Origin of the sequence: Pantoea sp. GD03673 (assembly GCF_029844725.1) — a bacterium.
GTDB lineage: Bacteria > Pseudomonadota > Gammaproteobacteria > Enterobacterales > Enterobacteriaceae > Pantoea.
On record NZ_JAOCKJ010000007.1, the window covers coordinates 1 to 57671 of the forward strand.

The following is a 57671-nucleotide window of genomic DNA, read 5'->3' on the forward strand; positions in this document are numbered from 1 at the left end:
TCCGCTGCTCACCGCCTGTCCATCCTGTTCATGATTATCTAACCTGTTGAATAACCAGGTATCTCACTACCGCTGTGCCCGGTTCAGGCACCAGAAAATAAAGTTATGATAAGCACAGGGTTATTTTCAGCGGCTGCGGCATGCGCTTATTTTTATGTGGGCTGGTCTATTCTGCCTCTGATTTTTTGAACGCTGTCACCTTTCTGAATTTATTTCTTTGGTGTTTTTTTTAAGGCCTCTTACGACAGAGCAAGTGAGGCAGGCGCAACGTTTCACCCGGTCGCGTCAGCCAGAACGGTTATTGAATCGCTGAGCGAACGGCGAATTATCTCACCCTGGCGCAAATCGCAGCAGTAAAAAAAAGGGCACAGGCGGTAACGGGCATAATAAAAAATTCATCATTGCGCTAATTCTTTTGCGCTATTTAACGGCTATCGGGGTCGATTTTTAAGCATAATCTGTAAGCTGGTGTGACAGGGATCGCGATCAGCGCACATTCCCTCTCTGCTATGGCGGGGCCAGAAATCGTAAATAACGAAGCTGTGCAAACCGACGCTAACGGATAAGGTTAACGGTCTGCCTGCGGTATAAACCCTCTGAAATCGTTTTCAGCTATGGAACGTAAGCACGCGTTGTTGTTAATTCAGCGTTAATAAAACATCCGGCACGGCCGATTTTAATAGTGCAGTTTTGTCTGAATTAATACTTAAGAATTATCTGTAGCGTAAAAATAATTTATTTTTTTATTTGAATTAGGTAATCTTGGCGCTACAGTTTTATTAACCCCCCTTAATCAAGGACATTGTGATGAGTGACGCATTTAAAGTACTGAACAATATTCGCACATTACGTGCCCAGGCTCGTGAACTGCCACTGACCGATCTTGAAGAGATCCTGGAAAAATTAACCGTTGTTGTTACTGAGCGCCGCGAAGAAGCAGAAGCGGAAGAGACGCAGAATCGCGAAAAAGAAGAGAAGCTGTCTAAATATCGCGAAATGCTGCTGGCTGACGGCATCGATCCTAATGAATTATTAGGTGCACTGGAAAGCGGAAAAAAACGTACCAAGCGTGCGCCGCGTCCGGCTAAATATTCTTACACCGACGAAAACGGTGAGCAGAAATCATGGACAGGCCAGGGCCGCACCCCGGCAGCGATTAAAAAGGCGCTGGATTCCGGTAAAAGCCTGGACAGTTTCCTCATCGATTGATCAACACAATCCTTGTAGGTGGGAGCCGGGGGGCCATTATGGCCCCCCGGCTTTTTTATTTCTGTCGGGATATCAATCACCCCGCCAGGAATCCACCCCTGACGCTAGCGTGCGCTGCGTCACATCTGGCATAATAGCCGCCGTTTTTTCATCCATTCTCTTCATAAAGGTCAATGCCGTGTTAGTTAGCAGCAATATCACCATGCAGTTTGGCAGCAAGCCACTGTTCGAAAATATCTCCGTTAAATTTGGCGGCGGTAATCGTTACGGTTTAATCGGTGCGAACGGCAGCGGAAAATCCACCTTCATGAAGATTCTGGGTGGCGATCTGGTGCCTACAGGCGGCAACGTCTCCTACGATCCTAACGAGCGCATCGGTAAGTTGCGTCAGGATCAGTTCGCCTTTGAAGAATTCAGCGTGCTGGACACCGTTATCATGGGTCACCATGAATTATGGGAAGTGAAGCAGGAGCGCGACCGCATTTATTCTTTGCCAGAAATGAGCGAAGAAGAGGGGTATAAAGTCGGCGATCTTGAGGCGCTTTACGGTGAGATGGATGGCTATAGCGCCGAGTCGCGTGCCGGTGAATTATTACTCGGCGTCGGCATTCCGGTTGAGCAGCATTATGGCCCGATGAGCGAAATTGCTCCTGGCTTTAAATTGCGTGTGCTGCTGGCGCAGGCGCTGTTTTCTAATCCTGATATTTTGTTACTCGACGAACCAACGAACAACCTGGACATCGACACGATTCGCTGGCTGGAGCAGGTGCTGAACGAGCGTGACAGCACCATGATTATCATTTCGCATGACCGTCACTTCCTTAATATGGTCTGCACCCACATGGCCGATTTGGATTATGGCGAGCTGCGGGTTTATTCCGGTAATTATGACGAATATATGACCGCGGCGACCCAGGCGCGTGAACGTCTGTTATCCGATAACGCGAAGAAAAAAGCGCAGATTGCTGACTTACAATCGTTCGTCAGTCGTTTTAGCGCCAACGCCTCTAAATCACGTCAGGCGACTTCACGCGCTAAACAGATGGATAAAATTAAGCTGGACGAAGTGAAAGCCTCCAGTCGTCAGAACCCGTTTATCCGTTTTGAGCAGGAAAAGAAACTGTTCCGTAATGCGCTGGAAGTGGAAGGTTTAACCAAAGGATTTGATAACGGTCCGCTGTTTAAGAATTTAAATCTGCTGCTGGAAGTGGGTGAGAAGCTGGCGGTGATCGGTGCCAACGGTATTGGTAAATCGACGCTGCTGAAAACGCTGGTGGGTCAGCTTACGCCTGACAACGGCAGCGTTAAATGGTCAGAGAATGCGCGTATTGGTTATTACGCTCAGGATCACGCCGACGATTTTGCCAATGACCTGACGGTATTTGACTGGATGAGTCAGTGGAAACAGCCTGGCGATGATGAGCAGACCATTCGCGGTATTCTTGGCCGTCTGCTGTTTTCACAGGATGATATTAAAAAGCCCGCTAAAGTGCTTTCCGGTGGTGAGAAGGGGCGTATGTTGTTCGGTAAGCTGATGATGGAAAAACCGAACATTCTGATTATGGATGAGCCGACCAACCACCTCGATATGGAGTCGATTGAATCGCTCAATATGGCGCTGGAAATGTATGAAGGCACACTGGTGTTTGTTTCGCACGACCGCGAATTTGTCAGCTCGCTGGCAACCCGCGTGATTGAGCTGAAAGCAGATAAGGTGGTGGACTTCACCGGTAATTATGAAGATTACCTGCGCAGTCAGGGCATCGTCTGATAAAAAACGGGGTGGCGCAGGCCACCCCGTTTTTTTTGCCCGAGGGGCTGAGCGCCCATTGATGATTACGATCCAGCCTTTTTTCCCTGAGCTGTCTGAACGTCACTACTGTGCTGGCTTCAGGGAGCATACGCCTTTCGCAAAGACGCAAAAGACGCCATCCACGGCATGCTCAGCGCGGGCCATCCCTGGCCCGCTATGCTTTGCTACAGGCGTATGCTCCCTTCGCTTTACGTTTTGAGTTGTCTAAGTGAATTGAGCGTGGGATTGGGGAGTGTGCTCGACGCAGGCCCCCGTCGCTATGACTTCTGGTAAAAGCTGCTCGGGGATTATCTGACAGCAACGCAAATGTTCAAGGCGCAGGGAACACGGTCAGAGGAGGAAAGCGTCCCTCGACTGGGACAAAAACGCCGGGCGCGTTTTTGAACAACGCAACGCGTTGGCCCGTTTACGGGCGCACCTCAGGGATGAGGTGCGTAATCGCGCGGGCAGAGCGCCCAGGAAGGGTTTAAGCGACTTTCCGATCGAACCGTGTTACCGAAGCAGGCCAGGCATCACAGCTGTGCGGGCTTCAGGAAGCTGATGTTTTGCCAGCCCCATCGCCACACACTTCACATTGCGCGTCCTGCGCCACGTTCATGCTGCGGAACTCCGCGCTCATCGCATCGTACATCAGCAACCGGCTGGTGGCGGGCGCGCCAAAGGACGTCAGCACTTTAATGGCTTCCATCGCCTGCATCGCACCAATCACCCCAACCAGCGGGGCCATAACGCCCGCTTCCACGCAGCTCAGTGTCTGTTCCCCAAACAGGCGGCTGATGCAGCGATAGCAGGGTGTGCCAGGCTGCCAGCTGAATACGCTGATCTGGCCTTCCATCCGAATCGCGGCACCTGAGACCAGTGGCACCCGCTGCTGCCGACAGAGCCGGTTGAGCTGCTCACGCACCGCAACGTTGTCGGTGCAATCCAGCACTACCTGCTGTTGAGCGATCAGCGCCAGCAGCGCCGCATCGTCCAGCTGTCCATTAACCGGATGCAGCTGGCAGTGCGGGTTGATGGCGGCCAGGCTTTGTGCGGCAGAATCCACTTTGGCGCGGCCAATATCGGCATCGTGGTGCAGGATCTGCCGTTGCAGGTTAGAGTGCGACACGGTATCGAAGTCGAGCAGCGTCAGGCTGCCGACACCGGCAGCCGCCAGATAAGGCGCGGCGGCGCAGCCAAGTCCGCCCAGCCCGACGACCAGCGCCTGACTCGCTTTCAGCCGCTCCTGACCGTCAAAATCAAAGCCGCGCAGGACGATCTGCCGGTTGTAGCGCAGCATTTCCTCATCGCTTAATTCAGGCAGCATCTACGCCTCCAGCAGAGCGTTAAACGGCTCTACCTCAACCCATTCACCCGGTTCCACATTGCCGCGTTCCCGTTCCAGCACAATAAAGCAGTTCGCCTGGGCGAAAGAGCTGAAGACGTGTGAACCCTGCATTCCGGTGGTCACCACCTCCGGTTCACCCTGTGCATTCTGGCGAAGGATGCCGCGCTGGAAGTCGAGCCGGCCCGGTGATTTTTTCAGTCGTGAGGCGCAGCGTACTTTCTGACGGGGGGGTAAGGCAGATTTTTGCTGGCCGGTCAGGGTGGCAAGCAGCGGCTGCACCAGCTGATAGAAGGTCACGGCGGCAGAGACCGGATTGCCCGGCAGGCCGCAGAACCAGCTGCTATTCAGGCGGCCAAAAGCAAACGGCTTGCCGGGCTTGATCGCCAGCTTCCAGAAGCTGATCGCGCCCAGTTCTTCCAGCATATTTTTGGTGAAGTCCGCTTCGCCTACCGAGACGCCACCGGTGCTGATCACCACATCCGCCTGCCGATCTGCTTCACTGAAGGCCGCGCGCAGTGCGGCGGGATCATCGTTAATGATGCCAAGGTCGATCACTTCGCAGCCCAGCTTATGCAGCATCAGTGATACGGCAAAACGGTTGGTATCGTAGATCTGTCCTTCGCCCAGCGGCTCGCCGACCGGCTGGAGTTCATCGCCGGTGGAGAAAATAGCGACCCGCAGTTTTCGCAGCACGCTGACCTGCGCGATACCCAGCGAGGCAAGCAGCGGCAGTTCGGCGGCACCCAGACGCGTACCCGCCTCCAGCACCACGTTGCCCGGCTGAATATCGTCACCGGTCAGACGGATATTTTGTCCCTGACGCACCGGCGCGGTAATCAAGATCTCCTCGCCATGTGCTTCAGTCTGCTCCTGCATAACCACCGCTTCGCAGCCCGCGGGCACTGGTGCACCGGTCATGATGCGAATTACGCTGCCCTGCGGCCACTCACCGCTGAACGGTGCGCCCGCAAAGGCTTTGCCTGCCACCGGCAGCGGCTCTCCGCGGCTGACATCTGCCAGTCTGACGGCGTAGCCATCCATCGCAGAGTTATCAAAGGGCGGCACGGCAATCGGCGAGGTGACGGGGGTAGCGGTGATACGGCCGACCGCTTCAGCCAGCGGCACGCAGAGGGAATCGGTGACGGGGGTCAGCTGTGACAGCATTTTTTGTTGCGCCTCCTCAAGGGAGAGTAAATCTGCAGTAAAACTTTCCATGAACAGTCCAGCCTGGTTATTTCAGATGCTGCCTATTATGGTTTGAATTGGCCGCTGAGTCACATCGGCGTCGGCCTGACTTACCGGGTGTTGTGGCCAAAGTGAAATATGGCGGTAAGAAAAGGTTATAACCACAGGAACAGTTTCCGCTTTACAACACTTAGCAGGCTTTCTATAGTCAAAAATCACCAAAAATGGGTGAAAACCATTTTAAATCAGTGTTTTTCGTCCTGATGCAACCACAGGGTAAAGCGTTATGGTCAATGCAGTGATCGTCATTCATGGCGGCGCAGGCGCGATTTCGCGCTCAGCAATGAGCGCTGAAAAAGAACAATGCTATCGTCAGGCGCTACACGATATTGTCACCCAGGGTCAGCAGATACTGGCTCAGGGTGGCAGCGCACTGGATGCGGTGACCGAGGCGGTGCGACAGCTGGAAGAGTGCCCGCTGTTCAATGCCGGTAAAGGCGCGGTCTTCACCCATCAGGGCACCCATGAACTCGATGCCTGCATTATGGATGGCCGCTCGCTGGAGGTGGGTGCGGTTGCAGGCGTCACGCGATTACGTAATCCGGTCCTGGCGGCACGTGCCGTGCTGGAAAAGAGCGAGCATGTGCTGTTTATCGGCGAAGGCGCAGAGCAGTTTGCCGTGGCGCACGGGCTGGAAACGGTTGAGCCTGATTACTTCTCAACGCCGGAACGCTGGGAACAGTTGCAGCGTGCGCTTAACAGCGATACCGCCGTGCTGGACCATGACGGTGCCGCACACAGCGACGACCCGCTCGACCCGGACCGCAAATTCGGCACAGTTGGGGCGGTTGCGCTGGATCTGGCGGGCAACCTCGCTGCCGCCACCTCAACGGGCGGGATGACCAATAAGCAGGCCGGACGGGTCGGCGATTCGCCGCTGCCTGGCGCGGGCTGCTACGCCAGCAACGACAGCGTGGCGGTCTCCTGCACCGGCACCGGTGAAGTCTTTATGCGAACGCTGGCGGCCTACGATGTGGCCGCGCAGATGCGGTATGCCGGGCGCTCGCTGCAGCAGGCGAGTGTGAATGTGATTCATGACAGCGTGCTGGAACTGGGCGGCAGTGGCGGCTTAATCGCCGTCGATCGGGCAGGCAACGTGGCGCTGCCGTTTAACAGCGAAGGCATGTACCGGGGCGTTGCGCGGGTCGGCGAGGCGGCTGACGTCGCTATCTATCGCGAAAGCTAAGGATGCATAAATGAGCGACAGGCAAACGTTACCCCCGCTGGCGCCTGAGCAGGTACTGGCGGTGCGCGATCTCAATGTGCGTTTTCAGCACGAAGGCACCGTCACGGATGCAGTGCGGCATTTGTCACTCGATCTGTTTCGCGGCGAAACGCTGGCGCTGGTGGGGGAGTCTGGTTCGGGAAAATCGGTCACCTCGCTGGCGCTGATGCGGCTGATTGAGCAGGCTGGCGGCAGGGTGAGTGGCGAGGTGCAGTTACACCGTCGCAATGGCGAAGTGCTGGATGTGATGCGCGCCTCAAAACGTCAGATGCGGCGTGTTCGCGGCGCGGACATGGCGATGATTTTTCAGGAGCCGATGACGTCGCTGAACCCGGTCTTCCCGGTGGGTGAGCAGATTGCTGAATCCATCCGTCTTCATCAGGGGCTAAGCCACGCCGGGGCGCTGGCTGAGGCGCACCGGATGCTGGATCTGGTGCGCATCCCCGATGCACAAAATGTCTTATCCCGCTTTCCGCATCAGCTGTCGGGCGGTATGCGACAGCGCGTCATGATTGCGATGGCGCTCTGCTGCAAACCGGCGCTGCTGATTGCCGATGAGCCGACCACCGCGCTCGATGTCACCATTCAGGCACAGATTCTGCAACTCATCCGCGTGCTGCAAAAAGAGATGCAGATGGGGGTGATTTTTATCACGCACGATATGGGCGTGGTCGCCGAAATGGCCGATCGCGTTCAGGTGATGTATCGCGGCGATGTGGTGGAGAATGCGCCGGTCGCCGAGCTGTTTAGCGCACCGCAGCAGCCCTATACCCAGGCGCTGCTCGCGGCGGTGCCAAAACTGGGGTCGATGCAGGGCCAGCCTCTGCCCGCCAAATTTCCGCTGCTGCACAGCAGCGCGGCCGACGACGTGCCGCAGGATACGGTACGTCGCCTGCAGCCACCCATTTTACAGGTGCGCGATCTGGTCACCCGCTTTGATATTCGCGGCGGCCTGCTGAATCGCGTCAAAAGCCGGGTTCATGCCGTCGAAAAAGTCAGTTTTGATCTCTATGCCGGTGAGACCCTGGCGCTGGTGGGGGAGTCGGGTTGTGGTAAATCAACCACCGGGCGATCGCTGCTGAAGCTGGTTGCAAGTCAGGGAGGTACCCTGACGTTTGACGGCCAGCGGATTGATGCTCTCTCTGGTGCCGCGCTCGCCCATCTGCGCCGCGACATGCAGTTTATTTTTCAGGACCCCTACGCCTCACTCGACCCGCGTCTGACCGTGGGCTTTTCTATTATGGAGCCGCTGCTGGTCCACAAGGCGATGCCGCGTCGCGAGGCAGAGCAGCGCGTCGCCTGGCTGCTGGATAAAGTCGGCCTGCTGCCGGAACATGCTCAGCGCTATCCCCATGAATTTTCCGGCGGGCAGCGCCAGCGCATCTGCATTGCCCGCGCACTGGCGCTGAACCCGAAGGTCGTCATCGCCGATGAGTCCGTCTCAGCGCTGGATGTGTCGATCCAGGCGCAGATTATTAATCTGATGCTCGACCTGCAGCGCGAGTTTGGCATTGCGTTTCTGTTTATTTCTCACGATATGGCGGTGGTGGAGCGTATCAGCCACCGCGTGGCGGTAATGTATCTCGGTCAGATTGTCGAGATAGGGCCGCGTCAGGCGGTGTTTGAACAGCCTCAGCATCCCTACACCCGCAAACTCATGGCCGCCGTGCCGGTAGCCGATCCGGCGCACCGGCGTCGTGAACGCGCCTTACTGGTCGATGAGATCCCCAGCCCGATCCATGCGTTAGGGGATGAACCTGAAGTGGCGCCGCTGATGGAGGTGGCTCCGGGCCATTTCGTCGCCCGCCACGTTATCAGCGCGACCTGAACAGTGAAGATGTCGCCCCGGCGACCAACCCGACAGGGATTACAGGAGAAGAAGATGCAGATTACGATGCGTAAAGGGTTACTGGCGGCTGGCGTGTTAAGCAGCGTCATCACACTGCCCGCCTGGGCAGCACAGGATGCGGTGATTGCTGTCGCGTCCAACTTCACCACGCTTGATCCCTATGATGCCAACGACACGCTGTCGCAGGCGGTAGCAAAATCTTTTTATCAGGGGCTGTTTGGCTTCGATAAAGATATGAAACTTACCAACGTGCTGGCAGAGAGCTACCAGGCCAGTGCCGACGGTCTGACCTACACCATTAAGTTGCGCTCCGGGATAAAATTCCAGGACGGTACGGACTTCAATGCGGAAGCGGTGAAGGTCAATCTCGACCGCGCCAGCAACCCGGATAACCATCTTAAGCGCTACAACCTGTTCAAACGCATCGGCAGCACAGAGGTTGTTGATCCGACAACGGTGAAAGTGACGCTGAAAGAGCCGTTCTCCGCCTTTATCAACAATCTGGCCCATCCGGCGGCGGCGATGATTTCGCCTGCGGCGCTGAAAAAATATGGTAAAGAGATTGGTTTCCATCCGGTGGGAACCGGCCCGTTTGTGTTTGAAACCTGGAACCAGACCGACTTCGTGAAGGTGAAGAAGTGGGATGGCTACTGGAAACCGGGCTATCCGAAGCTGGACAGCATCACCTGGCGACCGGTGGTGGACAACAACACCCGTGCGGCCATGCTGCAGACCGGCGAGGCGAACCTGGCGTTCCCGGTGCCTTATGAGCAGGCGAAACTGCTGGAGAAGAACAGCAAGCTGGATGTGGTGACCACGCCCTCCATTATGCAGCGTTACATCAGCCTTAACGTGACGCAGAAGCCGTTCGACAATCCGAAGGTGCGTGAGGCGCTGGAGTATGCCATCAACCGTCAGGCGCTGGCGAAAGTGGCCTTCGCCGGTTACGCCACGCCAGCGACCGGCATCGTGCCGCCCGCCATTGATTTTGCGCAGACCTATCCGGCTATCCGCTACGATCCGGCTAAAGCGAAAGCATTGCTGAAAGAGGCGGGTTATCCGAATGGCTTTGAAACTACGCTCTGGTCGTCGCACAACCACAGCACCGCGCAGAAAGTGCTGCAGTTCACTCAGCAGCAGCTGGCGCAGATTGGCGTGAAGGTCAAAGTCACGGCGATGGATGCGGGTCAGCGTGCCGCTGAAGTGGAGGGTAAAGGCCAGAAAGAGAGCGGCGTGCGCATGTTCTACACCGGCTGGTCCGCCTCAACCGGTGAAGCCGACTGGGCGCTGACGCCCCTGTTTGCCACCGCTGCCTGGCCACCGGCCATCTTCAACACCGCGTTTTACAGCAATCCAAAGGTTGATAAAGATCTGGCCGATGCGCTGAAAACCACTGACCGGGCAGAGAAAGCGCGTCTTTACAAAGATGCGCAGGACACCATCTGGCAGGATCATCCGTGGATCCCGCTGGTGGTCGAGCAGCTGGTCTCTGCCAACAGTAAAAACCTCAGCGGTTTTTATGTGATGCCCGATACCTCATTCAATTTTGATGAGGCCACTCTGAAGTAACGGAACCGGCCAGCCCGCGCGGCTGGCCGCAACTGCAGGATGTTGCATGCTTAACTATTTCCTCAAACGTCTGTTTGGGCTGATCCCCACACTGCTGATTGTCGCGGTGCTGGTCTTCCTGTTCGTTCACCTGCTGCCGGGCGACCCGGCACGCCTGATTGCCGGGCCGGAAGCCGATGCCTCGGTGGTGGCGCTGGTGCGTCAGGAGCTGGGTCTGGATTTACCACTGCCACAGCAGTTCTGGCACTTTATGCTGAATGCGCTGCAGGGCGATTTCGGTCAGTCGATGGTCTCAAAGCGGCCGGTCGCGGATGAGATCGCCTCACGTTTTATGCCGACGCTGTGGCTGACGCTGGCCAGCATGGTCTGGGCGGTGATAGTGGGGATGACCATCGGTATCGTTTCGGCGGTCTGGCGTAACCGCTGGCCCGATCGGCTGGGGATGACGCTGGCGGTGTCGGGCATTTCCTTTCCTGCCTTTGCGCTGGGAATGCTGCTGATGCAGGTCTTTTCGGTGGAGCTGGGATGGCTGCCGACCGTCGGAGCTGAGAGCTGGAAACATTACATTCTGCCCTCGCTGACGTTAGGTGCAGCGGTAGCGGCGGTGATGGCGCGCTTTACCCGTGCCTCGTTCGTGGAGGTGATGCAGGAAGATTACATGCGAACCGCCCGGGCTAAAGGGGTGCGTGAGTCGCTGGTGGTGGTAAAACATGGTCTGCGCAACGCCATGATCCCGGTGGTCACGATGATGGGACTGCAGTTTGGTTTTCTGCTGGGCGGCTCTATCGTGGTCGAGGTGGTGTTTAACTGGCCGGGACTGGGGCGTCTGCTGGTCGACTCCGTGGCGATGCGTGACTATCCGGTTATTCAGGCCGAAGTGCTGCTCTTTTCACTGGAGTTTATTCTGATCAATCTGTTTGTCGACATGCTCTATGCGGTGATCAATCCCGCTATTCGCTTTAAGGAGTCGCGATGAAAAACTGGCGACGTGAAGCGGCACTGAAAGCGATGCCGCTGATGGCGGAAAACCGGGTACGCACGCCGTGGCGTGAGTTCTGGCGGCGTTTCCGACGCCAGCCTGTGGCGTTGCTGGCCGGGATATTTGTGCTGGTGCTGATTGTGCTGGCGGTGATCGCCCCGTGGATTGCCCCGTTCGACGCAGAGAACTACTTCGATTATGACCGGCTCAACGACGGCCCGTCACTGGTCCATTTCTTTGGCGTCGATTCGCTGGGGCGCGACATCTTCAGCCGGGTGCTGGTCGGGACGCGTATTTCCCTGATTGCAGGCTTTTTCTCGGTGGTGATCGGCGCGGTGATTGGTACGCTGTTTGGTCTGCTGGCCGGTTATTACGAAGGCTGGTGGGACCGTATCACCATGCGCATCTGCGATGTGCTGTTTGCTTTCCCCGGCATTCTGCTGGCGATTGCGGTGGTGGCGATTATGGGCAGCGGCATGAGTAACGTGATTGTGGCGGTTGCCATTTTCAGCATCCCGGCCTTTGCCCGTCTGGTGCGCGGCAATACGCTGGTGCTGAAGCATCAGACCTATATTGAGTCGGCACGCAGCATTGGCGCATCTGACTGGACAATCCTGATGCGGCATATCCTGCCCGGCACGGTATCGCCGATTGTGGTCTATTTCACCATGCGGGTCGGCACCTCAATCATCACCGCCGCCAGCCTGTCGTTTCTGGGGCTGGGGGCACAGCCGCCAACGCCGGAGTGGGGGGCAATGCTGAATGAAGCGCGGGCTGACATGGTGATTGCGCCGCACGTGGCGATTTTCCCCAGCCTGGCGATTTTCTTCACGGTTCTGGCATTTAATTTGCTCGGGGACGGGCTACGTGACGCGCTTGATCCTAAACTAAAGAGATGAAACCTTTCGATTATGATCAGGACTTCAGCACTATCGACTTCCGCCAGCATCCCGAGCGTTATCAGGTCGGGCGGGGCGAGCAGGGTGTGCTGATGGTCGAGCCCTACAAGAGCGAAATTCTGCCGCACTGGCGTTTTCGCACCGTTCCGATTGCTGAAGAGTCGGCAGAAAAAATCATGGCGCTGTTTGAGGATTACCGGCGTCAGGACGATTTTGTCGGCATGGATATGGCACGTAAATTTATCCAGATGGGGTACACCCGCGCACGCCGTTACAGCAACCATAAAGGCGGGCGAAAGTATGGCCCGGATGGGAGCGAGCTGCCACGCGGTGTCAACGAGGAGAAGGCCGCTGCGGCCGCTATCTTCAAAGGCTATTGGGACAAGCTGCGTGAGGATGAGGATTATCTGCGCCGCAAAAAAGCACATCAGCAGCAGTATGGTTAAGCGCTGAATCTCTTCCCCCGACCACCTCCATCGTGGCTTCCGTCATTGTCTGAACCCGCCCGGCTCGCTCCGGGCTTATTCTGCTCCCCTTTGTCAGCCCTGAAAGGCCAGATGCAACTGAGAAATCTTTGGTTCCGGTCAAACTGCGGCGTAAAGTAGTGAAAAAACGCGTAAAAACTGCGTCACCGCGCTAACAAAAACAGCGGGCAGATCACACGCTGCCTTTTCCAGTAACGTCCCGTGCTATAAAAAGAAAATGGCACCGGATGCGCTGAATAATGGATAAGCGAAGCGCTGACCAAAACAGCCGTTCGGGGTTGTCTGAAAAACGCGGGTTGATATTCACTTGTTTTCATTAATAATAAACCAGCAAACCCCACTGAGGGGGCTATGCCCCTCAGGTAATGAAATGGATAATGTGAGAGCTAAATAATGAAAGAGATCATCAACGGATTTCTGAATTTCCAGCAGAATGTGTTTCCTGAAAGGAAGGATCTTTTCAAAAGCCTGGCGTCAAATCAAAATCCGAAAGCGCTGTTCATCTCCTGTTCAGACAGCCGTCTGGTGCCGGAACTGGTGACGCAGCAGGAGCCAGGAGAGCTGTTCGTTATCCGCAATGCGGGCAACATCGTTCCCTCATTCGGCCCGGAGCCAGGCGGTGTTTCCGCCACGATCGAATACGCTGTGGTGGCGCTGGGTGTCTCAGACATCATCATCTGCGGTCACTCTAACTGCGGTGCCATGAACGCGATTGCCTCCTGTGCCTGCATGGATACCATGCCTGCGGTTGAGCACTGGCTGCGCTATGCCGATGCGGCAAAAGCGGTGGTCGAGCAGCGTGAATATGACTCCCCTGAGAAGAAGCTGAACGAGATGGTCAAAGAGAACGTCATCGCGCAGCTTAACAACATGAAAACCCACCCTTCAGTGTCTGTCGCACTGCGTAACGGCAAGCTGCGTCTGCACGGCTGGGTTTACGATATCGAAAGCGGCACCATCATGGCGCTGACCCAGGGGGGCAAACAGTTCATCACCCTGTCAGATAACCCTGATACCTGCTTCGAATAATGCCTTTCACCCGCTGCGCCCTGCGGCGGGTTCTCTCTCAGTTTAATCTTTTGTAAATCCTCAGGTTCATCACGCGGTGGATGACTACGCTTAAGGTCACGCTACCCGTCAGGAGAACCTTATGTCCCGTTTTTCGACTGCTTTACTGCTCGGCGGCTCGCTGTTCTGCGCCTCGCCGCTGTTTGCCGCCGACGTGAAAGTCGAGGTCCTGCAGGATAAGTTACACCATCCCTGGTCCGTCGCCTTTTTGCCCGACAACAAAACGCTGCTGATTACTGAACGCAGCGGGCAGCTGCGAAGCTGGAGCCCGCAGAGTGGCCTGTCACAGCCGATTCAGGGGGTGCCGAAAGTCTGGGCAGAACGGCAGAGTGGTCTGCTGGACGTGGTGCTGGCCCCTGATTTTGCCACCAGCCGTCGCGTCTGGCTCAGCTACACCGAGGCGAACAGCAGTGGCAAAGCGGGTGCCGTCGTGGGCGTCGGGACGCTAAGCCAGGATAACCGGCAACTCAGCGATTTCCGTGAGGTCGTTCGTCAGACGCCCATGCTCTCCAGCGGCAATAACATCGGCACCCGGCTGGCGTTTGATACCCAGGGTTATCTCTGGATCGCTTTCGGCGACAACTTTGTCAGCAGCGCGGCGCAGGATCTCGATAAGCTGCAGGGTAAACTGCTGCGGCTTAACGCCGATGGCAGCGTGCCGGATGATAACCCGTTTGTGAAACAGCAAGGCGCACGGCCAGAGATCTGGGCCTATGGCCTGCGTAATCCGCAGGGGCTGGCGCTTAACCCCTGGACCGGCATGATATGGGAAAATGAACATGGCCCGCGTGGCGGCGATGAAGTGAACGTCATGGGCCGGGGCAGGAATTACGGCTGGCCGCTGGCGACCTACGGCATTGACTACAGTGGCGACAAGGTGCCGGAGTCAAAGGGCACACAGGCTGCGGGTACCGAACAGCCGCTTTATCACTGGAAGGATTCTCCGGCCATCAGCGGCATGGCGTTTTATAACAGCGCCCGTTTTCCGCAGTGGAAGAACTCGCTGTTCATCGGTGCATTGAAAGAGAAAAACCTGATCCGTCTGAGTATCAACGGCGAGAAAGTGGTGGAAGAGCAGCGCCTGCTGGGCGATCAGGGGGCGCGAATCCGCGATGTGCGGCAGGGACCGGATGGCTGGCTCTATGTCCTGACCGATGAGGCCAATGGCAAGCTGCTCAAAGTGGGATTAGCGCAGGACGCGGGTGCGTCCCGCGGCTGAGTCATCGCGCCCAGTGATAAACCTGCCATCCGCGGCTCAGCGCTTCCTGGTGCAGCTGTGCATCAGGATTGATGACGTGGGCATGATCGGCCTGTTCAAGGAGTGGCAGGTCGTTCATGGAATCGCTGTAGGCCCAGGTGCGCGCAAAAGCCTCCTGCTGCTGCAGCGCTTTCCAGTCGCCCAGTCGGGTCACTTTGCCCTCTTTGTAGGTCATGGTGCCATAGGTGTTGCCGCTGTAGCGCTCATCCACGATTTCAACGCCGATCGCCAGTGCGCCGCAGGCACCCAGTTTCTCGGCAATCGGCACCACCAGATGTTCGCCGCTCGCGGAGATGATCATTACTCTGTCACCACGCGCCCGGTGCCACTCAATGCGCTCGCGGGCCGCAGGATAGACGCGCGGCATGATGTCGCGATGAATGAAGCGGCGCACCCAGCCCTCAACGGTCAGCGTGGCCATGCCTGCCAGCGGTGAGAGCGTCTTGTTCATGTACTCTTCAATCGACAGCGTGCCAGCATAGTACTGGTTCATTAATGCCTGTTCCTGATCAATCAGTTCGCTGGGGGCGAATCCCTGTGATACCAGCCAGCGCAGCCACAGGCTGGTGCTGTCTTCACAAATCAGTGTTTCATCAAGATCAAAAAGGGCTAAGTCCATGGTCCGTCTCCTCGGCTGACTGGCTTTCAGGTTAGCCGATAATTGTGACGGGCTTAACTCTTCTGCGAAAAATCGGAATTTCACGCAGTTTTGAAAGTGACAGAGGCGGCGAAAAGCGGCACGCGCGCAGCGCGTATGCCAGGGTTACTCTACTAAACTCTAAAAAACTTTACGATATGACGGTTTTTTTCGCTGACGGCAACGGTTAGCGTTTCAGTGAGAAATTTCTGCCCCTGGAATTTTGATTTAACAAGGACAATCCGGCCAAGCCCATGACAAACACTCGCTTCTCATCTCGCCTGCGGCACCTTGCTGCCACCTCATTACTCGTTCTTGCCCCCATCAGCGCGTTTGCTGAGCAGGCTCCCGCCGCGCCCGGCATTGATGCTAAAGCGTGGATTCTGATCGACTACGCCAGCGGCAAAGTCTTAACCGAATCCAGCGCAGACCAGCGTCTTGATCCCGCCAGTCTGACAAAAATGATGACCAGCTACGTGGTGGGTCAGGCCATTAAAGCGGGCAAAATCAAACCGGATGACCTGGTCACCGTGGGACAGGATGCCTGGGCGACCGGCAATCCTAAGTTACGGGGATCTTCGCTGATGTTCCTCAAGCCGGGCGACCGCATACCGGTTCATGAGCTGAATAAAGGTATCGTAATCCAGTCCGGTAATGATGCCTGTATTGCGCTGGCGGACTATGTGGCGGGCAGCCAGGACGCATTTATCGGCCTGATGAACAACTACGTGAAGGCGCTGGGGCTGCAGAACACCCACTTTATGACGGTACACGGTCTGGATGCAGAAGGGCAGTTCAGCACCGCACGGGATATGGCGCTGATTGCTCAGGCACTGATTCGCGATGTGCCTGAAGAGTACGCGCTGAATAAAGAGAAAGAGTTCACCTTTAACAATATTCGCCAGATCAACCGCAACCGGCTGTTGTGGAGCACCAATCTAAAGGTGGATGGCGTCAAAACCGGCCATACCTCAGGCGCGGGAAATAATCTGGTGGCTTCAGCGACCGAAGGCGATATGCGTCTGATCTCGGTAGTGCTCGGCACCGCCAGCGATGCGATTCGTTTCCGCGAAAGTGAAAAGCTGCTGACCTGGGGCTTCCGTTTCTTTGAAACGGTAACGCCGATTAAAGCGGATGCGCCGTTTGCGCAGCAGCGGGTCTGGTTTGGTGATAAGAGCCAGGTGAATCTGGGCGTGGCGAAGGATGCTGCACTGACCATCCCGAAAGGGCAGATGAAGAACCTGAAGGCAAGTTTCAAACTGAATGCACCGCAGCTGGAAGCCCCGCTGAAGAAGAATCAGGTTGTCGGCACCATCGACTTCCAGCTGGACGGTAAGACTATTGAACAGCGTCCGCTGGTGGTGCTGCAGGATGTCCCGGAAGGGGGCTTCTTCAGCCGGATGATTGACTTCGTGATGATGAAGTTCAATGGCTGGTTCGGGAAGTGGCTGTCGTAAGCGAGCAGGGACGCTATCGCGTCCCTTTCTTAATTCTGCGTCCAGCCCTTACGAATCGGCACGGCAAACAGCGATCGATAAAGCGGGTTGATCACCGCCAGCATTCGCTCGCCATAGAACTGCCACGCCAGATGCGACGCCAGACAGCTCAGCAGACCCACGAGGAAGCCGCCCAGCATATCCATGGGCCAGTGGACGCCCAGATAGACCCGTGACCAGGCGATAGCGCAACCCATCACCATCAGCACCACACCCGACCAGAGGCGATGCCAGAAAATAAAGGCCAGGGCAAAAGTGAATATCGTCGTGCCGTGATCGCTGGGATAGGAGTCGTCGGCGGCGTGATGCAGGAACTGATAACCGTAACCTATGGCGAAAGGGCGGGGATGGGGTAACAGGTGCCCTACACACCAGGAGATGGTCAGGGCATAGATCAGCGCCATACCGGTTTTCAGTACCAGCATCCGCTGCGAAGAGACCCGATCGCGCGGTCCCCAGAGCCACATCGCCACGATTAACAGCGGCACGATGGCGATCAGATCTCTGGCAATAAAGGTCGCCAGCTGCAGTAACCAGGCGGGTGATGCTGGTGTGGCATTGATGGCGGTAAACAGTGCGTGGTTCAGCTCTTCCATTTCGGGATAAATTCCTCATCAGACAAGCCAGCTATCAGCGGCTGTCAGCATCCAGCAGACCAGCACGATAACAGCGGCAAAAAAACGTTCAGCGGCAGTGCGCCTGCCCGGTAAATCAGCACAATTTGCTAACGTAACCGTGGGCTATCCTGCTTTTTGCGGGGCAGTTCGTCTACGGAAAGGCTCTTAATCTGATAATGAGTTGCACAACTGTTTAAGTTTTATGACGGTTAAAGATGCGATGCCGGTGCAGGCGGGCGGGACGAGACGAAAAAAAGGCATAAAAAAACCCGCCGGGAAAAAGACCAGCGGGCTCCACAATTTGGGGATTTCAAAGAAAAGCAGTGGCAATTATTATGACTATCGCTTAACAATAAAGTTCTGGACGTCAGCAAAAAAATTTTATAAGGGCAATATTGGCCAGATAATCACAATCAGCGTCCCCGCCAGCGTCAGCAACACGTTGGCAATCGCATAGGTTCCGGCATAACCCAGCGCCGGAATGTTACTGCGTGCCGTGTCGCTGATGATCTCCATGGCCGGTGCGCAGGTTCGTGCGCCCATGATGGCCCCAAACAGCAACGCACGGTTCATCCGCAACACATAAGCCCCAAACAGATAGCAGATGATGACCGGAATCAGGCTCACCAGCAGGCCACACAGCAGCATCAGCGCACCGTCGCTGCTCAGGCCGTGATTAATGCCGCTGCCAGCACTCAATCCCACGCCCGCCATAAACACCATCAGGCCAAACTCTTTCACCATGGTCAGCGCGCCCTGCGGGATATAACCAAAAGTCGGGTGGTTGGCACGCAGGAAGCCGAGCATGATACCGGCGAACAGCAGACCTGCTGCATTACCGATACCAAAACTGAAATTACTGAACTGAAAGGTGATCAGACCAATCATCAGGCCCACGATAAAGAAGGCGCAGAAGGCCAGAAGATCGGTCATCTGACTGTGAATCGCGATAAAGCCAATGCGATCTGCCACGCTTTTCACCCGTCGGGCCTCGCCGCTGACCTGCAGCACATCCCCTTTGTTGAGCATGATGCTGTCGTCGATTGGCATCTCAATCTGACTGCGTATCACCCGGTTCAGGAAGCAACCGTGATCGGTGAGGTTTAACTTGCTGAGGCGCTTGTTTACCGCGTTGTGGTTTTTTACCACGATCTCTTCGGTAACGATGCGCATGTCCAGCAGATCGCGGTCAAACACCTCTTTACCGTTGCGGAAGCTGGGGTCGAGCCGGGCATGGGCATCGGGATAGCCCACCAGCGAGATATCATCGCCGAGTTGCAGCACCGCATCCCCATCGGGACTGGCAAGGATACCGTTGCGGCGGATGCGCTCAATGTAGCAACCGGTCTGACGATAAATACCCAGTTCGCGCAGGTTTTTGCCGCCGCTCCACGCCACCAGTTCCGGACCCACGCGGTAGGCGCGGATCACCGGCAGGAAAACTTTGCGCTGGCTGTCGGCATCCAGACCGCGCTCACGGGCGATCTGCTGGGCGCAGGTGGACAGATCCTGATGTTGCAGACGGGGCAGGTAGCGTGCGCCAAAAATCAGACTGACCAGGCCTATCAGATAGGTCACGGCATAACCCAGGCTCAGCTGATCCTGCATCATGGCAAGCTGCTTTGGATCGCTGACGCTTTGCCGCAGGGTATCGCCCGCGCCGACCAGCACCGGCGTTGAGGTCATCGACCCGGCCAGCATACCGGCGGTGAGACCAATGTCCCAGCCAAAGAGTTTCCCCAGCCCCAGTGCCAGCAACAGCGCGCTGACCACCATGACGATGGCGAGCATGAAATAGTTTTTACCGTCGCGAAAGAAAATAGAAAAAAAGTTGGGACCGGCTTCAACACCGACACAAAAAATAAACAGCATAAAGCCCAGACTCAAGGCATCGGTATTGATCGCGAAGTGCTGCTGCCCTAATAAGAGCGAAACCACTAATACGCCAATTGAATTTCCCAGCTGAACGGAGCCCAGACGCAACTTGCCCAGACAGAGGCCGAGCGCTAAAACGACAAATAATAACAAAATGTCATTTCCGCTTAACAATCCTGCGACGTTAATATTCACTGTTTAACTTCTTGTTTACGTGTAACCTGTTGAAGAGTGGCCTGTTTTTCGCTATCGTGAGCAGGCCGTTGAGGTTCTGTTGTATCGATACTGCAAAGGGAACCTTTATCGCGGCGCTATTCTAATCACAAATATCTTTCACAGCTATTGGCTGTTTTAATTCGTTGCCACAGCGAACTGTTTCTTTTTATTTCCATCTGAACGCATCAGGGATATCAGCAGGTTATTGTCGGGGTTATTTTTAATCAGTGGGGTGGTATGCCGCAGCGTTCTTATCTCTGGAGTACCCGCCTGTGTGGCGTGGTGCTGTACAGTCTGGTCTTTGTGTTTACCTGTCATTTCTGGCAGGTTGGTCCCGGCCCGCTTCGCGGTCAGCCCGAATTACTGCTTTTTATGTTGCCGGGTATCGCGATGGCTTTATTGCAGGTAGAAAGCCCGTTAAAAAGCACGCTGCTGATGGGATTATGGGGAACATTGCTGGCGGCACTGCTGTTAAACAACAGCCTGTTTATTCACAGTAACGGACTGTTTGTGGTGTCCTGGAGTCTGAGTGCGCTGTTCTGGGCAGGCTGCGGTGCCTTGCTGGTGCGGTTAATGCAGATTGTGATGGCGTCGCTTAACTAATCGGTGCCGGATGACTGGCGTCAGTCAGAGAGCAAAAAGGCGAGACGGAAAATCCGGCCTCGCCTTTTTCATGCCGGTTATCTGCGCTTACGCGACAAATCCCAGATTCTCTTTGGTCCAGGCAGCAAACTCGGTGTAGCCACCGATGTGTTTTTCATCCACGAAAATCTGTGGCACGGTGCTGACTGGTTTACCGGCGCTTGCTTCCAGATCGGCTTTGGTAATCCCTTCTGCGTTAATATCAACATACTGGTAGCTGAAATCATCGCGCTCTGCGGTCAGCTTGTCAGCCAGTTCATGGGCACGGACACAGTAGGGACAGCCGGGACGGCCAAAAATAACAGCAATCATTGAGAACTCCTTACAGCGGCTATTATGTGATGCGTATCACATAATGAAACAGAGAATGGCAACCATCATGCCCGCTCGTATCGCTTAAGGAAAGCAGGATTTGCCTGTTAGTCTGATGCCCGCACGCTATTGCCATGACATCAGGAAGCGTCTGAATCAGGGGCTTTTTTAACATGGCACGCCGTGTATTCCGCGCAATTTTTGGGTTGTTGACCATAATTGACGCTCAGTAAGCCGTGACGGCAGGAGGATGTAATGCAGAGTGTGGCCAGATTACCCCGGTTTGTGGTGGTGCTGGAGGCGGCTGGCGGCCTGTTGATTTTTGGTGCGCTGCTGCTGATCAACCACTGGCTTCCGCTGCCAGACCAGACTGACGTAAAAACGCTGGCTACCGTGCTGTTTATTGCTGGCGTGATGCTGATGCTGCCTGCTGCCTGGCTTTTAATGTGGCGAACCGCGAAAGCGATAGCGCCACAGCTGTTTAATCAGATTGATAAAAAAAGATAACGTTGCTGGAGACTTTATGACACCGACCATTGATTTACTGTGCAGCCACCGCTCAATCCGCGCTTTTACTGACCAGCCGGTCAGCGATGAGCAGCGTGAAGCGATTATTACTGCGGCGCAATCGGCGTCCACATCCAGCTTTTTACAATGTTCTTCTATTGTCCGCATCACCGACAAAGCGCTGCGCGACAAGCTGGTGACGCTGACCGGCGGCCAGACCTGGGTCGCGGATGCGGCTGAGTTCTGGGTGTTCTGCGCTGACTTTAATCGCCATCTGCAGATTTGCCCGGATGCGCAACTGGGACGTGCAGAACAGTTGCTGCTGGGCTGTGTGGACACCGCACTGATGGGGCAGAATGCGATGGTTGCGGCGGAATCGCTGGATCTGGGCGGCGTCTTTATCGGCGGAATTCGTAACAGCATTGCGGAAGTCACCGAATTGCTGGGGCTGCCGAAATTTGTTCTGCCGCTGTTTGGTTTCTGCCTGGGTCATCCGGAGTCAAAGCCAGACGTCAAACCGCGTATGCCGCACGCCATGCTGGTGCATGAGAACCGCTATCAGCCTCTGGACCCGGCAGTGCTGGCCGAATACGATAGCCGCACGGAACTCTATTATCAGCAGCGTGACAGCAACCAGCGCAGTGAAACCTGGAGCGAGCTGATCCAGCGGCTGATCATTAAAGAAACGCGTCCGTTTATGCTCGATTATCTGCATCAGCAGGGCTGGGCCACGCGCTAAGCCAGAAAAGGAGAGCGGCGATGAAGATAGCTATCCTGTCACGTGATGAGACGCTTTACTCCAGTCGGCGATTGCGTGACGAGGCCGCCGCACGCGGCCACGAGGTGCAAATCATCGATCCGCTCTCCTGCTACATGAACATCAATCCCGCCTCACCGGCGGTTCACTATTGTGGTGAACCGCTCGGCCATTTCGATGCGGTTATTCCGCGCATCGGCAACGCCATTACCTTTTATGGCACGGCCGTGCTGCGACAGTTTGAGATGTGCGGCAGCTATCCGCTGAATGCGTCTGCCGCCATCACCCGCACCCGTGACAAATTGCGCTCGCTGCAGTTGCTGGCGCAGGCGGGGATTGATATGCCGGTCACGGGCTTTGCCTCCTCACCTGATGACACTGACGATCTTATCGCGATGGTGGGCGGTGCGCCGCTGGTGGTTAAGCTGGTGGAAGGGACACAGGGCATTGGCGTCGTACTGGCAGAAACACGCCAGGCGGCAGAGAGCGTCATTGATGCCTTCCGCGGGCTGAATGCCCATATTCTGGTGCAGGAGTTTATCAAAGAAGCCGGGGGGCGTGATATTCGCTGTCTGGTGATTGGTCATCAGGTGGTGGCCGCAATTGAGCGGGTCGCAAAAGAGGGGGATTTTCGCTCTAACCTGCATCGCGGCGGTAAAGCTTATCCGGTCGCTATTACGCCACAGGAGCGGCAGATTGCCGTGAAAGCGGCGGCCACGCTCGGGCTGGAAGTCGCGGGGGTTGATATTCTGCGCGCCCATCGCGGCCCGCTGGTGATGGAAGTTAACGCCTCGCCCGGTCTGGAGGGCATTGAAACCAGCAGCGGCCTTAACATTGCCGGGCTGATGATCGCGCAGATTGAGCAGCAGGCCATCCCCGGGCTCCGTCCTAAAACCGCTGGCTGACACGCGCTTTTCAGCAGTTTTCGTGGCATCGTCGCGCGTTTTTCCGTAAGCTAAGTCGCCTGTTTATCACCCCACTGGGATTTTACGATGGATTCTCTTGTCGTTCCGGACATCGACCTGCTGCGTCGCTGGCTGGATCAGCAAAATATCACCTGGTTCGAATGCGATGCCTGTCAGGCACTTCATCTGCCGCACATGCAAAACTTCGATGGGGTGTTTGACGCCAAAATCGATCTGGTCGATAACGTCATTCTGTTTTCGGCGCTGGCTGAAGTAAAGCCGACGGCGCTGATTCCACTGGTCGGCGATCTGTCGCAAATTAATGCCAGTTCACTGACGGTAAAAGCCTTTATCGACATTCAGGATGATAATCTGCCGAAGCTCATTGTCTGCCAGTCAATGACCACGACCGCCGGCTTAACCTTTGGTCAGTTCTCACACTTTATGAAACAGAGTGAAGAGCAGATCTCCATGGTGATCCTGGAAGCCTTTGCCAACAATCTGCTGATTGTGGGCGAAGAAGAAGAGCACGTTCCGGTGACCAGCGTTCATTCTGTGCTGCACTAAGCCCGACCTGGTCGCCCACTAAGCCGTCCCTGAGACGGCTTTTTTATGCCTGCCCTCTGCTGCTGCCTTTTTTTATTCTGCATTTTGCCCTTTACCGCCAGATATTTGTCGTGGTTTATGCCATCAAAGCCGAACCTCATAGCTCAAACATGCATAAAATATCGGTTTCAGGCGTTTTTTACGCTGGGGTCTGGTGAAGCCTGACCGGGGGGGCTATGCTTGCGGGGCTGTAACAGACGTGTAACTGCGTCTCAGCTATAGGATTTTGCTATTAAACTCCCGCTGAATAATGATTCATTGTGTCACTGACGTCTTGTACAGAACGCAATGCAGGGATCTCTGGTTTGCAGCGTTGAAATGACCCGCTCAGGAGGATGGAAAAATATGTTCAACTCACGTCAGAAATGGCTGTCAGCTGTGGTAGCTGCTGCGCTGATGGCCGCCTCGGCCAGCAGTATGGCGGAAGATAAAACGCTGCACGTCTACAACTGGTCCGATTATATTTCGCCAGATACCGTGCCGAATTTTGAAAAGCAGTCCGGCATCAAAGTGGTCTACGATGTGTTTGACTCCAATGAAGTGCTGGAAGGCAAACTGATGGCGGGCAGCACCGGCTACGATGTCGTGGTGCCATCTTCCAGCTTCCTGGCGCGTCAGCTGCAGTCCGGGGTATTCCAGCCGCTGGACAAAAGCAAACTGCCGAATTACAAAAATCTTGATCCGGCGCTGATGGAAAAAGTGGCGCAGCACGATCCAGGCAATAAATATGCGATTCCGTATCTGTGGGGCACCACCGGTATCGGCTACAACATCGACAAAGTTAAAGCCGCTCTGGGCGCTGATGCCCCGGTAAACAGCTGGGATCTGGTACTGAAACCGGAAAACCTGGAGAAGCTGAAAAGCTGTGGTGTCTCTTTCCTGGATGCGCCAGAAGAGATTTTCGCCACGGTGCTCAACTATCTGGGCAAAGATCCGAACACCTCTGATTCAAAAGAGTATTCCGGTGCGGCCACCGACCTGCTGCTGAAACTGCGTCCGAACATCCGTTACTTCCATTCGTCGCAGTACATCAACGATCTGGCTAACGGTAACATCTGCGTTGCTATCGGCTGGTCGGGCGATATTCTGCAGGCGAAAAACCGTGCCGATGCGGCGAAAAACGGCGTGCATCTGGGCTACAGCGTGCCGAAAGAGGGGGCTCTGGCCTTCTTCGACATGATGGCGATTCCGAAAGATGCCAAAAACCTCGACGGTGCCTACGCCTGGCTGAACTACATCATGGATCCGAAAGTGATCGCTGATGTCTCCAACAAAATGAACTATGCCAACGGCAACAAAGCGTCGCTGCCGCTGATCAATGCCGACATCCGCAACAACCCGGGTATCTTCCCGACGCCAGAAGCGATGTCGAAATTGTTCGTGCTGAAAGTCCAGGATCCAAAACTGGATCGTGTGCGTACGCGTGCATGGACTAAAGTAAAAAGTGGTAAGTAGTTCGTCCTTAACGGATTGACCTGTCACGCATCAGCAACAGAGGCGCAGTGTCGGCCTCTGTTGTGCCATTTTTAGCGGCGGATTTTGCCGCCATGTTCCGCCTGGCTCCGGAGAGAACCCTTTGTGAACGATGCCATTCCCCGTCCCCAACATAAAACCGCAAAGGCGTTAACGCCGCTGCTGGAGATCCGCAATCTGACCAAATCCTTTGACGGCCAGCACGCCGTGGATGATGTCAGTCTGACCATTTATAAAGGCGAAATCTTCGCTCTGCTGGGCGCATCGGGCTGTGGCAAGTCAACGCTGCTGCGCATGCTGGCCGGTTTTGAGCCGCCAACCAGCGGACAGATTGTGCTGGATGGTCAGGATCTGTCGCACGTTGCCCCCTATCAGCGTCCGATCAACATGATGTTTCAGTCCTATGCGCTGTTCCCGCACATGACGGTAGAGCAGAATATCGCCTTTGGTCTGAAGCAGGATCGGCTGCCGAAAGGGGAGATCACCAGCCGCGTTGCCGAAATGCTGGCGCTGGTGCATATGCAGGAATTTGCGAAACGCAAACCGCATCAGCTTTCCGGTGGTCAGCGTCAGCGTGTGGCACTCGCCCGCAGCCTGGCGAAACGACCAAAACTGCTGCTGCTGGATGAGCCGATGGGCGCCCTTGATAAGAAGCTGCGCGACCGGATGCAGCTGGAAGTGGTCGATATTCTGGAGCGTGTAGGTGCCACCTGCGTGATGGTGACGCACGACCAGGAAGAGGCGATGACTATGGCGGGCCGCATCGCGATTATGAATCGCGGTAAGTTCGTGCAGATTGGCGAGCCGGAGGAGATCTACGAGCATCCGACCAGCCGCTACAGCGCAGAGTTTATCGGTTCGGTTAACGTGTTCGAAGGTTTGCTGCGTGAACGTCAGGCAGATGGCCTCGTGATCGACAGTCCCGGCCTGATGCATCCCCTGAAAGTCGACTCTGATGTTTCGGTGGTGGATAACGTGCCGGTGCATGTTGCGCTGCGCCCGGAAAAAGTGATGCTGTGCGATGAGGTGCCAGCCGATGGCTGTAACTTTGCGGTGGGGGAAGTGGTCCACATCGCCTATCTCGGCGACCTCTCTATTTTCCATGTCCGTCTGCATAGCGGACAGATGATCAGCGCACAGTTGCAAAACGCGCATCGCTATCGCAAAGGGTTACCAACATGGGGTGATGAAGTCCGCCTCTGCTGGGAAAGCGACAGCTGCGTGGTGTTGACGGTTTAAGGAGCGGCTATGAGCCAGATTTTCCAACGCGCTAAAGCGCCCGCCCGCCTGGTCGGCACGCCGCTGCAACGCTGGGCCACGCGGGTAAAAATGCAGCATGGCCGCAAGCTGGTGATTGCTCTGCCTTATGTCTGGCTGGTGCTGCTGTTTCTGCTGCCGTTTCTGACGGTGCTGAAAATCAGCTTTGCAGACATTGCACGGGCTATCCCGCCTTACACCGAGCTGGTGAGCTGGGCAGATGACCAGTTCAGCATCGTGCTCAATTTCGGTAATTACCTGACGCTGACAGACGATCCGCTCTATATCGACGCCTATCTGCAGTCGCTGAAAGTGGCGGCGATCTCCACCGTTATCTGCCTGCTGATTGGCTATCCGCTGGCATGGGCCGTGGCGCACAGTAAGCCGTCGATGCGCACTATTCTGCTGCTGCTGGTGATTCTGCCATCGTGGACCTCGTTTCTGGTGCGCGTCTACGCCTGGATGGGGCTGCTGAACAACAACGGTATTCTGAACCGCTTCCTGCTGTGGCTGGGCGTGATCGATCATCCGCTGGTGATCCTCTACACCAACACGGCGGTCTATATCGGCATCGTCTACTGCTATCTGCCGTTTATGGTGTTGCCTATCTATACCGCGCTGACACGCATCGACTACTCGCTGGTGGAAGCCTCACTGGATCTGGGTGCGCGTCCGCTGAAGACCTTTTTCAGCGTGATTGTACCGCTGACCAAAGGGGGCATTATCGCCGGGTCGATGCTGGTCTTTATCCCGGCGGTAGGGGAGTACGTAATCCCGGAACTGCTGGGTGGCCCGGACAGCATCATGATTGGCCGTATCCTGTGGCAGGAGTTCTTTAACAACCGCGACTGGCCGGTGGCCTCCGCGCTGGCGGTGATTATTCTGCTGATTCTGATTCTGCCGATCATCTGGTTCCATAAGCATCAAAACCGTGAATTGGGAGAAAAGGCATGAATAATTTGCCAACCATTCGCTCGCCCTGGCGTACCGGGATTCTGGTCTGCTGCTTCCTGTTCCTCTATGCGCCGATGCTGCTGCTGGTGGTTTACTCGTTCAACAGCTCACCCCTGGTGACGGTGTGGGACAGCTTCTCATTCCACTGGTACAACGTGCTGTTCCAGGACAGCGCGATGATCGACGCGGTGCTGCTGAGTCTGAGCATTGCAGGGCTTTCTGCCACCATGGCGGTGGTGCTGGGTACGCTGGCGGCGGTGATTATCGTGCGCTTTGGTCGCTTCCGTGGGCACAACGGTTTCGCCTTTATGCTGACCGCGCCGCTGGTCATGCCCGATGTGATCACCGGCCTGTCGCTGCTGCTGCTGTTCGTGGCCATGGGCAACGCCTTTGGCTGGCCGAGTGAACGCGGCATGCTCACCATCTGGCTGGCTCACGTTACCTTCTGTACCGCCTACGTGGCGGTGGTGATCAACTCGCGCCTGCGTGAGCTGGACCGCTCCATTGAAGAGGCGGCGATGGATTTAGGTGCCACGCCGCTGAAGGTGTTCTTCGTGATTACCGTGCCAATGATTGCTCCGGCGATTGTGACGGGCTGGCTGCTGGCGTTTACGCTGTCTCTTGACGATCTGGTTATCGCCAGCTTTGTGACCGGGCCGGGTGCGACCACGCTGCCGATGGCGATCTTTGCCACCGTTCGCCGCGGCGTTAACCCGGAAATCAATGCGCTGGCGTCCCTGATCCTGTTTGTGGTCGGTTTAGTGGGTTTTATCGCCTGGCGCTTCATGGCGCACGAAGAAAAACAACGTTTAAGCGATATTCAGAAAGCTAAACGTGGCTGAAATACGTAACCTTTGCCACTATATGAACGGGCCGGTTTAACCGGCCCGTTTTTCGATCAGGTGGAGTCAGGGACTATGTCAGAAATCTTCAAAAGCAACGCCACGCTTTCCGATGCACCGGTTCCGGTGACGGTCGCGGGCATTGCCATTATTGCGACCCGCTGCCTGAGCGTGCTGATGCTGGCAAATGAGCTGGGTTACAGTGAAATCGCCAACTTTGTTCACCGCAGTGCCCAGTCCTGGGACTCCACGCTTATCTTTATCGCCAGCCAGCTGATTTTCCTGTTCGAACTGCGCTGCGCCTTTACCCTGATGCGCGGCAGTAACCGTGGGCGCTGGGGCTATGTTGCGACGCAGGTGATTGTGCTGGGCTATATGCTGGTCGCCTCGCTGGGCTGGATCTATCCGGAAATATTCAGCATTGATGGCGACAATAACGTCCAGATCATCCACCATACGCTGTCGCAAAAAATTCCCGATCTGCTGGTGCTGATGCTGCTGTTTCTGCCCGCCAGCAGCCGCGCTTTTTTCAGGAAGCGATGATACAATCGCGCTCCGCCCGACCCCATCGTTAAGGCTTTACCATGCACTGCGCGCTTTATGACGCCAACCGATGCCGCTCCTGTCAGTGGCTGGAAAAACCCTATCCTGCTCAGCTGAGCGATAAACAGTCGATGCTGGAACAGCTACTGGCAGACCTGCCTGTAGCGGCCTGGTTGCCGCCGGTTACATCACCGCAGCAGGCATTCCGTAACAAAGCCAAAATGGTGGTCAGCGGCAGCGTCGAGCGTCCGGTACTGGGTCTTGTCCATCGCGATGGTGAAGCGGTTGATCTCTGCGACTGCCCACTCTATCCCGCCAGCTTTCAGCCGATTTTTGCTGCACTTAAACCGTTGATCGCCCGTGCCGGGCTGACGCCCTATAACGTGGCGCGCAAACGCGGTGAACTGAAATTTCTGCTGATTACCGAAAGTCAGCAGGGCGGCGTAATGCTGCGTTTTGTCCTGCGCTCAACCGCAAAGCTGGAACAGTTGCGTGCGGCGTTGCCGTGGCTGCAACAGCAGTTGCCGCAGCTGACGGTGATATCGGTCAATATTCAGCCGGTGCACATGGCCATTCTGGAGGGGGAAGAGGAGATTGTGCTGACGCCCGCTCAGTCGCTGGCAGAGAATTTCAATGGCGTACCGCTGTGGATCCGCCCGCAAAGCTTCTTTCAGACCAACCCGCAGGTTGCCAGCGCACTGTATGCCACCGCGCGCGACTGGGTGCGTGCGCTGCCGGTTAACAGCATGTGGGATCTCTTCTGCGGCGTAGGCGGTTTTGGTCTGCACTGCGCGACACCGGAAATGACGCTGACCGGCATTGAGATCAGCGCTGAAGCGATTAAATGCGCCCATCGTTCCGCTGAGATGCTGGGGCTGGAAAAGGTGCAGTTTGCGGCGCTGGATTCGGCGGCCTTTGCGACCGGACGCGATACGGTGCCGCAGTTGGTACTGGTCAATCCACCCCGCCGTGGGATTGGCGAGGTGCTGTGTGACTATCTGAGCCAGATGGCCCCGGATTATCTGCTCTATTCAAGCTGCAATCCGCAGACCATGGCACAGGATATTGCCCGGCTGAGCACCTATGAAATCACCAGGGTGCAGCTGTTCGACATGTTCCCGCACACGGCCCATTTTGAAGTGCTGACGCTGTTAACCCGTCGTCAGCACGCAGTGTAACGCGTCAGTCGGGGATTATTCCGGGAACCACTTCTGATTGATCTGCTGCCAGCTGCCGTTGGCTTTCAGTTCAGTCAGTGCCTGGTTGAACCGATCGCGCAGCGCCGTATTGCCTTTGCGTACGGCAATGCCAAGGCCGGTGCCAAAGTAGTCAGCATCCGTGACATGTTCACCGACCGTCGCCAGATCCGGATTGGTTTTGAGCCACTGATTCACCACCGCGCTGTCGCCAAACACCCCATCCAGCCTGCCGCTCTTTATGTCCAGAATCGCGTTCTGATAGCTGTCATACGCCACCACTTTCACTTCCGGGTGCTTGTCCTGCAGGTACTTCTGATGCGTGGTGCCGTTTTCAACACCGATGCGCTTGCCTTTCAGATCATCAACGCTTTTGAACTGGCCTTTACGGGCGATCACGATAGCGGAGTTAGCGTAATAGGGCTGGGTAAAATCAACCTGCTTGCCGCGCTCAGTGGTGATGTCCATACCGGAAATCACTGCGTCATAGCGGCGAAACTTCAGTGACGGGATCAGGCTGTCGAAAGCATTGTTGGTGAAGGTACATTCCGCTTTCATCTGCTGACACAGCGCTTTGGCCAGATCGATATCAAACCCGACCAGATTATTTTCACTGTCCAGCGTTTCAAATGGCGGGTAGGTCGCTGAAGCGGCGAAGCGAATCTTTTCCGCCGCCTGGGCGGTCACCGCCAGCGAAGCCAGTGCAGCGGCAATAATCCATTTTTTCATTTTATGATTCCTGTGATGTGATCAGCCAGAGAAGGCGATACCCTGCCATATAATGAATTTTTATGCAATTAGCGTGATTTTTCAGGCGAAAAGGGCGAGGGAGCTCGCCCGGTATTCAGCTGCGCCGTTCAAAGGCCAGGGCGCGTTTTTCGATCAGTCGCATCATCAGCGTCAGCAAACCGTTAACGCAGAGATAAATCAGACCCGCCGCGGCATAGACCGTGATGTCGTATGTGCGACCGTAGAGCAGCTGGCCGTGACCCATGACCTCCATCAGGGTGATGGTGTAGGCCAGTGAGGTGCCTTTAAACACCAGCACCACTTCATTGGAGTAAGAGGAGAGGGCGCGTTTAAATGCATAGGGCAGCAGAATGCGCAGCGTATCTTTACGGCTCATGCCAAGTGCGGCGCACGACTGCCACTGCCCAGAGGGAATCGCCCGGACCGCACCATAAAACAGCTGGGTGGTGTAAGCCGCACTGTTCAGTGACAGCGCCAGCATCGCACATAGCCACGGCTGCGACAGTAAATGCCACAGCCAGGGGATCTGCTGGATCGCGGGAAACTGTCCCGGACCGTAGTAGATCAGGAAGATCTGCACCAGCAGCGGCGTGCCGGTAAACAGCGTGATAAAGCCTTTTACCAGCGGATTCAGCACCGGCGTTTTCAGCGACAGCACCACGGTGAAGAGCAGCGCGAGCAGCAGGGCCACCACCAGCGAGGCCGCCGTCAGCGTCAGGCTGGTGTGCAGTCCTTTCAGGAGTTCAGGCAGATAGGCCAGCATTAGCTGTTCCCCCGTTCAAAGCGGGTGGTGCGCAGTTCGATGCGGCGCAATACCGCCTGGCTGAACAGCGTAATCACTAAGTAGATAGCGGCCGCCACCAGAAACCAGGTAAACGGCTCCTGCGTGCGGGTCGCGATACTTTTGGTTTGCAGCATCAGGTCGTTAACGCTGATCAGTGAAACCAGCGCGGTGTCTTTCAGCAGCACCAGCCACTGATTACCCAGACCGGGCAGGGCGTGACGCCACATCTGCGGCATAATAAGCCTGAAAAAAATGACCGACTTTTTCATGCCCAGCGCCTGCCCCGATTCCCACTGACCCACCGGCACGGCTTTGAGGGCACCGCGCAGCGTCTGCGAAGCATAGGCGGCATAGAGCATTGCCAGCGCAATCACGCCGCACAGGAACGGACTGACATCGAAGTTCTCGATCTGCACCTGAACCGGCAGCTGAAACAGTCCGACGTTCAGCGTGAAACCGTCAGAGAGGGTGAGCAACAACTGTGAAGCGCCAAAATAGATAAACAGCACGACCAGAATTTCCGGCAGGCCGCGGATCAGCGTCACCAGGCCGGTGCCAATCCACGCCAGCGGTCTCAGGCGCAGTGACTCCCAGCCAGCGAAAATCATCGCCAGCACCAGGCCCGCGATAAGAGCACAAACAGCAAGGCCGACGGTCATACCGGCGGCGCTTGCGAGGGTCATCATTTCATTCATCAGAGATTACTGCTGGAACCATTTGCTGTAGATGGTTTTATACGTGCCGTCCGCTTTGATCTTATCCAGCGCGCCGTTGAATTTGGTCTGCAGCTCAGTGTTACCGGTGCGCACCGCAATGCCCAGGCCGGTACCAAAGTAGGCTTTGTCCGTCACTTTGTCGCCAACCGCAGCCAGCGCAGCATTCTGCTTCAGCCACTCGTTAACAACGGCAGTGTCGCCGAATACGGCATCAATACGGCCATTTTTCAAATCCAGCACCGCGTTCTGATAGCTGTCGTAAGGAACGATGGTAATTTCGCTGTGTTTGTCCGTCAGGTATTTCTGATGGGTGGTGCCGTTCTGGACGCCAACCCGCTTGCCTTTCAGCGCGTCAACGCTGGCGACCTGGCCTTTCCGGGCAACAAACAGCGCTGAGTTGTCGTAATACGGCTTAGTGAACAGCACCTGTTTTTCACGATCCGGCGTGATATCCATGCCCGCCATCACCGCATCAAAGCGACGGAATTTCAGGCTCGGGATCAGGCTATCGAACGCCTGATTTGTGAAGGTGCAGGTTGCATCAATCTCTTTACACAGTGCGTTGGCCAGATCGACATCAAAGCCCTGAATCTTGTTGTCCGCATCCACAAACTCAAACGGAGGATAAGAGGCCTCGGTCGCAAAACGAATCGTCTGCGCCGCGGTAGCGCTCAGGCTAAAACCGGCAAGCAGTGCAGCAAGTACCATTTTTTTCATTTTTAGCATCCTGACTTAGTGCGAAAGATAGTGAGCAAACGCCTCGGTTTGCGGCTGTGTAAAGCGGCTGGCATCGCCCTGTTCCACAATGTGGCCATTCTCCATGTAAACCACGCGGCTGGCAGTTTTACGTGCCACTTCCACTTCATGGGTCACGATCACTTGGGTGATATGGGTCTGCGCCAGTTCGCGAATGATACTGACAATCTGTGCGGTAATTTCAGGGTCCAGTGCGGCCGTCGGCTCATCGAACAGCAACACCTGCGGTTCCATCATCAGCGCGCGGGCAATCGCCACACGCTGCTGCTGACCCCCGGAGAGGTGCAGCGGAAAGCGATCGCTGTAGGGCGTCAGGCGCAGCCGGTCGAGCAGTTTGTCGGCGCGGGCGCGGGCGTCGCTTTTGCTCAGGCCCAGAACCCGGCAGGGTGCCTCGATCAGATTCTGCAGCACGGTAAGGTGCGGCCAGAGATTATATTGCTGGAACACCATACCGACGTTCTGACGCAGTTCGCGAATCGCGGCTTCAGAAGGCTTCTGACTGAAGTCGAACTGATTACCGGCAATCTGCAACTGACCTGAACGCGGCTGCTCCAGCAGATTAAGTACCCGCAGCAGCGAACTCTTGCCCGCACCGCTGGGACACAGCAGCACCAGGGTCTCGCCTTGCGGACACTCAAGGTTGATGTCGAACAGCGCCTGATGAGCACCGTAGAAGCAGTTTATTGCGTTTAGTTGAATACTCATGCGCCAGATTTGAATAGCTATTAGTGTCGCGGATTTTAACGTCACCAGAATAGTTATGCAAATAAGGTGGGTTAAAATTTGTAAAACAGCAGATAAACAGCCAAAGCTTAGCACAATATCATGCGCTCTCTGGTTGCAGTCCCATGCTGCCGGGCGGGCGGTGACAATAAAAAAGCGCAGCGCCTGAGGCAGCTGCGCTTCACAAAAGCGTTAATGAAATTATTTTTTTGATTTTTCAAGCATCTGGCTCAGGCTTCCACCTTCGGCGTGCACAGGGTTAGCCATGTAGCGCACGTCGTCGACGACCCAGCAGGTGCCCTGATGAATCATCAGCACTTCATCCTGCCACTGTTTGCCGTCGCGGCTCAGATCAACCCGCAGCGGGATGTTGCGCGCATCGCGGTTCGGAATGGAAGAGGCATCGGCGACGCTGGCAGCAGTCGGCCCCTGTGACAGGCTTGAGAAGAGATCGCCGTTACGCCACTGTGCGCCAGCATTGCTGCCGCTGGCCGCCTGCAGGGAGTGGTAAAGCGCATCACTCAGGTAAGGGCGATATTTTGCCAGGGTGTTGCTGTCAGGCAGACCCTGCGTGGGTTGTTCGACGCGCAGGTCGTAAAACTTCTGGGCTACCTGGTCAGGACCGCCTTTAATGCAGGGGGCGGTACGCGGGCCATTATCCTTAATGACTGGCTCAACGGTGGTACAGGCGCTGAGCAGCAGGGCCGCCGGGATCATTAGCGCAAACGCGTTGTTTCTCATCTCGATTTCCTTATGGTTCTCTGGCAAGGTGCCCTTTTTAGCATAGAGTATAGCCGTGCTTTTTAGTCGAAAGAGCCTTAGCCCGGTTTTCAACAAGGAGAATGCGATGAAATTTTCAACAACCCCAACGCTGGAAGGTCACAGCATCAGCGAATATTGCGGCGTGGTCACCGGAGAAGCGATTCTGGGTGCCAACATCTTCCGGGATTTTTTCGCGGGTATTCGTGATGTGGTCGGTGGCCGCTCCGGTGCTTATGAGAAAGAGCTGCGTAAAGCGCGTGAAATTGCGTTTGAAGAACTGGAAGAGCAGGCAAAAGCACTGGGTGCCAACGCGGTGGTCGGCATCGACATTGATTATGAAACCGTTGGCAAAGAGGGCAGCATGTTGATGGTCAGCGTTACCGGTACGGCGGTGGTCATTCGTTGAAACGGTGGCTGTTACTGATGCTGGCGCTGCTCCTGGCGGGCTGCCACGCCGGGTTAGAGTCCCGTGACGGCTACTGGGCCGATTTGCGACATCCGGCGCAGGGCGCACGACCACGGGTAAAGGTGATTGTGATCCATTACACCGCCGAAGATTTTTCTTCGTCGCTGGCGACCCTTACCGACCAGGAAGTCAGCGCCCATTATCTGATCCCGCGTCAGCCGCCTCAGCGCGCCGGTAAAGGTGTTATCTGGCAGCTGGTGCCGGAGCAGCAGCTTGCCTGGCATGCGGGACCCAGTTTCTGGCGCGGTGCCAGTCGCATCAATGACACCTCGATTGGCATTGAGCTGGTCAACCGGGGGTATCGCCGGACGCTGACGGGTCTTGAGTGGCAGCCTTTCACCACCGCGCAGATCGCAACGCTGACAGCGCTGGTTCGTGATATTGCGCAGCGTTACGGCATTCCACCGGAAAACATTGTCGGTCACAGTGACATCGCGCCGCAGCGCAAGCAGGATCCAGGTCCCCTGTTTCCGTGGCAACAGCTGGCGCAGCACGGGCTCGGTGCCTGGCCCGATGCCGGACGGGTGCAGTTTTATTTAGCCGGTCAGGATCCGCATGCGCGGGTGCCCGTGCAGCCACTGATGGAAAGCCTGCAGCGCTATGGCTATGCGGTGACAGCCGGGATGAGCGCACGTGAACAGCATAAGTTGATTGCCGCGTTTCAGATGCACTTCCGGCCTGCGGATTATCGCGGTCAGCCCGATGCCGAAACCGCCGCGATAGCCGCCGCGCTGCGGGAGAAATATGGCGCGGCGGAGTAGCAGATTACTGTTGCAGAAACGCTTTCCAGTGGGCGACAACCTGCTCCAGCGCCGTCCGGTCAGCATCCAGGTGGGTCACCAGCCGGGTGCGCGTCCCCACGCTGATTAATACGCCCCGCGCCTTCATCCACTCACCCAATGGTTTGACCTGGGCTTCCGGCACTGCCACAAACAGCATGTTGGTCTGCTGATCGATGACGCTGACGCCCAGCTCATGCAACTGCTGTCCCAGCCAGGCTGCATTGTCATGATCCTCCTGCAGCCGCGCCACGTTGTGTTCTAACGCGTAGAGACCTGCCGCCGCCAGAATACCAGCCTGCCGCATGCCGCCGCCGGTCATTTTGCGCCAGCGCCGTGCGCGTTCAATCAGCGCCGTGTCGCCACACAGCAGGGAACCCACTGGCGTGCCGAGACCTTTCGAGAGACAGATGGTCAGGGTGTCGCAGTAGCGGGCAATCGCCGCCAGCGTGGTGTTCTGCGCCACGACCGCGTTGAAAATGCGTGCGCCGTCAATGTGCAGCGCCAGCTGATGCTCGCGGGTAAAGGCCCACGCTTTTTCCAGATAATCCAGCGGCAGCACCTTACCGTGATGGGTGTTTTCCAGACTCAGCAGGCGGGTGCGGGCAAAGTGGATATCGTCCGGCTTAATGGCGGCTGCCACCACGTCGAGCGGCAGGGTGCCATCGTCTGCGGCCAGCACCGGCTGCGGCTGAATACTGCCCAGCACCGCCGCGCCGCCCGCTTCATATTTGTAATTGTGCGCCTGCTGACCGACGATATATTCATCGCCGCGTTCGCAGTGGCTGAGCAACGCCACCAGGTTCGCCTGGGTGCCGGTGGGGAAAAACAGCGCGGCTGCTTTGCCGCTCAGCTGTGCAGCTTCTGCTTCCAGAGCATTGACGGTGGGATCGTCACGGTAGACGTCATCACCGGTTTCGGCAGACATCATTGCGCTCAGCATCGCGGCGCCGGGCCGGGTTACGGTATCACTGCGTAAATCGATCACCTTATGCTCCTGAATGTAACGGAAAACAAAAAAAAGGCGGGCATCGCGCCCGCCAGGATGGAACCTCTGTTTTACCGCAGCCAGTTGGTTTTCGCCAGTTCTACCACCTCGTCACCACGACCATTCATGATGGCGCGAAGCATGTAGAGACTGAAGCCTTTAGCCTGCTCCATTTTGATCTGCGGCGGCATTGCCAGCTCCTCTTTGGCCGTGATGACATCGACCAGCACCGGGCCATCATGCGCGAACGCCTGCTCCAGTGCGCCATTCAGTTCCGACGCCTTTTCTACCCGAATGCCACGAATGCCGCAGGCCTGGGCGATAGCGGCAAAGTCAGGATTTTCCAGCTCCGTGCCGTCGGTGAGGTAACCGCCTGCTTTCATCTCCATCGCCACAAAGCCCAGCACGCTGTTGTTGAAGATCACCAGTTTCACCGGCATTTTCAGCTGCGCCAGCGAGATAAAATCCCCCATCAGCATGCTGAAGCCGCCGTCGCCGCACAGCGCAACGACCTGACGATTGCGGTCGATGGACTGCGCACCCAGCGCCTGTGGCATCGCATTCGCCATCGAACCGTGGTTAAACGAACCCAGCAGGCGACGTCTGCCGTTCATCTTCAGGTAGCGCGCCGCCCAGACAGTAGGCGTGCCGACATCACAGGTAAAAATAGCGTCATCGCTGGCGTAATGGCTGATCTGCTGTGCCAGATACTGCGGGTGAATGGGCTGTTTATCATTGGGCTGCGCCAGTTCATCCAGACTTTTGCGCGCCTCGCCATAGTGCTTCACCGCGCTGTCGAGATGCCTGCGATCGCTTTTGTGGGTCAGTTGCGGCAGCAGCGCCTGCAGCGTGCTTTTCACATCGCCGACATAGGCCTGATCGACGTGACAATGTGACCCCAGGCTGCCGGGATTGATGTCGATCTGAATGATCTTCGCCTTCTCAGGATAGAAGGCGCGATAGGGGAACTGGGTGCCAAGCAACACCAGCGTTCCGGCATTCATCATGGCGTGGAAGCCGGATGAGAAGCCAATCAGGCCGGTCATACCGACATCATAAGGGTTGTCATATTCGATGTGTTCTTTGCCACGCAGCGCATGGACGACAGGGGCTTTCAGCGCTTCAGCCAGCGCCACCACTTCCTGATGCGCACCGGCGCAGCCACTGCCACACAGCAGTGTGATGTCAGTGGCGTCGTTCAGCGTCTGCGCCAGCCGGGTCAGTTCGGCGTGCTGCGGCAGGACCTGCGGCATCTGGGGCGGATACCACTCCGTGCTGGCGCTTTCCGGTGCCAGCTTCAGCGCGACATCGCCCGGCAGGACTACGACGGATACGCCACGGTTCAGAATGGCTTTTCGCATGGCGATGCCCAGTACCTGCGGTAACTGCTCAGGATTAGAGACCAGCTCGCAGTAGTGGCTGCATTCGCGGAACAGCTCCTGTGGATGGGTTTCCTGGAAATAGCCGCTGCCGATTTCGCTGGAGGGGATGTGTGCCGCAATGGCAAGAACAGGGACGCGGTTGCGATGGCAGTCGAATAACCCGTTGATCAGATGTAAATTGCCTGGCCCACAGGAACCGGCACAGACCGCCAGCTCACCGCTGATATGCGCTTCTGCGCCCGCCGCAAATGCGGCTACCTCTTCGTGACGCGTTGGCATCCATTCGATGGTGCCCATGCGATTAAGACTGTCGCTCAGGCCGTTAAGGGAGTCCCCGGTGACGCCCCAGATGCGTTTAACGCCCGCGCTTTCCAGCGTTTTGGCGACCAGCGCCGCCACGGTTTGCTTCATGCTCATCTCCTTTGTCGGCCCGCTCTGAAGAGAGACGTAACCAGAACCGAAAAAAGAAGCGTAGACGACACGGCAGAAAAGCAGGCGTGAAAAAATGCGCTGGTGCAGCACGGCGGATGGACGATTGCTGATAAGGTCTGGCTCGCCCCGCGCCATTCAGGGCGCGGGGCGCTTTCCTTCTCTGCTCCTGTTCCCTGCGCGCTGGGTTGCGTTATCGCGGCCAGATGAATGCTGACTTGCGCATACCAGACAGGGTTCAGGCAGAGAAAAGAGCGATCAGAATCGGTGCCAGCAGGCTCATGACAAAGCCGTGCACAATGGCGGCAGGGACAATTTCATTGCCACCTGCCCGCTGCAGCACCGGCAGGGTAAAGTCCATGGAGGTGGCACCGCACAGGCCCAGTGCGATGGAGCGATGACGGCCAATCAGCACAGGAATGAGCATGATGGCCACCAGTTCACGCACCAGATCATTGAAGAAGGCGGCGCTGCCGACGACCGGGCCAAACGCTTCGGTCATGAGAATGCCGGAAAGCGAGTACCAGCCAAAGCCACTGGCTAACGCCAGGCCGGTTTTCAGCGGCACGCCCAGCACCAGTGCTGCAATCATGCCGCCCATCAGCGCGCTGACCAGCACCACGCTGGCCACCAGCATGCCACGTCGGTTCAGGATGATCTGACGCAGCGTCATGCCGCTGCCTCGCAGCTGAATGCCCACCAGAAACAGCAGGAAGATCAGCGCATATTCGCTGGCTGTGGAGGCGTGGTGCAGCAGTGGCCAGTGGGTCAGGCCTGACACAAAACCAGCGACGACGACGCCGCACAGCTTCAGGGAATCCAGCGCCATATGCATCCGCGATGGCAGTTTATCCTGTCGGTGCGCATGCTGCCAGGGCGCATATTTTTCCAGTCCGCGCAGCGCCAGCAGGTTGCACAGCAGAATGCAGAATGCCGCAACCAGCGCGGTGTGAAAGATCGCCAGCAGGTTGCTGCCAAGATTGTCGAGAAAGGCCAGGCTGATGCCCATAAAGAAGAGAATCACGTAAACCATCCAGCCTAAAAGCTGATTCACCCGACGCAGGGTAGTGGGATTACGAAAAGGGAGCAGCCAGCCAGCGATAAGCGGCAGCAGAATAATCAGAAGTCCGGTGTACATATCATTGCCATCCCTGGGAAAAGTGGCAACACGCTAGCGAAAAAGCGTATCGGAGTAAAGCCCGTTGCGGCTTGACCGGCTCGCTTGCGGCAACCATGCTGTTTATAACCTGAGGACGGACGCCTATGATTCTGGAACATATCGACATTCGCGGTTTCCGCGGCATCAACAAGCTCTCACTGCCTTTAACACGGACCAATCTGCTGATTGGTGAAAACGCCTGGGGCAAATCCAGCCTGCTGGATGTCCTGAGCCTGCTACTTTCGCCCCACGAACCGGCCTATGTTTTTACCCAGGCTGACTTCCACTTTACTCCAGGCGATGTCACCGATCCGATGCGCCGTCTTTCGGTGGTATTCCACTTTCGTGATGATGGCAGCGACCCGGATTCCGTGCTCTCGACTTTCTGGCAGCGTGATGCAGAGGGGCAGCGCCGGCTTTATTACAGCGTTAGCGCCACCTGGCGAGACAGCGGCATCGAAACCCGACGCCGGTTCGTGGACGTGAACGCGCAGCTGTTGCCTGAGCAGCACTGCGCGGCGGCGATTGATCTGGTGCTGCAACGCTACCCGGTGCTGCGATTGCGTGACGCGCGTTTCAGCAAGCGGATTCGGCACAGTGCGCCGATTGCGCCCGCGCATTCTGAGCTGCTGGCGGGGATGGAGACACTGGCACGCGATCTGGAGCAGCATCCAAAGCAGCTCAGTGATGACGTGCTGCGGCAGGGGCTGAAGACCATGCAGCAGCTGATGCAGCACTACTTTCTGGTGCAGCCGCCCGATGCGGGCAATGCACTCAGATCACGGGATCCGCAGACGCGCGACGGGGGGCAGGGATGGCGGGCGCTGGATCATCTCAATCAGCTGATTGCCGGAACGGATTCCCGCAGCCGTCAGCTGATTCTGCTGCAGATGTTTACCCTGCTGATTGAGGCGCGAGGCGACGTCCCGCTGGCCGCGGGTGCCCGGCCCCTGCTGCTGATTGAGGATCCGGAAACCCGGCTGCATCCGATTATGCTGTCGGTGGCATGGAACCTGCTCAGGTTATTGCCGCTGCAAAAAATTGCCACAACCAATTCCGCTGAGCTGCTGTCTCAGGTGCCTGTCGAAAATGTCTGCCGTCTGGTGCGCGGTCCTTCGCGGGTGGCTGCCTGGCGCATCGGGCCAGAAGGGCTGAGTGCTGAAGAGAGCCGGCGTATCGGCTTCCATATCCGGGTCAACCGGCCTGCGGCGCTGTTTGCCCGTTGCTGGCTGCTGGTCGAGGGTGAAACCGAAGTCTGGATCATGAATGAGCTGGCGCAGCAGTGCGGTTACAACTTCGCGGCTGAAGGGGTTAAAGTGATTGAGTTTGCTCAATCGGGCTTAAAGCCGCTGCTGAAGTTTGCCCGTCGCATGGGCATCGCCTGGCATGTGCTGACGGACGGCGATCAGGCGGGGAATAAATATGCCAGCACCGCACGCACGCAGTTGCAACCCGGCGATCCTGAGCCGCGTTTTCTGACGCAGTTACCGGCGCTGGATATGGAGAATTTTCTCTATCACCAGGGCTTTCAGGATGTCTATCATCAGATGGCGCACCTGCCGTTAAACGTTCCGATGAGTTCCAGGCGTATTATTACCAAAGCGATTCACCAGAGTTCCAAACCTGAACTCGCCATCGCGGTGGCAACGTCAGCGGCGGAACGCGGACCGGAGGCTATCCCGCCGTTAATACGGCAAATGTTTGCCCGGGTGATTGGGCTGGCGCAGGGTCAGGCGGATTGAGGCCGTATCGGATAGGAAAATGCCAGCGGCACTGGCTGGCATTTTTGGGTCACTGTTCAGAGGCAGCGCGAGTGTCAGGCCACAGCCTGTATCTCAACCGGCACGATAAGGCTGGCGTGATTGCCTTTCGGGCCTTCATGAACATCAAACTGAACCTGCTGGCCTGCCTTTAGCGTGCGGTAGCCTTCCATCTGAATGGTGGAGTAGTGTGCAAAAATATCTTCGCCACCGCCAACCGGACAGATAAAGCCAAAGCCTTTGGAATTATTGAACCATTTAACTGTGCCCGTCTCCATGCTTTTACTTCCCTCGCAAGACATTTTATAAGTAGGTGAGGTCTTACAGGCTGTGAGTCGGATTTGATTAAAACGCAATCAGCCTGTGCAGGTAGAATGTAGAGAAAGCGCCGCTGGCGTCAAGCAAACCACCGGGCCAGGTGGGGAAAAAATCATCAAAATTTGAGGTAGTTAACGCTATTGCAAATTTTGTGATGCAGGTCGCGCAAGGGAATTTCTGAATAAATTTTCAGCTGCGACCAGACGCTTGACAGGCATGTTAAACTCTCAACATGTAGCCATCAAAAGGCTAAAAGCAAAATCTCAACGGAACACTATGGCAAACACAAACGACTGGCTTAACTTTGAACATCTGGCCGAAGACAAAGTACGTGAAGGGTTAAAGCCGCCTTCTATGTATAAAGTCATTCTGAATAATGACGATTATACACCTATGGAATTTGTTATTGACGTCGTACAAAAGTTCTTTTCTTATGATGTTGAACGTGCAACGCAGCTGATGTTGAAAGTTCACTATCACGGCAAGGCGATCTGTGGTGTATTTACTGCAGAAGTCGCCGAAACAAAAGCGGCCCAGGTGAACAACTATGCGCGGGAAAATCATCATCCGTTGCTGTGTACGCTGGAAAAAGCCTGAACCCGTCTCCATATAGGAAACTGGTAAGGGCGATAATTGGGGGAGGTGCCTAATGCTCAATCAAGAACTGGAACTCAGTTTAAATATGGCTTTCGCCAGAGCGCGTGAGCACCGTCATGAATTTATGACCGTCGAGCATCTGTTACTGGCGTTGCTCAGTAACCCGTCGGCCAGAGAGGCACTGGAAGCCTGTACGGTGGACATTGTGGCTCTGCGACAGGAACTCGAAGCCTTCATCGAACAAACCACGCCGGTGCTGCCCGCCAGCGAAGAGGAGCGTGACACACAACCGACGCTCAGCTTCCAGCGCGTCCTGCAGCGTGCGGTTTTCCATGTCCAGTCATCCGGTCGTAGTGAAGTGACCGGGGCAAATGTGCTGGTCGCCATCTTCAGCGAGCAGGAGTCGCAAGCGGCCTATCTGTTACGCAAACATGAAGTCAGCCGCCTTGATGTGGTGAATTTCATCTCTCACGGTACGCGCAAAGACGAGCCGGGCCAGGCGCCAGGCGCTGAAAATCCGGTTAACGAAGAGCAAGCAGGCGGGGAGGAGCGTATGGAAAACTTCACCACCAATCTTAATCAGCTTGCTCGCGTCGGTGGTATCGATCCACTGATCGGTCGCGATAAAGAGCTGGAACGTACCATTCAGGTGTTGTGCCGTCGCCGTAAAAATAACCCGCTGCTGGTGGGTGAATCGGGTGTCGGTAAAACTGCGATTGCTGAAGGTCTCGCCTGGCGTATCGAGCAGGGCGACGTTCCGGAAGTGATGAAAGACTGCACTATTTACTCGCTGGATATTGGTTCACTGCTGGCGGGCACCAAATACCGTGGTGATTTTGAAAAACGTTTCAAAGCGCTGCTGAAGCAGCTGGAACAGGATGAACACAGCATTCTGTTTATCGATGAGATCCATACCATCATCGGTGCGGGTGCCGCGTCCGGCGGCCAGGTTGATGCCGCTAACCTGATCAAGCCATTGCTTTCTTCTGGCAAGATTCGGGTAATGGGTTCCACCACGTATCAGGAATTCAGCAATATCTTCGAAAAAGATCGTGCTCTGGCGCGTCGTTTCCAAAAGATCGACATCACGGAACCGTCTGTTGAAGAGACCGTGCAGATCCTGAATGGCCTGAAAACCAAGTACGAAGCGCATCACGATGTACGCTATACCGCGAAAGCGGTACGTGCAGCCGTGGAACTGGCGGTGAAATATATCAACGATCGTCATCTGCCTGACAAGGCGATTGATGTCATTGATGAGGCCGGTGCGCGTGCGCGCCTGATGCCAGCCAGCAAGCGTAAGAAAACCATCAATGTCTCTGACATTGAAACCGTGGTGGCCCGTATTGCCCGTATTCCTGAGCAAAGCGTGTCGGCAACCGATCGCGATACGCTGAGAAATCTGGGCGATCGCCTGAAGATGCTGGTATTTGGTCAGGACAACGCCATTGAAGCGCTGACTGAAGCGATCAAAATGAGCCGCGCCGGTCTGGGTCAGGATCGCAAGCCGGTAGGGTCCTTCCTGTTTGCCGGACCAACGGGTGTCGGTAAAACCGAAGTCACCGTGCAGCTGGCGAAAGCACTGGGTATTGAGCTGCTGCGCTTTGATATGTCCGAGTATATGGAGCGTCACACCGTCAGTCGTCTGATTGGTGCGCCTCCGGGTTATGTCGGCTTTGATCAGGGCGGCCTGCTGACGGATGCGGTGATTAAGCATCCTCATGCAGTCGTGCTGCTGGATGAAATCGAGAAAGCGCACCCGGATGTCTTTAACCTGCTGCTGCAGGTGATGGATAACGGTATGCTGACTGACAACAACGGTCGTAAAGCAGACTTCCGTAACGTGGTGCTGGTAATGACCACGAACGCCGGTGTGCGTGAGACCGAACGTAAGTCGATTGGCCTGATTCATCAGGACAACAGCACCGATGCCATGGAAGAGATCAAAAAGATCTTTACGCCAGAGTTTCGTAACCGTCTCGATAACATCATCTGGTTCAGTCATCTGTCACCAGAGGTGATCCACCAGGTGGTCGATAAGTTTATTGTCGAGTTGCAGGCGCAGCTGGATGCGAAAGGCGTGTCACTGGAAGTCAGTGATGAAGCACGCGACTGGCTGGCTGAGAAGGGCTACGACAAAGCGATGGGCGCACGTCCGATGGCGCGCACCGTGCAGGACAGCCTGAAGAAACCGTTAGCGAATGAACTGCTGTTTGGTTCGCTGGTGGATGGCGGCTCGGTGTCAGTGGCGCTGGATCGTGAGAAAGGTGAACTGACCTATCACTTCCTGAGTGCTGAAAAACGCAAAACCGAAGGCACTGTGCATTAATCACTTGCTGCAGATGTGAAAAAGGCCGGATTAAAATCCGGCCTTTTTTTTCGCTGCAAAATGCAGAGCGATGAGATTATTGCAAATTAGCGACTACGGAAGACAATGCGGCCTTTGCTCAGGTCGTACGGGGTCAACTCAACGGTCACTTTGTCACCCGTCAGGATACGGATGTAGTTTTTGCGCATTTTACCGGAGATATGAGCAGTAACCACGTGTCCGTTTTCAAGTTCTACGCGGAACATGGTGTTAGGTAACGTATCCAGTACGGTACCTTGCATTTCAATATTGTCTTCTTTGGCCATCGAATCCTCTGGGTGTACTACCTTTCAGTTGAACCGGCAAGATAATGCCCAATTCAACGATTTATGTAAAGAACCGCCGGCGATTTTGCCAGCGCTTTGCCGGGGTGCACGTCTGTTGCGCGCATCCGGTAAAATTAGGGTGTTTAAGGTGACGTCTGCAGGGGATTAGCGGGCTAAGAATCTGTATCAACCGGTTACATGCGCACGATTGAAAACAGTTCCGAGAGTGCGTTGAGATTCCCAGCCTGGCAATTCCGGCTTATTATTACGAAGCGCGGACGACATACCAAACTCGACTATTATACCACTTATGCGCCTTTATGTGTGCAAAACATCTCTGCACGGCTAAAAAAGCGTTTGTGTCTGCCAGCAGCCATCGCTGACCGGCTGGTTAGCAAGACGTTGTACACATTGCAGATAATCAGCGCGGGGGATCTCCTGCGCACCCAGCGAGGCAGTATGAGGATTAAGAACCTGACAATCCACCAGCCGGCCCTGATGTCGGATGAAATGCTGACAAAAGACCCACAGTGCGGTTTTAGACGCGTTCTGCTGACGGCTGAACATTGATTCGCCGCAGAAAATTTGCCCCATCGCCAGTCCGTACATGCCACCCACAAGCTGATGTTCATCCCACACTTCGATAGAGTGAGCGTGACCAAGCTCATACAAGCGTAACCAGGCACGTTTCATTTCAAAGGTAATCCAGGTGCCTTCCTCGCGACCGCTGGCGCAGCCCTCTAGCACCTCTGCAAAGGACTCATTCATTGTCACCCGGTAGGGCGAACGATTGTGGAAACGCTTCATGCTGCGGCTGAGATGAAACTGCTCAGGCAACAGGACGGCACGGGGATCGGGCGACCACCAGAGTATCGGATCGCCGGGCGAAAACCACGGAAAGATGCCGTGCTGATAAGCGTTCAGTAACCGGGCAGGGGAGAGATCCCCTCCCATAGCCAGCAGGCCGTTTGGCTCACGCAGCGCCATTTCCGGCGGAGGAAACAGCAAAGATTCCCGTGACAGTTGTACCAGTCTCATCGCGTTATGTTACTCATCGGCATTTCGCTAAGACTATAACGCAATACGCTGCCGGAAACGCCAGTAGCGACCCGCTTTTGAGATTAATTCCGCATGACTGCCCTGTTCAACAATCGCGCCACTGTCCATGACGCAGATGCGATCCATCTGCTCCAGGCCACTGAGCCGGTGGGTAACCATGATCATGGTTTTTCCGGCAGCCAGGCGCTGCAGCAGGGCGAGAATGTGCTGTTCAGTGGTGGCATCCAGGCCTTCGGTGGGTTCATCGAGCAGCCAGAGATCGCCATCGTGCAGCAATGCACGCGCCAGCGCCAGTCGGCGTAATTCCCCGCCGGACAGCGGGCGACCCCCGTCTCCCATCCAGGCGTTTAACCCCTCCGGATTTTCAAGCAGACGCTGCAGGCCAACGTCGTTCAGCACGCGCTGCAGTTGCTCGTCACTGGCATCAGGGCAGGCAAGCAGTAAGTTATCGCGCAGGCTCTGGCTAAAGAGATGAACCCGCTGCGTTACCACGCTGATGCGCTGGCGCAACGCGGTTTCTGACCATGCGCTGACGGGCAAATCATCGAGGGTGATGACACCGTGCTGGCTCTCCCATCCACGGGTTAACAGCGCCAGCAGCGTCGATTTTCCGCAGCCGGTTGGCCCAAGCAAAGCAATATGCTCACCGGGCATGACGGAGAGGGTACAGCGGTTCAGCACCTTATCAGGACGATCGGGATAGCGGAAGTCGAGCTCTTCAATATCGACCGCAAGCGGGCCTGACCGGGCGTCTGACTGTGCCGGAAAGGTGATGGCAGGTGACTGATCGATAATGTCATTGACCCGCTGAGCGGCGTTGATCACCTGCGACATGGGCAGAAAAGCACCTGCAACCGGTGCCAGTGCCTCAAAGGCGGCCAGCGCGCAGAACACCACCAGTGCAATCAGGGAGCCGGGTAACTGTTGTTCGCTGATTGTCGCAGCGCCGAGCCAGAGCATAAGGGTAACCGTCACGCCACTGATCAGCAGCAGCAGGCTCTGAGCGGCGGCCTGCAAACCCTGTTGCTGGCTCTGCGCCTGTTGCCAGCGCTGTTCATCCTGATCAAGTTGCTGACGCCAGCTTTGCGAAGCACCGTACAGGTTGAGTTCAGCCTGAGCCGTGAGCCACTGCATCAGCTGTAAACGCCAGCGGGCACGTCCACGGGCAATCGCGATGCCTGCCGGTGCTCCCAGACGATAAAACAGCGACGGCATCAGAACCAGCGTACTCAGCATAATGCCGCCGAGCGTCAGTGCCAGTGAAACATCGATAAAACTCATGCCGAAAGTGACCACAACAATCACAACAAATGCACCGAGCAGCGGCGAGATGACGCGCAGATAGAGATGATCCAGCGTATCGATATCGGCCACAAACCGGTTGAGTAAATCTGCCTGGCGGAACTGCGACAGCTGCCCCGGCGACAGGGCCATCAGGCGACTGAACGTATGAACTCGCAGATGCTGAAGCACCCTGAACGTTGCATCATGGCTGACCAGACGTTCGGCGTAGCGTGCGGCGGTGCGGATAATTGCGGCACCACGGACGCCTGCTGCGGGCAGCATGTAATTGAAGGTATACAGGCCCGCTACGCCTGCCACTGACGAGGCGGCGAGAAACCAGCCTGACAGCGTCAGCAGGCCGATGCTGGCCAGCAGGGTAACAATCGCCAGCACAATGCCCAGCGCCAGACGAAAAGGGTGACGCAGCCAGAGACGAAGAAAAGGACGCAGGGCAGACATCAGCGGATCTCCTGTTGACGATGCTTCAGCATCTCACTGAATGCACCCGGCTGTTGCGACAGCTGCTGCCAGTTACCCTGCTGCACCAGCATACCGGCTTCCATCACCCAGAGGGTCTGCCAGCGACTCAGCGTATCAATCTGATGGGTAATCATCAGCGTGGTCTGCCGGGCTGCCGCCTCGTTAAGCGCGAGCATGACATGATGTTCGCTGAGCGCATCCAGGCTGGCTGCCGGTTCATCAAGCAGCAACAAATGTGAGGATTTATACAGTGCGCGTGCGACCGCGACCCGCTGTGCCTGACCCACCGACAGCTGATTAGCGCCGTCGCCGGGCGGGGTGTCAATGCCGCCGGGCAGACGGGGCAGGAACTCGTTAATGCCGCATGAGTCCAGCAGCCTCGTAAAGCGATCGCTATCCCACTTCGCATTCATCACGATGTTCTCACGCAATGTTGCGGCCGGTAACTGAGGGTTCTGTCCTACCCAGCTGACCTGCTGATGCCAGTCACTCCGTCGCAGATCACGCAGTTCAACCCCATTCGCTTTCAGCGAGCCCTGATAAGGCAGAAAACCGAGCAGGGCGTTCATCAGGGCCGTTTTACCGGCTCCGCTTTGACCGACCAGCGCAATCTGTTCACCCGCAGCAAGGGAAAAAGTGAGCGGGCCGCATAGCACCTGACCGTCGGGCGCGCAGACGCACAGATTGTCGGCAGCAAGCGCAATTGCGCGATCGGCAGTAAAGGGGATCTGGCCTTCCTGCGGCGCGGCGTCCGGCGTCGCCTGCATAAAGGCTTCAAGGGCATCGGCACCCCCCACCGCCTGAGCTTTGGCATGGTAAAACGCGCCGAGATCGCGCAGTGGCTGGAAAAACTCCGGGGCGAGGATCAGCACCAGGAAACCAGCAAACAGCGTCACACCCTGGCCATAATCACCGAAATGCAATTCACCCAGATAGGAGAAGCCAAAATAGACGGCCACCACGGCAATCGCTAACGAGGCAAAAAACTCCAGTACGGCGGAGGAGAGAAAGGCTAAGCGCAGCACTTCCATCGTGCGCTGGCGAAAATCGGTGGTGGCGGCGGCAACCGCCTGCTGTTCTGCTTCACCACGATGAAACAGCCGCAGCGTCTCTCTGCCGCGCAGACGGTCAAGAAAGTTACCGCTCAGGCGGGCCAGTACCAGAAAGTTGCGGCGGTTAGCCTCAGCCGCCCCCATTCCTGCCAGCGCCATAAACAGCGGAATCAGTGGCGCGGTGGCAAACAGGATCAGCCCTGCGGCCCAGTTCAGCGGAAAAATAGTCAGCAGAATGCAGCAGGGGATCAGTACCGCCAGGGTCATCTGCGGCAGATAGCGAGCGAAGTACTCCTGCATCTCTTCAATCTGCTCCAGCAGCAGAGTCGCCCAGCTCCCGGCTGGCTTTCCCTGAATCCACGCCGGACCCAGCTCAGATAACCGGTCTAAAACCTGCTGACGTAAAACCTGACGGATAGCCTGCCCGGCACGATAACCCGTCCGTTCACGGGCGTAGTTAATCAGGGCGCGCAGTACGAAGCAGAGCAGTAACAGCATGATACTGACCGTCAGCGCTTCGCGTGGCTTATGTTCCACAATCAGCGCCTGAAGCAGCGAGGCCATTAAGCCTGCCTGCGCAATGATCAGCAGGGCACTTGCCATGCCCAGCAGCGTGTTAAGTCGCAACCAGCGACCGGCGAAACGACGTTGCTGACGAAGCCAGCGGGTTAGATGCTGCTGCCGCGATTTGTCCATGCGAGACCATGATAAATGTCGATGACAGGGAAAAATGGAAAGACATTTCCATCTCTTCAGGCGCAAGAATCTAGCATGAGAGCCATAAAAAAGGCGACGGAAAAACCGTCGCCTGGAACATTTGAGATCAGAGACTTAACAACTTACTGATCGTTTTTAACCAGTCCGTCAAGAAAACGCTCAGCATCTAACGCGGCCATGCAGCCGGTGCCCGCAGAGGTAATCGCCTGGCGATAGGTATGATCCATCACGTCGCCTGCCGCGAAAACGCCTGGGATGCTGGTCTGAGTGGCGTTGCCATGCAGACCTGACTGCACCTTGATGTAACCATTCTCCAGCGCCAGCTGGCCCTCGAAGATGGCCGTATTCGGGCTGTGTCCGATAGCAACAAACAGACCCGCCACTTCCAGCGCTTCTGTTTCATCACTGTTCTGGGTCGATCGCAGCGTCAGGCCGGTTACGCCCATCTGATCGCCTGTCACTTCTTCCAGCGTACGATGCGTGTGCAGCACGATATTGCCGTTGCGCACTTTTTCCATCAGACGGTCGATCAGGATTTTCTCTGCACGGAAGCTGTCACGACGGTGAATCAGGTGGACTTCAGCCGCAATGTTAGCCAGATAAAGCGCTTCTTCTACGGCGGTGTTGCCACCGCCAATTACCGCGACTTTCTGATTGCGATAGAAGAAACCGTCGCAGGTTGCACAGGCAGAAACGCCTTTGCCTTTGAACGCTTCTTCAGATGGCAGTCCCAGGTAACGTGCCGACGCGCCGGTGGCGATGATCAGGGCATCTGCCGTGTATTCACCGCTGTCGCCCGTGAGGCGGAACGGACGGTTCTGAAGATCCACGGTATGGATGTGATCAAAAATAATCTCAGTATTAAACTTTTCGGCATGCTCATGCATGCGCTCCATCAGCGATGGACCTGTCAGATCGTGCGGGTCGCCCGGCCAGTTCTCCACCTCAGTGGTGGTGGTCAGCTGTCCGCCTTTTTCCAGACCGGTGATCAGCACCGGGTTCAGGTTGGCGCGTGCAGCATAAACGGCTGCGGTATAACCCGCTGGGCCGGAGCCCAGAATGAGTAACTTACTGTGTTTGGCCGTACTCATGCGTTCCTCAGTTTCATTCGGCTGACATAGCCTGTGATTGTAGGGAATATCCGGCAGCAATAACAAGGCTTAGGCAATTTTGTTAACGATAGCTGTAAACGGCGTAGACGATGAGTGGGGGTTTTGCCTGGTCAATGCGCCAAAAGGGGGCAAAAATCGGCTTTAAAGGGTGCAGCAGTGGCAAAATACTCATTTAAAAACAGATACCCAGCGGTCTGTCTGGCATCTTGTCCTGAATTTGGTGATTTTACTTTGACAATCGCCTGCGCTTTTGCGAAAACATTATCAGAAGCGAATAACATTTATCGGAACAAAACAGGTTTTCCTCGCCTGTTTTGCACTTAACGCCGAATAAAAGCAGCCTGGTATGGATAATGACGCATGATGTGGACAGACAACATGCGTCATGTCGATAGGTGTCAGAACACAGGCTCTGTTAGCTCACTTCAGAAATGCCCCGAACAATGAGCGTTTTCAGGGCGTGGCAGGTAAAGGGAAGGAATTAAGAGAGACAATAATAATGGTAGACAATAAGAAACGCCCCGGGAAAGATCTCGACAGAATTGACAGGAACATTCTGAATGAACTTCAGAAAGATGGTCGCATTTCAAACGTAGAGCTTTCCAAACGCGTGGGCTTATCGCCTACGCCATGTCTTGAGCGTGTACGCCGTCTCGAACGTCAGGGATTTATTCTTGGCTACACCGCGCAGTTAAACCCGCACTATCTGGATGCGTCTCTGCTGGTATTCGTTGAGATTACTCTGAATCGTGGTGCGCCGGATGTGTTTGAGCAATTTAACGCCGCTGTGCAAAAACTTGAGGAAACTCAAGAGTGTCACCTCGTTTCCGGTGATTTCGACTACCTGCTGAAAACGCGCGTACCTGATATGTCTGCCTACCGTAAGCTGCTGGGTGAAACCCTGCTGCGCCTGCCGGGCGTAAACGACACGCGCACCTATGTTGTGATGGAAGAGGTCAAACAGAGCAATCGACTGGTGATCAAAACTCGCTGATGCGGCGCAGGTGCAAAACCTGTGAGATTTCGGTACACTCCTGTGAATTCATACAGGATCAGCGTCGGGCTTGCCCGACGCTGTTGCTTCTTACTTTACAGGCACCTGGAGAGTCCTCTTGAGCCAGGAATATACAGAAGATAAAGACGTTTCGTTACAATCGCTGAGCAGTGGACGTCGTCTGCTGGAAGCGTTGCTCATTCTGGTGGTGCTGTTTGCCATCTACCTGATGGTTTCTCTGGTCAGTTTTAACCCTTCCGACCCGAGCTGGTCGCAAACGGCCTGGCATGAACCTATCCACAATATCGGCGGCAGCGTCGGTGCCTGGCTTGCTGACACCTTACTTTTCATCTTTGGTGTGATGGCGTACGCCATTCCGCCCGTCATCATGGGGTTATGCTGGATTGCCTTCCGTCAGCGCGACAGCCAGGACTACTTTGACTACTTCGCCGTCGGGCTGCGTTTAATTGGCGTCCTTGCGCTGGTGGTAACGACCTGTGGTATGGCGGCGCTGAACGCGGATGATATCTGGTACTTCGCTTCGGGCGGCGTGATTGGCAGCCTGGTCAGTAATGCCATTGCCCCCTGGTTCAGTCCGGCTGGCGGCACGCTGATGCTGCTCTGCGTCTGGGCGGCGGGGATAACCCTTTATACCGGCTGGTCATGGCTCACCATTGCAGAAAGAATTGGTGGAGTGGTGATGGGCGTGCTGACCTTCGCCAGCAACCGCTCACGTCACGACGAACCCTGGCAGGAAGAGAACAACGCGCATGACGATGCGGATGTCCCTGCACGGCATACTGCCGATCAGGATGATGACGTACTGCTTTCTGCTCCCGGTGCCGCCGATCAGGATGATGACGTGCTGCTTTCTGCTCCCCGTGCTGCCGATCAGGATGATGATGTGCTGCTCGCTGCGCCACGAACGGCCGCTCAGCCTTCGCCAGCACAGCCGGACCCGTTGCTGGCGAAAGCGGCAGCTGCAACCAGTGCGGCGGTAGCCGCCACAACGGAAGCGGCAGAGGTCACCCTCGCCCCGGCAGCGGCGGTAACGCCTGCGCCTGCTGCTGCGTTTACGGCATCGGCTCCTGTTGCATCGACGCCTGCTTCGCAGCCGATGCAACCGGCGGCAGCGCCTGCATCTTACGGTGCTGCTCCGGCTCCGGCACAGAATGCTTCTGCGCCCCCGGCGTCACCCCCGCTTTATCATTTTGAAATGCCAGACGAAGCCCCGGCTACGCCATCCTTCACTGCTTACGACGATGACGAACCTAAAATGGGTAACTGGCGTGACACCTCAGCGATCCCTGCGGCCGCTACAGCCGCTGCGGCCGCAACGGCTGTCACACGCACTGCGCCCGTTTTCGACTTAGCACCTGAAACCAATCTGAATCCGCAGGTTAAGCAGGGTATCGGACCGGCGCTGCCGCGTCCTAATCCGGTAAAACTGCCTACCCGTCGTGAACTGGCCTCTTATGGCATCAAGCTGCCTTCTCAGCGTATGGCAGAAGAGAAAGCCAAAGCGGAAGAGAGCGAAACGGCCCCGGCTGGGGTGGTTTCCACTGCTCCTGATGCTGAAGAGGCGCTGCAGCAGGCTGAGCTGCGTCAGGCCTTTCAGTCTGAACAACAGCAGCGTTACGGCACCAGCTGGCAGCAGGACGAAGAAGATGAGCAGGATGCCCGGCAGCAGGATGCGCTGGCGCGTCAGTTCGCCGAGCAGCAACAGCAGCGCTACGAACCTGAAGCGAGAAAAGAGCCGGTATTTAATATTGATACTGCCTCAGCGTTTGATTTTTCACCGATGAAAGATCTGGTGGATGAGGGCCCGGCTGAACCGCTGTTTACTATTGCCGCGACGCCGGAACCGGAAGCACCTGCGGTTTCACACGAACCCTGGCAACAGGTGAGTGAGGTCTCAGGAACTCAGGCCTCGGCTCAGGTTCCTGCACCTGCCCGTTTTGCCCCGGCCGAGCCGGCTTACAGCGCACCCGTTACGCCTGCGGCACCGGCTGAGCCTGCTTATCAGGCACTGGCAGAGCCTGCTTATCAGGCACCTGCTGCACCTCAGGCCCCGGCTTATTCTGCGCCTGCTTACGGTTCGCCAGCAGAGCCTGAAGCAGGTTATGCGGCACCGGCAGAGCCTGCTTATCAGGTACCTGCTGCACCTCAGGCTCCGGCTTATTCTGCGCCTGCTTATGGCACGCCAGCCGCCGCGCCGGTTGAAGAAGCGAAACCTTCACTGCATGACAGCCTGATCCATCCGTTCCTGATGCGTCATGAGCAGCCGCTCGAGAAGCCCTCTACGCCTCTGCCTTCACTGGATCTGCTGACGGCTCCGCCTGAAGAGGAAGAGCCGGTTGATATGTTCTCGCTGGAGCAGACTGCCCGTCTGGTAGAGTCACGTCTGGGTGATTACCGCGTAAAAGCCGAAGTCGTTGGCATCTCGCCTGGCCCGGTGATTACCCGTTTCGAGCTCGACCTGGCACCGGGTGTGAAAGCGGCACGTATCTCTAACCTGTCGCGCGATCTGGCGCGTTCATTGTCGACGGTCGCGGTTCGTGTGGTGGAAGTCATCCCAGGCAAACCTTACGTGGGTCTGGAACTGCCTAACAAGCACCGTCAGACCGTCTATCTGCGTGAAGTGCTGGATTGCCCTAAATTCCGCGATAACCCATCGCCGCTGGCCGTCGTGCTGGGGAAAGACATTGCGGGTCAGCCGGTCGTGGCCGATCTGGCGAAAATGCCACACTTACTTGTTGCTGGTACGACCGGTTCCGGTAAATCGGTGGGCGTGAACGCCATGATCATCAGCATGCTTTATAAGGCGACGCCGGAAGACGTTCGCTTCATTATGATCGACCCGAAAATGCTTGAGCTGTCGGTCTATGAAGGCATTCCGCACCTGCTGACCGAAGTCGTCACAGACATGAAGGATGCTGCGAATGCGCTGCGCTGGAGCGTCGGCGAAATGGAACGTCGCTATAAGCTCATGTCGGCGCTGGGCGTGCGAAATCTGGCGGGCTACAACGAAAAAGTGGAACAGGCCGACGCGATGGGTCGCCCGATTCCAGATCCGTTCTGGAAGCCCGGTGACAGCATGGATATGACGCCGCCGGTTCTGGAAAAACTGCCTTACATCGTGGTCATGGTCGATGAGTTTGCCGACCTGATCATGGCTGTGGGGAAAAAGGTTGAAGAGCTGATTGCGCGCCTGGCACAGAAAGCCCGTGCTGCGGGTATCCATCTGGTGCTGGCCACACAGCGTCCCTCTGTGGATGTGATTACCGGCCTGATTAAAGCGAACATCCCGACACGTATCGCCTTTACCGTGTCCAGCAAAATTGACTCACGTACCATTCTCGATCAGGGCGGCGCAGAGTCATTGCTGGGTATGGGTGACATGCTCTATATGCCGCCAAACTCCTCCCTGCCGGTTCGCGTTCACGGTGCCTTTGTTCGTGACCAGGAAGTGCATGCCGTGGTTCAGGACTGGAAAGCGCGTGGTCGTCCGCAGTACATCGACAGCATTACGGCGGGTGAAGAGAGCGAAAGTGCCGGTGGCATTGACAGTGATGAAGAGCTTGATCCGCTGTTCGACCAGGCTGTTGGTTTTGTGGTCGATAAGCGTCGTGCTTCGATTTCTGGCGTTCAGCGTCAGTTCCGTATCGGCTATAACCGTGCGGCACGTATCATTGAACAGATGGAAGCGCAGGGCATCGTCTCTGCTCCCGGTCACAATGGTAACCGTGAAGTGCTGTCGCCACCGCCACACGATATGTAGCGGCTGACGATATGTTTTGAAACACTACTCACTGAGCCAGTTCCGACTGGCTCATTGTTTTTATGCGGTTAAACCCCCATATCTGAATCAGCTTTCGGTTTTTTCCTCTGTTCTGATGGCGGAACGGCGACCAGGCTTACTGCAGTTATCGATGGGAACGTTTAAATAAGGAATTGAAGCAGATGAAATTACGCATAATCGCTCTGGGCCTGCTGGCCACCTTTTCATCAGCCAGCGTTCTGGCTGATGCTTCCAGTGATCTGCAACAGCGCCTGAATAAGGTCAGCAGCTTCCACGCCAGCTTCACCCAAAAAGTGACCGACAGCAGCGGTGCCAACGTGCAGGACGGTGAAGGTGAATTGTGGGTTAAACGTCCCAGCCTGTTTAACTGGCACATGACCGCGCCGGACGAAAGCATCATTATCTCCGACGGCAAATCGCTGTGGTTCTACAACCCATTTGTTGAACAGGCGACCGTCAGCTTGCTGCAGAATGCGACCAGCAATACGCCCTTTATGCTGATTGCCCGCAACCAGTCAAACGACTGGAAGCAGTACAACATTAAACAGCAGGGTGACAATTTCGAACTGACCCCGAAAAACAGCGATGGCAATCTGAAACAGTTCACCATCCAGGTGACCCCCGGCGGAACCATTAACCGCTTCAGCGCTATTGAACAGGATGGTCAGCGCAGTGATTACCAGCTGAAAAGCCAGCAGAATGGTGCTATCAGTCCGGATAAATTCACGTTCACACCGCCAAAAGGCGTGACGGTGGACGACCAACGTCAGTGAGGTCAAGGTGAGTAACCTGTCCCTGGATTTTTCCACCGAAAATTTCAAACCTCTGGCCGCGCGTATGCGGCCAGAAACATTGAAACAGTACATTGGTCAGCAGCATCTGCTGGGCGCGGGCAAGCCGCTGCCGCGTGCGATAGAGGCAGGACATCTGCATTCAATGATCCTGTGGGGACCGCCCGGGACCGGCAAGACCACGCTGGCTGAGATCATCGCGCATTATGGCAACGCCGATGTAGAGCGTATTTCGGCCGTGACCTCCGGTGTGAAAGAGATTCGTGAGGCGATCGAGCGTGCCCGTCAGAATAAGCATGCCGGGCGGCGCACAATCCTGTTTGTGGACGAGGTCCATCGGTTCAATAAGAGCCAGCAGGATGCTTTTCTGCCTCATATCGAAGATGGCACCATTACCTTTATTGGCGCGACCACAGAGAACCCCTCTTTTGAACTCAACTCCGCATTGCTCTCCCGCGCCCGCGTCTATCTGCTGAAATCTCTGACTCCGGAAGATATCGGGCAGGTGCTGGATCAGGCGATGGAGGATAAAGTGCGGGGATATGGCGACAGTGACATCATGCTGCCTGACAACACCCGCAGGATGATTGCTGAGCTGGTTAACGGTGATGCCCGGCGGGCGCTGAACACGCTGGAGATGATGGCTGATATGGCCGAAACCACCGAATCGGGGCAGCGTGAACTGACGCCACAACTGCTGAATGAGGTCTCTGGTGAGCGATCCGCGCGTTTTGATAACAAAGGCGATCGTTTTTACGATTTGATCTCGGCCCTGCACAAATCGGTCCGCGGTTCCGCACCTGATGCGGCGCTCTACTGGTATGCGCGCATCATCACTGCGGGCGGCGATCCGCTCTACGTAGCACGCCGGTTGCTGGCTATCGCCTCTGAGGATGTGGGCAATGCCGATCCACGCGGGATGCAGGTGGCGATTGCGGCCTGGGATTGCTTCACCCGTGTCGGTCCTGCGGAAGGGGAGCGCGCCATCGCTCAGGCGATTGTTTATCTGGCCTGTGCGCCTAAAAGTAACGCGGTTTACAATGCGTTCAAAGCGGCTATGCGTGATGCGCGAGACCATCCTGATTTCGATGTGCCGGAACATCTGCGTAATGCGCCGACGAAGCTGATGAAAGAGATGGGCCTGGGCAAAGAGTATCGGTATGCGCATGACGAAACCAACGCGTATGCCGCCGGTGAGGTCTACTTTCCACCGGAGCTGGCCAGCGCACGTTATTACACCCCAACCCAGCGCGGGCTTGAGGCTAAGATTGGTGAAAAGCTAAGCTGGCTCGCTGAGCAGGATCAAAATAGCCCGACAAAACGCTACCGCTGAAACAGACGTTACGGTAATGTGGGTAATGTTTTCAACGCATTCCGCGGGAATGCGTCCCTTCTTTCAACCAACTTTTTATACACAGGATAAGCATGCTCGATCCCAATCTGCTGCGTAACGAGCCAGACGCAGTCGCAGAAAAACTGGCACGCCGGGGATACAAACTGGATGTGGAAACGCTGCGTTCGCTCGAAGAGCGTCGCAAAGTACTGCAGGTAGAAACAGAAAATCTGCAGGCAGAGCGTAACTCCCGATCCAAATCCATCGGTCAGGCCAAAGCACG

The 57671-nt window shown here is 56.1% G+C and carries 53 protein-coding genes (1 of these 53 running past the window's edge); 32 read left to right on the forward strand and 21 right to left on the reverse strand.

What is annotated here, in order from left to right:
- The first annotated feature begins 807 nt into the window (after nt 1–807).
- Together N5J69_RS14515 and N5J69_RS14520 are read left to right on the forward strand one after the other, a co-directional pair.
- Complete coding sequence (locus N5J69_RS14515) at nt 808–1209, forward strand: H-NS family nucleoid-associated regulatory protein (RefSeq protein ID WP_003850507.1); 402 nt, start codon at nt 808–810, stop codon at nt 1207–1209.
- 178 nt (nt 1210–1387) lie between these two features.
- A complete protein-coding gene (locus tag N5J69_RS14520) occupies nt 1388–2980 on the forward strand; it encodes an ABC-F family ATPase (RefSeq protein ID WP_279771236.1) in 1593 nt (530 codons plus the stop codon).
- Nucleotides 2981–3551: 571 nt separating this feature from the next.
- Here N5J69_RS14520 and moeB read toward each other — a convergent pair.
- Nucleotides 3552–4328, reverse strand: coding sequence for a molybdopterin-synthase adenylyltransferase MoeB (moeB, locus tag N5J69_RS14525; RefSeq protein WP_279771237.1), 777 nt, complete (start codon nt 4326–4328; stop codon nt 3552–3554).
- Nucleotides 4329–5564 (reverse strand): molybdopterin molybdotransferase MoeA, encoded by a 1236-nt coding sequence (moeA, locus tag N5J69_RS14530; protein WP_279771239.1) that lies wholly within the window; start codon nt 5562–5564, stop codon nt 4329–4331. It lies immediately after the preceding gene.
- 256 nt (nt 5565–5820) lie between these two features.
- Here moeA and N5J69_RS14535 point away from each other — a divergent pair, with 256 nt between their 5' ends.
- The 8 genes from N5J69_RS14535 to N5J69_RS14570 all read left to right on the forward strand — a co-directional run bounded on the left by N5J69_RS14535 (nt 5821) and on the right by N5J69_RS14570 (nt 14887).
- Entirely contained in the window at nt 5821–6780 is a 960-nt protein-coding gene (locus tag N5J69_RS14535; protein WP_279771241.1) for an isoaspartyl peptidase/L-asparaginase, read from the forward strand.
- A gap of 10 nt (nt 6781–6790) precedes the next feature.
- A complete protein-coding gene (locus N5J69_RS14540; protein ID WP_279771243.1) occupies nt 6791–8647 on the forward strand; it encodes a dipeptide ABC transporter ATP-binding protein in 1857 nt (618 codons plus the stop codon).
- A 54-nt stretch (nt 8648–8701) separates the two neighbouring features.
- Nucleotides 8702–10237, forward strand: a complete 1536-nt coding sequence (gsiB, locus tag N5J69_RS14545; RefSeq protein WP_279771245.1) for a glutathione ABC transporter substrate-binding protein GsiB — start codon at nt 8702–8704, stop codon at nt 10235–10237.
- A gap of 46 nt (nt 10238–10283) precedes the next feature.
- A complete protein-coding gene (gsiC, locus tag N5J69_RS14550; protein ID WP_279771247.1) occupies nt 10284–11213 on the forward strand; it encodes a glutathione ABC transporter permease GsiC in 930 nt (309 codons plus the stop codon).
- Entirely contained in the window at nt 11210–12115 is a 906-nt protein-coding gene (gsiD, locus tag N5J69_RS14555; RefSeq protein WP_279771249.1) for a glutathione ABC transporter permease GsiD, read from the forward strand. The genes gsiC and gsiD overlap by 4 nt, the downstream gene beginning before the upstream one ends.
- The gene (locus N5J69_RS14560; RefSeq protein ID WP_279771250.1) at nt 12112–12561 is read left to right on the forward strand and encodes a DUF4385 domain-containing protein; all 450 of its coding nucleotides are present in this window, start codon (nt 12112–12114) and stop codon (nt 12559–12561) included. The genes gsiD and N5J69_RS14560 overlap by 4 nt, the downstream gene beginning before the upstream one ends.
- Before the next feature lie 432 nt (nt 12562–12993).
- Nucleotides 12994–13629: a carbonic anhydrase gene (locus N5J69_RS14565; RefSeq protein WP_128085280.1), complete on the forward strand. Its 636-nt coding sequence runs from the start codon at nt 12994–12996 to the stop codon at nt 13627–13629.
- Nucleotides 13630–13750: 121 nt separating this feature from the next.
- Entirely contained in the window at nt 13751–14887 is a 1137-nt protein-coding gene (locus tag N5J69_RS14570) for a PQQ-dependent sugar dehydrogenase (RefSeq protein ID WP_279771252.1), read from the forward strand.
- Nucleotide 14888: 1 nt separating this feature from the next.
- On the opposite strand, the gene N5J69_RS14575 is transcribed toward N5J69_RS14570, so the two are convergent.
- On the reverse strand, nt 14889–15545 hold the full coding sequence (locus N5J69_RS14575) for an HAD family hydrolase (protein WP_279771254.1): 657 nt from the start codon (nt 15543–15545) through the stop codon (nt 14889–14891).
- A 272-nt stretch (nt 15546–15817) separates the two neighbouring features.
- Between N5J69_RS14575 and N5J69_RS14580 the strand changes: the two genes are divergently transcribed.
- Nucleotides 15818–17020 (forward strand): serine hydrolase, encoded by a 1203-nt coding sequence (locus tag N5J69_RS14580; RefSeq protein ID WP_279771255.1) that lies wholly within the window; start codon nt 15818–15820, stop codon nt 17018–17020.
- Between the two features lie 29 nt (nt 17021–17049).
- On the opposite strand, the gene ybjG is transcribed toward N5J69_RS14580, so the two are convergent.
- Entirely contained in the window at nt 17050–17655 is a 606-nt protein-coding gene (gene ybjG, locus N5J69_RS14585) for an undecaprenyl-diphosphate phosphatase (protein WP_279771256.1), read from the reverse strand.
- 402 nt (nt 17656–18057) lie between these two features.
- Nucleotides 18058–19746: an aspartate:alanine antiporter gene (locus N5J69_RS14590; protein WP_279771257.1), complete on the reverse strand. Its 1689-nt coding sequence runs from the start codon at nt 19744–19746 to the stop codon at nt 18058–18060.
- 258 nt (nt 19747–20004) lie between these two features.
- Between N5J69_RS14590 and ybjM the strand changes: the two genes are divergently transcribed.
- Nucleotides 20005–20370 (forward strand): inner membrane protein YbjM, encoded by a 366-nt coding sequence (ybjM, locus tag N5J69_RS14595; RefSeq protein WP_279771258.1) that lies wholly within the window; start codon nt 20005–20007, stop codon nt 20368–20370.
- An 87-nt stretch (nt 20371–20457) separates the two neighbouring features.
- Here the strand turns inward: ybjM and N5J69_RS14600 are convergent, their stop codons facing one another.
- Nucleotides 20458–20721, reverse strand: coding sequence for a GrxA family glutaredoxin (locus N5J69_RS14600; protein WP_003849263.1), 264 nt, complete (start codon nt 20719–20721; stop codon nt 20458–20460).
- A 255-nt stretch (nt 20722–20976) separates the two neighbouring features.
- Between N5J69_RS14600 and N5J69_RS14605 the strand changes: the two genes are divergently transcribed.
- From N5J69_RS14605 to rlmC, 10 genes are all read left to right on the forward strand, one after another.
- A complete protein-coding gene (locus N5J69_RS14605; RefSeq protein ID WP_279771261.1) occupies nt 20977–21228 on the forward strand; it encodes a DUF1418 family protein in 252 nt (83 codons plus the stop codon).
- 16 nt (nt 21229–21244) lie between these two features.
- Nucleotides 21245–21967 (forward strand): oxygen-insensitive NADPH nitroreductase, encoded by a 723-nt coding sequence (nfsA, locus tag N5J69_RS14610; protein WP_279771263.1) that lies wholly within the window; start codon nt 21245–21247, stop codon nt 21965–21967.
- Between the two features lie 20 nt (nt 21968–21987).
- Entirely contained in the window at nt 21988–22890 is a 903-nt protein-coding gene (rimK, locus tag N5J69_RS14615) for a 30S ribosomal protein S6--L-glutamate ligase (RefSeq protein ID WP_279771264.1), read from the forward strand.
- 87 nt (nt 22891–22977) lie between these two features.
- Nucleotides 22978–23457, forward strand: a complete 480-nt coding sequence (locus N5J69_RS14620) for a YbjN domain-containing protein (RefSeq protein WP_003849273.1) — start codon at nt 22978–22980, stop codon at nt 23455–23457.
- Between the two features lie 384 nt (nt 23458–23841).
- A complete protein-coding gene (gene potF / locus N5J69_RS14625) occupies nt 23842–24951 on the forward strand; it encodes a spermidine/putrescine ABC transporter substrate-binding protein PotF (RefSeq protein WP_279771269.1) in 1110 nt (369 codons plus the stop codon).
- A gap of 123 nt (nt 24952–25074) precedes the next feature.
- Nucleotides 25075–26208 (forward strand): putrescine ABC transporter ATP-binding subunit PotG, encoded by a 1134-nt coding sequence (gene potG, locus N5J69_RS14630; RefSeq protein ID WP_013357281.1) that lies wholly within the window; start codon nt 25075–25077, stop codon nt 26206–26208.
- A 9-nt stretch (nt 26209–26217) separates the two neighbouring features.
- Nucleotides 26218–27180, forward strand: coding sequence for a putrescine ABC transporter permease PotH (gene potH, locus N5J69_RS14635; RefSeq protein ID WP_279771273.1), 963 nt, complete (start codon nt 26218–26220; stop codon nt 27178–27180).
- On the forward strand, nt 27177–28022 hold the full coding sequence (potI, locus tag N5J69_RS14640; RefSeq protein ID WP_279771277.1) for a putrescine ABC transporter permease PotI: 846 nt from the start codon (nt 27177–27179) through the stop codon (nt 28020–28022). The genes potH and potI overlap by 4 nt, the downstream gene beginning before the upstream one ends.
- A gap of 75 nt (nt 28023–28097) precedes the next feature.
- Nucleotides 28098–28565, forward strand: a complete 468-nt coding sequence (locus N5J69_RS14645; RefSeq protein ID WP_279771279.1) for a YbjO family protein — start codon at nt 28098–28100, stop codon at nt 28563–28565.
- 41 nt (nt 28566–28606) lie between these two features.
- Nucleotides 28607–29743 (forward strand): 23S rRNA (uracil(747)-C(5))-methyltransferase RlmC, encoded by a 1137-nt coding sequence (gene rlmC, locus N5J69_RS14650; RefSeq protein WP_279771282.1) that lies wholly within the window; start codon nt 28607–28609, stop codon nt 29741–29743.
- Nucleotides 29744–29758: 15 nt separating this feature from the next.
- On the opposite strand, the gene N5J69_RS14655 is transcribed toward rlmC, so the two are convergent.
- The 6 genes from N5J69_RS14655 to N5J69_RS14680 form a co-directional block, all read right to left on the reverse strand.
- Nucleotides 29759–30490 (reverse strand): arginine ABC transporter substrate-binding protein, encoded by a 732-nt coding sequence (locus tag N5J69_RS14655; RefSeq protein ID WP_279771284.1) that lies wholly within the window; start codon nt 30488–30490, stop codon nt 29759–29761.
- A 115-nt stretch (nt 30491–30605) separates the two neighbouring features.
- Nucleotides 30606–31274: an arginine ABC transporter permease ArtM gene (artM, locus tag N5J69_RS14660; protein WP_279771287.1), complete on the reverse strand. Its 669-nt coding sequence runs from the start codon at nt 31272–31274 to the stop codon at nt 30606–30608.
- Entirely contained in the window at nt 31274–31990 is a 717-nt protein-coding gene (gene artQ, locus N5J69_RS14665; RefSeq protein ID WP_279771289.1) for an arginine ABC transporter permease ArtQ, read from the reverse strand. The genes artM and artQ overlap by 1 nt, the downstream gene beginning before the upstream one ends.
- Nucleotides 31991–31996: 6 nt before the next feature.
- A complete protein-coding gene (artJ, locus tag N5J69_RS14670; RefSeq protein WP_279771291.1) occupies nt 31997–32728 on the reverse strand; it encodes an arginine ABC transporter substrate-binding protein in 732 nt (243 codons plus the stop codon).
- Nucleotides 32729–32743: 15 nt separating this feature from the next.
- Nucleotides 32744–33472: an arginine ABC transporter ATP-binding protein ArtP gene (artP, locus tag N5J69_RS14675; RefSeq protein ID WP_279771294.1), complete on the reverse strand. Its 729-nt coding sequence runs from the start codon at nt 33470–33472 to the stop codon at nt 32744–32746.
- 219 nt (nt 33473–33691) lie between these two features.
- The gene (locus N5J69_RS14680; protein ID WP_279771295.1) at nt 33692–34231 is read right to left on the reverse strand and encodes a lipoprotein; all 540 of its coding nucleotides are present in this window, start codon (nt 34229–34231) and stop codon (nt 33692–33694) included.
- A 106-nt stretch (nt 34232–34337) separates the two neighbouring features.
- On the opposite strand from N5J69_RS14680, the gene N5J69_RS14685 reads away from it, so the two are divergent.
- A complete protein-coding gene (locus N5J69_RS14685) occupies nt 34338–34658 on the forward strand; it encodes a heavy metal-binding domain-containing protein (protein ID WP_279771296.1) in 321 nt (106 codons plus the stop codon).
- Entirely contained in the window at nt 34655–35479 is an 825-nt protein-coding gene (locus N5J69_RS14690; protein ID WP_279771297.1) for an N-acetylmuramoyl-L-alanine amidase, read from the forward strand. The genes N5J69_RS14685 and N5J69_RS14690 overlap by 4 nt, the downstream gene beginning before the upstream one ends.
- A gap of 4 nt (nt 35480–35483) precedes the next feature.
- On the opposite strand, the gene ltaE is transcribed toward N5J69_RS14690, so the two are convergent.
- The 3 genes from ltaE to N5J69_RS14705 all read right to left on the reverse strand — a co-directional run bounded on the left by ltaE (nt 35484) and on the right by N5J69_RS14705 (nt 39434).
- Nucleotides 35484–36485, reverse strand: coding sequence for a low-specificity L-threonine aldolase (ltaE, locus tag N5J69_RS14695; protein ID WP_279771299.1), 1002 nt, complete (start codon nt 36483–36485; stop codon nt 35484–35486).
- 71 nt (nt 36486–36556) lie between these two features.
- The gene (poxB, locus tag N5J69_RS14700; protein ID WP_279771300.1) at nt 36557–38278 is read right to left on the reverse strand and encodes a ubiquinone-dependent pyruvate dehydrogenase; all 1722 of its coding nucleotides are present in this window, start codon (nt 38276–38278) and stop codon (nt 36557–36559) included.
- A 256-nt stretch (nt 38279–38534) separates the two neighbouring features.
- The gene (locus tag N5J69_RS14705) at nt 38535–39434 is read right to left on the reverse strand and encodes a lysine exporter LysO family protein (RefSeq protein WP_279771301.1); all 900 of its coding nucleotides are present in this window, start codon (nt 39432–39434) and stop codon (nt 38535–38537) included.
- Between the two features lie 125 nt (nt 39435–39559).
- Here N5J69_RS14705 and N5J69_RS14710 point away from each other — a divergent pair, with 125 nt between their 5' ends.
- Nucleotides 39560–41197, forward strand: coding sequence for an ATP-dependent endonuclease (locus N5J69_RS14710; protein ID WP_279771302.1), 1638 nt, complete (start codon nt 39560–39562; stop codon nt 41195–41197).
- Between the two features lie 74 nt (nt 41198–41271).
- Here N5J69_RS14710 and cspD read toward each other — a convergent pair whose 3' ends face one another.
- Nucleotides 41272–41493 (reverse strand): cold shock-like protein CspD, encoded by a 222-nt coding sequence (gene cspD / locus N5J69_RS14715; RefSeq protein ID WP_098051073.1) that lies wholly within the window; start codon nt 41491–41493, stop codon nt 41272–41274.
- A 316-nt stretch (nt 41494–41809) separates the two neighbouring features.
- On the opposite strand from cspD, the gene clpS reads away from it, so the two are divergent.
- Together clpS and clpA are read left to right on the forward strand one after the other, a co-directional pair.
- The gene (clpS, locus tag N5J69_RS14720; RefSeq protein WP_003849318.1) at nt 41810–42130 is read left to right on the forward strand and encodes an ATP-dependent Clp protease adapter ClpS; all 321 of its coding nucleotides are present in this window, start codon (nt 41810–41812) and stop codon (nt 42128–42130) included.
- 52 nt (nt 42131–42182) lie between these two features.
- Nucleotides 42183–44459 (forward strand): ATP-dependent Clp protease ATP-binding subunit ClpA, encoded by a 2277-nt coding sequence (clpA, locus tag N5J69_RS14725; RefSeq protein WP_033732099.1) that lies wholly within the window; start codon nt 42183–42185, stop codon nt 44457–44459.
- A gap of 86 nt (nt 44460–44545) precedes the next feature.
- Here the strand turns inward: clpA and infA are convergent, their stop codons facing one another.
- The 5 genes from infA to trxB form a co-directional block, all read right to left on the reverse strand.
- Nucleotides 44546–44764 carry a translation initiation factor IF-1 gene (gene infA, locus N5J69_RS14730; RefSeq protein WP_002211347.1) on the reverse strand — a complete coding sequence of 73 codons (219 nt, stop codon included), beginning with the start codon at nt 44762–44764 and terminating at the stop codon, nt 44546–44548.
- A gap of 345 nt (nt 44765–45109) precedes the next feature.
- Nucleotides 45110–45802, reverse strand: a complete 693-nt coding sequence (gene aat, locus N5J69_RS14735) for a leucyl/phenylalanyl-tRNA--protein transferase (protein WP_279771308.1) — start codon at nt 45800–45802, stop codon at nt 45110–45112.
- A gap of 33 nt (nt 45803–45835) precedes the next feature.
- Complete coding sequence (gene cydC / locus N5J69_RS14740; RefSeq protein ID WP_279771310.1) at nt 45836–47566, reverse strand: cysteine/glutathione ABC transporter ATP-binding protein/permease CydC; 1731 nt, start codon at nt 47564–47566, stop codon at nt 45836–45838.
- Nucleotides 47566–49335, reverse strand: a complete 1770-nt coding sequence (gene cydD, locus N5J69_RS14745) for a cysteine/glutathione ABC transporter permease/ATP-binding protein CydD (protein ID WP_279771312.1) — start codon at nt 49333–49335, stop codon at nt 47566–47568. The genes cydC and cydD overlap by 1 nt, the downstream gene beginning before the upstream one ends.
- Nucleotides 49336–49478: 143 nt before the next feature.
- Nucleotides 49479–50447 carry a thioredoxin-disulfide reductase gene (gene trxB, locus N5J69_RS14750; protein WP_279771314.1) on the reverse strand — a complete coding sequence of 323 codons (969 nt, stop codon included), beginning with the start codon at nt 50445–50447 and terminating at the stop codon, nt 49479–49481.
- Between the two features lie 520 nt (nt 50448–50967).
- On the opposite strand from trxB, the gene lrp reads away from it, so the two are divergent.
- The 5 genes from lrp to serS all read left to right on the forward strand — a co-directional run.
- On the forward strand, nt 50968–51462 hold the full coding sequence (gene lrp / locus N5J69_RS14755; protein ID WP_006118610.1) for a leucine-responsive transcriptional regulator Lrp: 495 nt from the start codon (nt 50968–50970) through the stop codon (nt 51460–51462).
- Nucleotides 51463–51580: 118 nt separating this feature from the next.
- Nucleotides 51581–55243, forward strand: a complete 3663-nt coding sequence (locus N5J69_RS14760; RefSeq protein ID WP_279771316.1) for a DNA translocase FtsK 4TM domain-containing protein — start codon at nt 51581–51583, stop codon at nt 55241–55243.
- Nucleotides 55244–55425: 182 nt separating this feature from the next.
- Nucleotides 55426–56037: an outer membrane lipoprotein chaperone LolA gene (gene lolA, locus N5J69_RS14765; protein ID WP_094120150.1), complete on the forward strand. Its 612-nt coding sequence runs from the start codon at nt 55426–55428 to the stop codon at nt 56035–56037.
- A gap of 7 nt (nt 56038–56044) precedes the next feature.
- Nucleotides 56045–57388, forward strand: a complete 1344-nt coding sequence (locus N5J69_RS14770; protein WP_279771319.1) for a replication-associated recombination protein A — start codon at nt 56045–56047, stop codon at nt 57386–57388.
- A gap of 92 nt (nt 57389–57480) precedes the next feature.
- Nucleotides 57481–57671 carry the beginning of a serine--tRNA ligase gene (serS, locus tag N5J69_RS14775; protein WP_279771322.1) on the forward strand. Its footprint extends 1102 nt past the window's final position, so only the first 191 of its 1293 coding nucleotides appear in the window; it begins with the start codon at nt 57481–57483; the stop codon falls past the right edge of the window.

Bases quoted from the DNA above. Each gene is read 5' to 3' on its own strand.
- N5J69_RS14515 (WP_003850507.1), top strand. From the start codon at position 808: ATGAGTGACGCATTTAAAGTACTGAACAATATTCGCACATTACGTGCC.
- moeB (WP_279771237.1), bottom strand. From the start codon at position 4,328: ATGCTGCCTGAATTAAGCGATGAGGAAATGCTGCGCTACAACCGGCAG.
- moeA (WP_279771239.1), bottom strand. From the start codon at position 5,564: ATGGAAAGTTTTACTGCAGATTTACTCTCCCTTGAGGAGGCGCAACAA.
- N5J69_RS14535 (WP_279771241.1), top strand. From the start codon at position 5,821: ATGGTCAATGCAGTGATCGTCATTCATGGCGGCGCAGGCGCGATTTCG.
- N5J69_RS14540 (WP_279771243.1), top strand. From the start codon at position 6,791: ATGAGCGACAGGCAAACGTTACCCCCGCTGGCGCCTGAGCAGGTACTG.
- gsiB (WP_279771245.1), top strand. From the start codon at position 8,702: ATGCAGATTACGATGCGTAAAGGGTTACTGGCGGCTGGCGTGTTAAGC.
- gsiC (WP_279771247.1), top strand. From the start codon at position 10,284: ATGCTTAACTATTTCCTCAAACGTCTGTTTGGGCTGATCCCCACACTG.
- gsiD (WP_279771249.1), top strand. From the start codon at position 11,210: ATGAAAAACTGGCGACGTGAAGCGGCACTGAAAGCGATGCCGCTGATG.
- N5J69_RS14560 (WP_279771250.1), top strand. From the start codon at position 12,112: ATGAAACCTTTCGATTATGATCAGGACTTCAGCACTATCGACTTCCGC.
- N5J69_RS14565 (WP_128085280.1), top strand. From the start codon at position 12,994: ATGAAAGAGATCATCAACGGATTTCTGAATTTCCAGCAGAATGTGTTT.
- N5J69_RS14570 (WP_279771252.1), top strand. From the start codon at position 13,751: ATGTCCCGTTTTTCGACTGCTTTACTGCTCGGCGGCTCGCTGTTCTGC.
- N5J69_RS14575 (WP_279771254.1), bottom strand. From the start codon at position 15,545: ATGGACTTAGCCCTTTTTGATCTTGATGAAACACTGATTTGTGAAGAC.
- N5J69_RS14580 (WP_279771255.1), top strand. From the start codon at position 15,818: ATGACAAACACTCGCTTCTCATCTCGCCTGCGGCACCTTGCTGCCACC.
- ybjG (WP_279771256.1), bottom strand. From the start codon at position 17,655: ATGGAAGAGCTGAACCACGCACTGTTTACCGCCATCAATGCCACACCA.
- ybjM (WP_279771258.1), top strand. From the start codon at position 20,005: ATGCCGCAGCGTTCTTATCTCTGGAGTACCCGCCTGTGTGGCGTGGTG.
- N5J69_RS14600 (WP_003849263.1), bottom strand. From the start codon at position 20,721: ATGATTGCTGTTATTTTTGGCCGTCCCGGCTGTCCCTACTGTGTCCGT.
- N5J69_RS14605 (WP_279771261.1), top strand. From the start codon at position 20,977: ATGCAGAGTGTGGCCAGATTACCCCGGTTTGTGGTGGTGCTGGAGGCG.
- nfsA (WP_279771263.1), top strand. From the start codon at position 21,245: ATGACACCGACCATTGATTTACTGTGCAGCCACCGCTCAATCCGCGCT.
- rimK (WP_279771264.1), top strand. From the start codon at position 21,988: ATGAAGATAGCTATCCTGTCACGTGATGAGACGCTTTACTCCAGTCGG.
- N5J69_RS14620 (WP_003849273.1), top strand. From the start codon at position 22,978: ATGGATTCTCTTGTCGTTCCGGACATCGACCTGCTGCGTCGCTGGCTG.
- potF (WP_279771269.1), top strand. From the start codon at position 23,842: ATGTTCAACTCACGTCAGAAATGGCTGTCAGCTGTGGTAGCTGCTGCG.
- potH (WP_279771273.1), top strand. From the start codon at position 26,218: ATGAGCCAGATTTTCCAACGCGCTAAAGCGCCCGCCCGCCTGGTCGGC.
- potI (WP_279771277.1), top strand. From the start codon at position 27,177: ATGAATAATTTGCCAACCATTCGCTCGCCCTGGCGTACCGGGATTCTG.
- N5J69_RS14645 (WP_279771279.1), top strand. From the start codon at position 28,098: ATGTCAGAAATCTTCAAAAGCAACGCCACGCTTTCCGATGCACCGGTT.
- rlmC (WP_279771282.1), top strand. From the start codon at position 28,607: ATGCACTGCGCGCTTTATGACGCCAACCGATGCCGCTCCTGTCAGTGG.
- N5J69_RS14655 (WP_279771284.1), bottom strand. From the start codon at position 30,490: ATGAAAAAATGGATTATTGCCGCTGCACTGGCTTCGCTGGCGGTGACC.
- artM (WP_279771287.1), bottom strand. From the start codon at position 31,274: ATGCTGGCCTATCTGCCTGAACTCCTGAAAGGACTGCACACCAGCCTG.
- artQ (WP_279771289.1), bottom strand. From the start codon at position 31,990: ATGAATGAAATGATGACCCTCGCAAGCGCCGCCGGTATGACCGTCGGC.
- artJ (WP_279771291.1), bottom strand. From the start codon at position 32,728: ATGAAAAAAATGGTACTTGCTGCACTGCTTGCCGGTTTTAGCCTGAGC.
- artP (WP_279771294.1), bottom strand. From the start codon at position 33,472: ATGAGTATTCAACTAAACGCAATAAACTGCTTCTACGGTGCTCATCAG.
- N5J69_RS14680 (WP_279771295.1), bottom strand. From the start codon at position 34,231: ATGAGAAACAACGCGTTTGCGCTAATGATCCCGGCGGCCCTGCTGCTC.
- N5J69_RS14685 (WP_279771296.1), top strand. From the start codon at position 34,338: ATGAAATTTTCAACAACCCCAACGCTGGAAGGTCACAGCATCAGCGAA.
- poxB (WP_279771300.1), bottom strand. From the start codon at position 38,278: ATGAAGCAAACCGTGGCGGCGCTGGTCGCCAAAACGCTGGAAAGCGCG.
- N5J69_RS14705 (WP_279771301.1), bottom strand. From the start codon at position 39,434: ATGTACACCGGACTTCTGATTATTCTGCTGCCGCTTATCGCTGGCTGG.
- N5J69_RS14710 (WP_279771302.1), top strand. From the start codon at position 39,560: ATGATTCTGGAACATATCGACATTCGCGGTTTCCGCGGCATCAACAAG.
- cspD (WP_098051073.1), bottom strand. From the start codon at position 41,493: ATGGAGACGGGCACAGTTAAATGGTTCAATAATTCCAAAGGCTTTGGC.
- clpS (WP_003849318.1), top strand. From the start codon at position 41,810: ATGGCAAACACAAACGACTGGCTTAACTTTGAACATCTGGCCGAAGAC.
- clpA (WP_033732099.1), top strand. From the start codon at position 42,183: ATGCTCAATCAAGAACTGGAACTCAGTTTAAATATGGCTTTCGCCAGA.
- infA (WP_002211347.1), bottom strand. From the start codon at position 44,764: ATGGCCAAAGAAGACAATATTGAAATGCAAGGTACCGTACTGGATACG.
- aat (WP_279771308.1), bottom strand. From the start codon at position 45,802: ATGAGACTGGTACAACTGTCACGGGAATCTTTGCTGTTTCCTCCGCCG.
- cydC (WP_279771310.1), bottom strand. From the start codon at position 47,566: ATGTCTGCCCTGCGTCCTTTTCTTCGTCTCTGGCTGCGTCACCCTTTT.
- cydD (WP_279771312.1), bottom strand. From the start codon at position 49,335: ATGGACAAATCGCGGCAGCAGCATCTAACCCGCTGGCTTCGTCAGCAA.
- trxB (WP_279771314.1), bottom strand. From the start codon at position 50,447: ATGAGTACGGCCAAACACAGTAAGTTACTCATTCTGGGCTCCGGCCCA.
- lrp (WP_006118610.1), top strand. From the start codon at position 50,968: ATGGTAGACAATAAGAAACGCCCCGGGAAAGATCTCGACAGAATTGAC.
- lolA (WP_094120150.1), top strand. From the start codon at position 55,426: ATGAAATTACGCATAATCGCTCTGGGCCTGCTGGCCACCTTTTCATCA.